Annotated in this window: 48 protein-coding genes and 1 pseudogene; 30 read left to right on the top strand and 19 right to left on the bottom strand. The window is 71.5% G+C overall.

Annotation, left to right across the window (positions count from 1 at the left end; all coding sequences use genetic code 11):
- Window positions 1-94: 94 nt before the first annotated feature.
- The gene (locus IEZ17_RS42855) at window positions 95-292 is read right to left on the bottom strand and encodes a hypothetical protein (RefSeq protein ID WP_229852674.1); all 198 of its coding nucleotides are present in this window, start codon (window positions 290-292) and stop codon (window positions 95-97) included.
- 180 nt (window positions 293-472) lie between these two features.
- Here IEZ17_RS42855 and IEZ17_RS26775 point away from each other — a divergent pair, with 180 nt between their 5' ends.
- Together IEZ17_RS26775 and IEZ17_RS26770 are read left to right on the top strand one after the other, a co-directional pair.
- Complete coding sequence (locus IEZ17_RS26775) at window positions 473-1,597, top strand: PP2C family protein-serine/threonine phosphatase (protein ID WP_229852672.1); 1,125 nt, start codon at window positions 473-475, stop codon at window positions 1,595-1,597.
- A gap of 464 nt (window positions 1,598-2,061) precedes the next feature.
- Window positions 2,062-2,634 (top strand): luciferase domain-containing protein, encoded by a 573-nt coding sequence (locus IEZ17_RS26770; protein WP_308427705.1) that lies wholly within the window; start codon window positions 2,062-2,064, stop codon window positions 2,632-2,634.
- 160 nt (window positions 2,635-2,794) lie between these two features.
- On the opposite strand, the pseudogene IEZ17_RS26765 reads toward IEZ17_RS26770, so the two are convergent.
- A pseudogene (locus IEZ17_RS26765) lies at window positions 2,795-3,169 on the bottom strand (class I adenylate-forming enzyme family protein); the annotation flags it as partial.
- Here IEZ17_RS26765 and IEZ17_RS44590 point away from each other — a divergent pair.
- A complete protein-coding gene (locus tag IEZ17_RS44590; RefSeq protein ID WP_373299949.1) occupies window positions 3,143-3,481 on the top strand; it encodes a MarR family winged helix-turn-helix transcriptional regulator in 339 nt (112 codons plus the stop codon). The pseudogene IEZ17_RS26765 and the gene IEZ17_RS44590 sit on opposite strands and share 27 nt — an antisense overlap.
- Window positions 3,482-3,666: 185 nt before the next feature.
- Here the strand turns inward: IEZ17_RS44590 and IEZ17_RS26755 are convergent, their stop codons facing one another.
- On the bottom strand, window positions 3,667-3,837 hold the full coding sequence (locus tag IEZ17_RS26755; RefSeq protein ID WP_189304397.1) for a hypothetical protein: 171 nt from the start codon (window positions 3,835-3,837) through the stop codon (window positions 3,667-3,669).
- Here IEZ17_RS26755 and IEZ17_RS26750 point away from each other — a divergent pair.
- The 3 genes from IEZ17_RS26750 to IEZ17_RS43940 all read left to right on the top strand — a co-directional run bounded on the left by IEZ17_RS26750 (window position 3,836) and on the right by IEZ17_RS43940 (window position 5,967).
- A complete protein-coding gene (locus IEZ17_RS26750) occupies window positions 3,836-4,357 on the top strand; it encodes a hypothetical protein (protein ID WP_189304395.1) in 522 nt (173 codons plus the stop codon). The two genes, IEZ17_RS26755 and IEZ17_RS26750, sit on opposite strands and share 2 nt — an antisense overlap.
- A gap of 162 nt (window positions 4,358-4,519) precedes the next feature.
- Window positions 4,520-5,734, top strand: a complete 1,215-nt coding sequence (locus tag IEZ17_RS26745; RefSeq protein ID WP_229852670.1) for a molybdopterin molybdotransferase MoeA — start codon at window positions 4,520-4,522, stop codon at window positions 5,732-5,734.
- 110 nt (window positions 5,735-5,844) lie between these two features.
- On the top strand, window positions 5,845-5,967 hold the full coding sequence (locus IEZ17_RS43940; protein WP_268249853.1) for a hypothetical protein: 123 nt from the start codon (window positions 5,845-5,847) through the stop codon (window positions 5,965-5,967).
- Window positions 5,968-6,102: 135 nt separating this feature from the next.
- Here IEZ17_RS43940 and IEZ17_RS26740 read toward each other — a convergent pair whose 3' ends face one another.
- Window positions 6,103-6,810 (bottom strand): M24 family metallopeptidase, encoded by a 708-nt coding sequence (locus tag IEZ17_RS26740; protein ID WP_189304393.1) that lies wholly within the window; start codon window positions 6,808-6,810, stop codon window positions 6,103-6,105.
- Between the two features lie 195 nt (window positions 6,811-7,005).
- Between IEZ17_RS26740 and IEZ17_RS26735 the strand changes: the two genes are divergently transcribed.
- The 8 genes from IEZ17_RS26735 (at window position 7,006) to IEZ17_RS26700 (ending at window position 12,209) form a co-directional block, all read left to right on the top strand.
- Entirely contained in the window at window positions 7,006-7,341 is a 336-nt protein-coding gene (locus IEZ17_RS26735) for a hypothetical protein (protein WP_189304391.1), read from the top strand.
- A gap of 99 nt (window positions 7,342-7,440) precedes the next feature.
- Window positions 7,441-8,217: a class I SAM-dependent methyltransferase gene (locus tag IEZ17_RS26730; protein WP_189304389.1), complete on the top strand. Its 777-nt coding sequence runs from the start codon at window positions 7,441-7,443 to the stop codon at window positions 8,215-8,217.
- 364 nt (window positions 8,218-8,581) lie between these two features.
- A complete protein-coding gene (locus tag IEZ17_RS26725; protein ID WP_189304387.1) occupies window positions 8,582-9,073 on the top strand; it encodes a DUF2975 domain-containing protein in 492 nt (163 codons plus the stop codon).
- Window positions 9,073-9,348: a helix-turn-helix domain-containing protein gene (locus IEZ17_RS26720; RefSeq protein ID WP_189304385.1), complete on the top strand. Its 276-nt coding sequence runs from the start codon at window positions 9,073-9,075 to the stop codon at window positions 9,346-9,348. The genes IEZ17_RS26725 and IEZ17_RS26720 overlap by 1 nt, the downstream gene beginning before the upstream one ends.
- Before the next feature lie 236 nt (window positions 9,349-9,584).
- Window positions 9,585-10,742, top strand: coding sequence for an FAD-dependent oxidoreductase (locus tag IEZ17_RS26715; RefSeq protein ID WP_189304384.1), 1,158 nt, complete (start codon window positions 9,585-9,587; stop codon window positions 10,740-10,742).
- Window positions 10,743-10,871: 129 nt separating this feature from the next.
- Entirely contained in the window at window positions 10,872-11,141 is a 270-nt protein-coding gene (locus IEZ17_RS26710) for a hypothetical protein (protein WP_189304382.1), read from the top strand.
- Between the two features lie 207 nt (window positions 11,142-11,348).
- The gene (locus IEZ17_RS26705) at window positions 11,349-11,543 is read left to right on the top strand and encodes an SDR family oxidoreductase (protein ID WP_189304380.1); all 195 of its coding nucleotides are present in this window, start codon (window positions 11,349-11,351) and stop codon (window positions 11,541-11,543) included.
- A gap of 195 nt (window positions 11,544-11,738) precedes the next feature.
- Window positions 11,739-12,209: a lipocalin-like domain-containing protein gene (locus IEZ17_RS26700; RefSeq protein ID WP_189304378.1), complete on the top strand. Its 471-nt coding sequence runs from the start codon at window positions 11,739-11,741 to the stop codon at window positions 12,207-12,209.
- 597 nt (window positions 12,210-12,806) lie between these two features.
- Here IEZ17_RS26700 and IEZ17_RS26695 read toward each other — a convergent pair.
- From IEZ17_RS26695 to IEZ17_RS26670, 6 genes are all read right to left on the bottom strand, one after another.
- The gene (locus IEZ17_RS26695) at window positions 12,807-13,925 is read right to left on the bottom strand and encodes an ABC transporter ATP-binding protein (protein WP_189304376.1); all 1,119 of its coding nucleotides are present in this window, start codon (window positions 13,923-13,925) and stop codon (window positions 12,807-12,809) included.
- A 106-nt stretch (window positions 13,926-14,031) separates the two neighbouring features.
- A complete protein-coding gene (locus IEZ17_RS26690) occupies window positions 14,032-14,913 on the bottom strand; it encodes a carbohydrate ABC transporter permease (protein WP_189304374.1) in 882 nt (293 codons plus the stop codon).
- Entirely contained in the window at window positions 14,910-16,313 is a 1,404-nt protein-coding gene (locus IEZ17_RS26685; RefSeq protein ID WP_189304372.1) for a carbohydrate ABC transporter permease, read from the bottom strand. The genes IEZ17_RS26690 and IEZ17_RS26685 overlap by 4 nt, the downstream gene beginning before the upstream one ends.
- Before the next feature lie 11 nt (window positions 16,314-16,324).
- Window positions 16,325-17,668, bottom strand: a complete 1,344-nt coding sequence (locus IEZ17_RS26680) for an ABC transporter substrate-binding protein (protein WP_189304370.1) — start codon at window positions 17,666-17,668, stop codon at window positions 16,325-16,327.
- Between the two features lie 31 nt (window positions 17,669-17,699).
- Window positions 17,700-19,427, bottom strand: a complete 1,728-nt coding sequence (locus tag IEZ17_RS26675) for a glycoside hydrolase family 13 protein (RefSeq protein WP_189304368.1) — start codon at window positions 19,425-19,427, stop codon at window positions 17,700-17,702.
- Window positions 19,428-19,834: 407 nt separating this feature from the next.
- A complete protein-coding gene (locus IEZ17_RS26670) occupies window positions 19,835-21,103 on the bottom strand; it encodes an ABC transporter substrate-binding protein (RefSeq protein WP_189304366.1) in 1,269 nt (422 codons plus the stop codon).
- A gap of 283 nt (window positions 21,104-21,386) precedes the next feature.
- On the opposite strand from IEZ17_RS26670, the gene IEZ17_RS26665 reads away from it, so the two are divergent.
- From IEZ17_RS26665 to IEZ17_RS26655, 3 genes are all read left to right on the top strand, one after another.
- On the top strand, window positions 21,387-21,890 hold the full coding sequence (locus tag IEZ17_RS26665; RefSeq protein WP_189304364.1) for a PadR family transcriptional regulator: 504 nt from the start codon (window positions 21,387-21,389) through the stop codon (window positions 21,888-21,890).
- Between the two features lie 74 nt (window positions 21,891-21,964).
- Entirely contained in the window at window positions 21,965-22,693 is a 729-nt protein-coding gene (locus tag IEZ17_RS26660; RefSeq protein ID WP_189304486.1) for an ABC transporter ATP-binding protein, read from the top strand.
- A 4-nt stretch (window positions 22,694-22,697) separates the two neighbouring features.
- Window positions 22,698-25,007, top strand: coding sequence for an ABC transporter permease (locus IEZ17_RS26655; RefSeq protein WP_189304362.1), 2,310 nt, complete (start codon window positions 22,698-22,700; stop codon window positions 25,005-25,007).
- Between the two features lie 454 nt (window positions 25,008-25,461).
- Here IEZ17_RS26655 and IEZ17_RS26650 read toward each other — a convergent pair whose 3' ends face one another.
- Window positions 25,462-26,367, bottom strand: coding sequence for an AsnC family transcriptional regulator (locus IEZ17_RS26650; RefSeq protein ID WP_229852681.1), 906 nt, complete (start codon window positions 26,365-26,367; stop codon window positions 25,462-25,464).
- Between the two features lie 226 nt (window positions 26,368-26,593).
- Here IEZ17_RS26650 and IEZ17_RS26645 point away from each other — a divergent pair, with 226 nt between their 5' ends.
- Both IEZ17_RS26645 and IEZ17_RS26640 read left to right on the top strand, forming a co-directional pair.
- Window positions 26,594-28,213, top strand: coding sequence for an amidohydrolase (locus IEZ17_RS26645; RefSeq protein ID WP_189304360.1), 1,620 nt, complete (start codon window positions 26,594-26,596; stop codon window positions 28,211-28,213).
- A gap of 475 nt (window positions 28,214-28,688) precedes the next feature.
- Entirely contained in the window at window positions 28,689-29,240 is a 552-nt protein-coding gene (locus IEZ17_RS26640; protein WP_189304357.1) for a DUF4142 domain-containing protein, read from the top strand.
- Between the two features lie 439 nt (window positions 29,241-29,679).
- Here the strand turns inward: IEZ17_RS26640 and IEZ17_RS26635 are convergent, their stop codons facing one another.
- The gene (locus IEZ17_RS26635; RefSeq protein ID WP_229852667.1) at window positions 29,680-31,221 is read right to left on the bottom strand and encodes a flavin-containing monooxygenase; all 1,542 of its coding nucleotides are present in this window, start codon (window positions 31,219-31,221) and stop codon (window positions 29,680-29,682) included.
- Between the two features lie 210 nt (window positions 31,222-31,431).
- Here IEZ17_RS26635 and IEZ17_RS26630 point away from each other — a divergent pair, with 210 nt between their 5' ends.
- The 4 genes from IEZ17_RS26630 (at window position 31,432) to IEZ17_RS26615 (ending at window position 35,973) form a co-directional block, all read left to right on the top strand.
- Window positions 31,432-32,448, top strand: a complete 1,017-nt coding sequence (locus IEZ17_RS26630) for an aromatic ring-hydroxylating oxygenase subunit alpha (protein ID WP_189304353.1) — start codon at window positions 31,432-31,434, stop codon at window positions 32,446-32,448.
- Between the two features lie 299 nt (window positions 32,449-32,747).
- The gene (locus tag IEZ17_RS26625; protein ID WP_189304351.1) at window positions 32,748-33,305 is read left to right on the top strand and encodes a PadR family transcriptional regulator; all 558 of its coding nucleotides are present in this window, start codon (window positions 32,748-32,750) and stop codon (window positions 33,303-33,305) included.
- A gap of 94 nt (window positions 33,306-33,399) precedes the next feature.
- Window positions 33,400-35,121, top strand: a complete 1,722-nt coding sequence (locus IEZ17_RS26620; protein WP_189304349.1) for an acyl-CoA dehydrogenase family protein — start codon at window positions 33,400-33,402, stop codon at window positions 35,119-35,121.
- A 645-nt stretch (window positions 35,122-35,766) separates the two neighbouring features.
- Window positions 35,767-35,973, top strand: a complete 207-nt coding sequence (locus IEZ17_RS26615) for a hypothetical protein (RefSeq protein WP_189304346.1) — start codon at window positions 35,767-35,769, stop codon at window positions 35,971-35,973.
- A gap of 813 nt (window positions 35,974-36,786) precedes the next feature.
- On the opposite strand, the gene IEZ17_RS26610 is transcribed toward IEZ17_RS26615, so the two are convergent.
- The 4 genes from IEZ17_RS26610 to IEZ17_RS26595 all read right to left on the bottom strand — a co-directional run bounded on the left by IEZ17_RS26610 (window position 36,787) and on the right by IEZ17_RS26595 (window position 43,029).
- Window positions 36,787-39,243 (bottom strand): SpoIIE family protein phosphatase, encoded by a 2,457-nt coding sequence (locus tag IEZ17_RS26610; protein ID WP_189304344.1) that lies wholly within the window; start codon window positions 39,241-39,243, stop codon window positions 36,787-36,789.
- Between the two features lie 324 nt (window positions 39,244-39,567).
- Entirely contained in the window at window positions 39,568-39,795 is a 228-nt protein-coding gene (locus IEZ17_RS26605) for a hypothetical protein (protein WP_189304342.1), read from the bottom strand.
- 257 nt (window positions 39,796-40,052) lie between these two features.
- On the bottom strand, window positions 40,053-41,612 hold the full coding sequence (locus tag IEZ17_RS26600; RefSeq protein ID WP_189304341.1) for a cellulase family glycosylhydrolase: 1,560 nt from the start codon (window positions 41,610-41,612) through the stop codon (window positions 40,053-40,055).
- Between the two features lie 247 nt (window positions 41,613-41,859).
- A complete protein-coding gene (locus IEZ17_RS26595; RefSeq protein WP_189304338.1) occupies window positions 41,860-43,029 on the bottom strand; it encodes a citrate synthase/methylcitrate synthase in 1,170 nt (389 codons plus the stop codon).
- Window positions 43,030-43,141: 112 nt separating this feature from the next.
- Here IEZ17_RS26595 and IEZ17_RS26590 point away from each other — a divergent pair, with 112 nt between their 5' ends.
- The 5 genes from IEZ17_RS26590 to IEZ17_RS26570 all read left to right on the top strand — a co-directional run bounded on the left by IEZ17_RS26590 (window position 43,142) and on the right by IEZ17_RS26570 (window position 53,695).
- Window positions 43,142-44,389: a citrate synthase gene (locus IEZ17_RS26590; protein WP_189304336.1), complete on the top strand. Its 1,248-nt coding sequence runs from the start codon at window positions 43,142-43,144 to the stop codon at window positions 44,387-44,389.
- 538 nt (window positions 44,390-44,927) lie between these two features.
- Entirely contained in the window at window positions 44,928-49,475 is a 4,548-nt protein-coding gene (locus tag IEZ17_RS26585) for a cation-translocating P-type ATPase (RefSeq protein ID WP_189304334.1), read from the top strand.
- Window positions 49,476-50,001: 526 nt separating this feature from the next.
- Window positions 50,002-50,946, top strand: coding sequence for an ornithine cyclodeaminase family protein (locus IEZ17_RS26580; RefSeq protein ID WP_189304332.1), 945 nt, complete (start codon window positions 50,002-50,004; stop codon window positions 50,944-50,946).
- 408 nt (window positions 50,947-51,354) lie between these two features.
- Entirely contained in the window at window positions 51,355-53,199 is a 1,845-nt protein-coding gene (asnB, locus tag IEZ17_RS26575) for an asparagine synthase (glutamine-hydrolyzing) (protein ID WP_189304330.1), read from the top strand.
- Between the two features lie 67 nt (window positions 53,200-53,266).
- Window positions 53,267-53,695, top strand: a complete 429-nt coding sequence (locus tag IEZ17_RS26570; protein ID WP_189304328.1) for a MarR family winged helix-turn-helix transcriptional regulator — start codon at window positions 53,267-53,269, stop codon at window positions 53,693-53,695.
- A gap of 68 nt (window positions 53,696-53,763) precedes the next feature.
- On the opposite strand, the gene IEZ17_RS26565 is transcribed toward IEZ17_RS26570, so the two are convergent.
- Both IEZ17_RS26565 and IEZ17_RS26560 read right to left on the bottom strand, forming a co-directional pair.
- A complete protein-coding gene (locus IEZ17_RS26565) occupies window positions 53,764-54,315 on the bottom strand; it encodes a LysR family substrate-binding domain-containing protein (protein ID WP_189304326.1) in 552 nt (183 codons plus the stop codon).
- 5 nt (window positions 54,316-54,320) lie between these two features.
- A complete protein-coding gene (locus IEZ17_RS26560) occupies window positions 54,321-54,692 on the bottom strand; it encodes a LysR family transcriptional regulator (protein ID WP_189304324.1) in 372 nt (123 codons plus the stop codon).
- 84 nt (window positions 54,693-54,776) lie between these two features.
- On the opposite strand from IEZ17_RS26560, the gene IEZ17_RS26555 reads away from it, so the two are divergent.
- Window positions 54,777-55,178, top strand: coding sequence for a carboxymuconolactone decarboxylase family protein (locus IEZ17_RS26555; protein WP_189304322.1), 402 nt, complete (start codon window positions 54,777-54,779; stop codon window positions 55,176-55,178).
- A 153-nt stretch (window positions 55,179-55,331) separates the two neighbouring features.
- Here IEZ17_RS26555 and IEZ17_RS26550 read toward each other — a convergent pair whose 3' ends face one another.
- Window positions 55,332-56,789 carry an AfsR/SARP family transcriptional regulator gene (locus IEZ17_RS26550; RefSeq protein WP_189304320.1) on the bottom strand — a complete coding sequence of 486 codons (1,458 nt, stop codon included), beginning with the start codon at window positions 56,787-56,789 and terminating at the stop codon, window positions 55,332-55,334.
- A gap of 250 nt (window positions 56,790-57,039) precedes the next feature.
- Between IEZ17_RS26550 and IEZ17_RS26545 the strand changes: the two genes are divergently transcribed.
- Window positions 57,040-57,651 (top strand): hypothetical protein, encoded by a 612-nt coding sequence (locus tag IEZ17_RS26545; protein WP_229852665.1) that lies wholly within the window; start codon window positions 57,040-57,042, stop codon window positions 57,649-57,651.
- Window positions 57,652-57,671 lie beyond the last annotated feature (20 nt).

The raw sequence follows: 57,671 nt of genomic DNA, 5'->3' as shown, positions 1-57,671 counted from the left end.
CTCACGGGTCATGGCGGGTGTGGCCATGCCCAGTTGGCCGCCGGGGCGCAGGAAGCGCACCAGCCAGGGCAGGCAGCCGTCCGCCGTGCCGGCGTCACTCGAAGGCGTCGATGCCGACGATCGCGTCGAAGCACTCGGGCTCGAACAGCAGGGCGTGCGCCTCCGTCCGTACGGCCTCGACCCGGTCGGCGCCTCCGCCTCGGGGCCATGTCGAGGCCGACGCGTCACGCCGAGTCGTAGCGGGAGTGCGGGTTGCGGTCGAGTCGTACAAGATCGCGTTCGAGGACGTCACGAGCGCGAACGCACATCGACGTACCGTCCGTACACCACTCGTGTGCTTCGCATCCGCCGCCTCGGTCAGGCCGTGGCCGTCGGCCCGGATGACAACGACAGCGGTTCCGGGCGCTCGCCACCCTGATCATCCGCCGCCCGCCGGAGCGCCCGTTCCGGACGCGTCGTGCACATTGGAGACATGCGAAGCGGTCACCTGGGGCGGCGCCTAGCCCGGATGCAGCAGCCGTGGCGTTCCAGCCCTGCGCTGCTGGCCATTCCCCTTGGGCTGATCATTGTGATCACCATCGTGGACCTCCGCTCTCCGCAGTACGTCCATCTCGGCCCCTTGCTGGTCATCGCGCCTGCCATCACCGCTTCCTTCAGCGGCCCGTGGGCCACCGGTTTGATCGGCGCGTTGGCGGTGGCGGCCCAGGTCGTGATCGCCGTGTTCCACGGCGGGCTGACCACCACCAACCACGTGGCGCAGATCATCGCGCTCACCGTGCTCTCGGTCTTCGTCGTCCTCGTCTGCCTGGTCCGGGAACGTCGTAAGCGGGAGCTGGCCCGAGTGCGGTCGGTCTCCGAGGCCGCACAGCGGGCTCTGCTGCGCCCGGTTCCGCACCGGCTCGGCCCGCTGCGGTTCGGCTCCTCGTACCTGGCCGCCGAGGAGGAGGCGTGTATCGGCGGTGATCTGTACGCGGTGACCCGCACCGAATCCGGCACCCGCGTGATCATCGGGGACGTACGGGGCAAGGGCCTGGCCTCGGTCGGCGAGGCGGCCACCCTGCTCGGAGCCTTCCAGGAGGCCGCCCACCAGCACACCACGCTGCCGGCCCTCGCTTCTGCCCTGGACCGCAGCGTCTGCCGTTACCTGACCCATTTTCCCGAGGCGGACGCGGAAGCGCCGGAACACTTCATCACCGCGCTGTTGCTGGAGATCCCCGACCACGAGCCGGTGGCCCGCATGACGCATTGCGGTCACCCACCGCCCCTGCTCGTCAGCCACGGCGGCGTCACCACGGCCGAGAGCACCCGGCCCGCACCCCCGCTGGGCATGTGCGGCCTCGTCCCGGACCTCTACACCCTGCACGAATTCGCCTTCTGGCCGGGTGACACGCTCCTCCTCTACACGGACGGCGTCATCGAGGCCCGGGACCACAACAACGCCTTCTACCCACTGGCCGAGCGAGTCGCTCAATGGACCAGGAGCAGCCCGGAAGCCCTCGTCCAGAACATCCAGCGGGACCTCCTCGCCCATGCGGAAGGCTCCCTCGGCGACGACGCGGCCCTCCTCGCCATCCAGCGCGTGCGCCCGTCGTCGTGAGGACTGCGGCCGTCTTCCTGCCGTCCTGGCCGTATCGCCACACAACAGCCACCGCTTCCCTCGCAGCACGGCTGAGGCAATCGGCTGGTAGTCGAGCTCTCGGCACCATGCAGGCCCAGTGCCTGCCGACTCTGCTCCGTGGTGATCGAGCACCGCGGTCAGGTCGGGTTGGCTCCATCCGGGGTGATGGCCGTGACGGTGTACTGGACGCCGCCGGTGACGAAGCCGGCTGGTGCGTGATCTGCTCGCTCGTTGCGCGGCCAACGTCACAAGCCATGTCAGCCCCGCCGAGTGAAGGGGAGGCACCGACCGTGCTCCACCGGCGGGACCGCCCTGCGACCGCCCCCATGTGTGTCGGCCGCAGGCCGGTTCGACGGTTACCCCTCGCGTGCGCGGCGCTGAACCCTCGGCTTCCTCGGATCACCCAGCCTGAGCCCGACGGCTGACGACACCATGGACAGCCGATGGAGGGCAGACGACAAGCTCCGCACAGCTTTGCCCGCTGCACCCACTGCCCCGCCCGGTTCCGGGTTCCCTGCGCCGCAGCCCTATGCCCGTGCATCGGGATCGGGCAGCCTGAGGCTATGAACCTAGTCGAACTCGCGAACGCACGTCTCGCCGATTGGCCGGCGCTCTCGCAGGGGCGTGCGCGTTGCGGGGCACAACAGTGCTTATGCGCCGGCGCCCAGGAAATCGTCCACTTCCATGGCGGCAATGAGGCCGACGTGCATATGACCCACAGCATGATCGACAGGCTGCGCCCGGCACTGGAGAAGTCGAGCGCCCTCAAGCTGCCCACAGCGTCTGGCTGGATCACGGTCCGACTCGAATCGGTCTCCGACATCGACCTGCTCGCCACGCTCGTCAGCGCCGCACTGCTCGCGACCGGGAGCCGGTCGGGACCGGCCGGAGCGGTCCGAGCGGACCCCTGCCCCCGGGGATCCGGGGAAGCGCCCCGTCGCCGTCCGGGGTGGAGGTCACGACGGCCCATGAGGTGGTGTCGCCCAGGCAGTGCCCCGGATGGCGTTGCGGAGTAGGAGGGGCGCTTCGTGCTCCGCGACGAGACGCTGTGCGACGTCGTCCGCATCACCGGAGCCGCCATCGATGTCCATCCGGGAGGCCGGAATCAGCTTTCCGGGGGTCGGGGCATCGACCGGTCGTCCTCGCAGGTCCGGATTCCGCGCCGGCGTGGTCGCCTCATCGCCCCTCTGGCTCGGGCGGCGGGACGATCTCCCTTTTGAGGATCTTTCCGGTGGGTCCCTTGGGCAGTGCGACCGTGACCCATACCCTCCGTGGGTACTTGTAGGCGGCGACCTGACGCTTGACGTACTCGCGCAGTTCCTCGGCCGTCGTTCCGGCGCCCGGTTTGAGGACGACCGCCGCACCGACCTCCTCACCGAGATCGGGGTGGGGCAGGCCGATGACCGCGGCGTCGGCGACCGCGGGGTGCTCGTACAGCACATCCTCGACCTCGCGCGGGTACACGTTCTACCCGCCCCGGATGATCACGTCCATCGTCCGTCCGACGATCCAGAAGTATCCGTCCTGGTCGACCCGGCCGAGGTCTCCGGACAGCACAAGCAGGTCATCGGCACCCTCGTCGACGACCTCGAACGCCTGGGCTACGTCGCACGCAAGCCCGACCCCGCAGACCGCCGCGCCAAACTGATCTACCCCACCGAACGCGGCCTGCTCCAGATGGAGGCCGCGGCCTCCATCATGCGCACAATCGAGGAACGCCACGCGAATGCCCTGGGTGCACAGGAGTACGCCACCTTCAAAGAGGCACTCCGCCGCGTGGTCGATCTCCAGCGCGAAGCCCGGCCCGACAGCCAGGCACCCGGGGCGCGACCAGAGCAACCGAACGACCGAAGAGCCGGTTGAGGTCCGACGCCACCAGCATCCGCGGGTGCGGCGCACTCGGCCGGTCCGGCCGGACCGGCTCCCCGCGTCGTGACTTCGGCCGATTCATCGCCGCGTTCGACCGGTCGGAGAGCAGACCGGACACATCGCAAGGGTGCGCAAGGACGGGGGCGCCGGGCGCGAGCCTCGCCGAGGTCCGCAGCCGGTCAGGAGTCGAGGTCGATCGCGACAAGCTTGCCCTTGTCGACCAACTTCCGCACCCGCTCAGCTTGTTCACCTCCGCCGGCAGGCTCTCCCGCCCAGGCGCCGGGTCCGCGCGACCGCCTACGTGGTGCACGGTCAGCGCCGTCCGCCCTGTCGTACAGGATGGTCTCCATGAGTGCTCCCTTCGATCTCCCTGAGCCCCGTCGGGTTCTGCTGGGCGAGTACCCGCTGTGGGACGAGGCTCTTGCCCTCGTCAACCAGGACCTTGCGGAGACCTTGCCAGACCATGGACTTCTGCAATTGCTGGGACTTCCCTCGTACAACGAGGACGTGGCCGAGTACGTCTGCGTAGCTCTCGCCAACGGCGAGTGGCACGGCAACGTCGTGGATCCGGACTCAGCGGACAACCCCGTCCTCGCTCTGACGGCCATCACCGACGCCGCACAGGAGACTGTCACCGAGTGCCGCCGGCAGGCATGGCCGGTGTGCGACGAGCACGGCCTCGGCATGCATCCGCGTGAGGCGGACGGGCAGCTGTCCTGGTGGTGTGCGGGCGGGAAGATCCGGCGCGAACGGGCTCACATCCGGGCGGCCGTGGGCGGCCTCGCCGGCCTCGTCCGCCCGCCCCGGCCCCGCCGCAATCGGTGTGACGGCGGATTGCCTGCTTCACCACAGCTGCGGCGACTGCCGTGACATGAGAAGAGCCGCGCTGGTTGGCGTTGTTGTGACGCAATACCTGGCCCTCGGGGCGGACGGGAGGTTCACAGACACCCGACGCCGTGCGTGAGCGAATCGGAGTGCGCCGGCAACCCTCCCGGCAGCTGCCGGAAATGCCGCCGTTCGACAGTCGTGTGCATGCCTCCGACGACCAGTGTCGCGCTGCCCGCCTCGATGCCGCGAACGGCACATTCACTGCGGGCGGTGTCCTGGGCGCGGGCCCGGGTGCTGGCGCATGCCGCGCCCAGGGCTTCGGCCGCACGTACGGTGCCGCTGGCCGATGCCGTCGGCCTGGCACTGGCCGAGGATCTCCGCACCCGCCGTCCGCTTCCGGCGTTCGACACGGCCGCGATGGACGGCTACGCGGTGGCCGGTGCGGGGCCCTGGCGCGTGCGCGGGACCGTCCGTGCCGGCAGTGCCTGGGGCGGCGTGCTGCGGGCCGGGGAAGGCGTGGAGATTTCCACGGGGGGTCAGGTCCCCTCAGGGTCAAGTGCTGTGCTGCCGCTGGAACTTGCCGTATGCGACGGCGACCGGGTCTCCGGCCCTCTTCTGCCACCGGGCCGCCACATCCGGCGGGCCGGCGAGGACGCACCGGCGGGCAGTTCCCTGGCCCCGGCAGGCACCCGGATCGGTCCGGCACTGCTCGGCCTGGCAGCGTCCTGTGGCCAGGACGCCCTGGTGGTGCGGGCGCGACCCCGCGTCGGGATATTGGTGACCGGCGACGAGCTGGACCACACCGGTCAACCGGGCCCCGGGCGGGTGCGGGACGCGCTCGGGCCGCTGCTTCCGGCCTTGGTCACCGCGCTCGGCGGCGAGACCCGCTCGGTGCGGCACGTCCCCGACCGGCCGGCAGGGCTGCTGGCCGAGGCGGTGCACGCGATGCGGGATGCGGACATCGTCGTGGTCACGGGGTCCACGTCCGTCGGGGCGACCGACCAGCTGCGCCGGCTGCTGGCCGACGCCGAGGCCCGGATGGTCGTCGACACGGTCGCCTGCCGGCCCGGGCACCCGATGCTGCTGGCCGAACTCCCCGCCGGCCGTTGGCTGGTGGGGTTGCCGGGGAATCCGTACGCGGCTCTGGTCGCCGCCCACACCCTCCTCGGCCCGCTGACGGCAGGCCTGTGCGGTCGCGGCCTCGATCCCCTGCCGCACGCCCCCGTGAGGGGGAGCCTGCGGCCCGCCCCCGACTTCACGCGACTGGTACCCGTCTCCTGGGACGGCGCCGAAGCCCGGATCGTCGGAGGGCACCGCTCGGCCTTCCTCCAGGGAGCCGCCGTCGCCGATGCGCTCGCCGCGATCACCCCCGGATGGACGGACGGCAGCCCGGCGCCGCTGGTCCTGCTGGCCGGATGACAAGAGCGGCGTCACCCGAGGTCCAGCAGCTGTGCCTGCGCTGCGCCCCGTCGACGCGACCGCTCCCACCGATCTGTCGGAAGGGCCTGCTCGTCTCACACGGAGGAGTGGTGGCGTGTGCGGGGCGGGGGCGCGACATCGCCGCCACCCACGGCGGCGCGGACACCGACGAAGCCACCGCCCATGTCAGGCGGCTGTCCGCGGACAAGCGCTACGTCCGCGACGTCCGCTGACGGCGCCTTCCACTTCGCGGACCGACCCCGCCGGCCGCCGCAGTCGAAGGCCCGGCTGCTTCCGGCCTGGCCGTTGCCGGTCAAGCGCCCCACCCTGGGCGGCTTCGAAGACCGGCGGTGGCGAGGCGAACGGAGTCAGGCAAGGTCGAGGAGCTGCTCGTAGAAGCCGCCGAAGCCCCGCTCCCGGTCCACCAGGTGGAGTTCGAGGATCCAGTGGCAGGTCCGCCCTGCGCGGTCGGTGCGGCGCAGCGGTGTGTCGTTCTCGGGGGTGATGTAGGAGTCGGCCCGGGCTCCGTCGTTGGTCTCGTGCGGGAACTCGCCGACGAGGTGTCCGGCGTGCCAGATGCCGATGGTCCAGCCGGCCTCGGCGGCGAGGCGTTCGACCTCGGCGTGCAGGCGTCGGCCGGTCATGGCGGGATCGGCGGCGAAGAAGGCACGGCCGGCGTCGAAGATACGCGGCAGGTCCTGGAGCAGGCGGTGCTTGTGCGGGTCGTCTCCGAAGACGTAGGTGCGGCCGAAGTCCGCTTCGTACTCCTCGAAGATCGGGCCGAAGTCGGCAAAGGCGATGTCGTCGGGGCCGATGATCCGGTCCGGTGGGTTGTCCCGGTAGGGGCGGAGGGTGTTGGGTCCGGAGCGGATGATCCGCTTGTGCCAGTGCCTGGTGGTGCCGAACATCTCGTTGGCCAGGTCACGAATCAGGTCACTGACCTCGCGCTCCCCCCGTCCGGGCGCCACCAGCCCGCGCGCCTCCGCCTCGGCGAACAGCGCGAGGGCCTTCTCCTGGGCCGCCACCAGCCCCTCGACCCGCCGGGCCTCCGGCACGTCCGTCGTCTCGGATGTCACGAGGCCCTTCCTCCGTGGTAGCGGGCGGACAGCCCGGTTCGACTCAGCGACATGCGGATGCGCATCGTCACAACCTCCAACATTCTCACCATAATTGCGATGCCTTTTGGGATAACAACCAAGCAATTACCAGGAGATTGTCGAATGCTAGCGGCAGATGCAGGATGGGTCGTGTCGCGGCGAGGAGGAGGTCAGGTGGGCGGCAGAGTTCACGGCAGTACCGTCCGCGCGTGGCTTCGGAACGTCGAGGTGTTCGCGGGACCGCTTCCGGAGTTCGCGGCGGATCGGGCTCCCGCCGATCCAGTGCGCCAGAGCCGGTACCTGACGGACACCGCCGCGCGCGACCACACCCTCGCCACGTCACTGGCGCCGGCCGCTCGGGCACCCTCATCCGTCGCCCCTGCCTGGACCCTCCACACCCTCGCCCCGGCAGAAGGGGCGTTCCGGCAGGCGGCGAACAGCCGCCTGCACACCCCGCTGCGCCACGAGCGGGCCTACGGGGGCTGGGAACGGTTCCCGCCCTGGTCGTAGTGCCCCATGTACCCCCATGCACCCCTGCACCTCGACCGGCACAACCGGCAGTGCGCGGGCCCCTTCACTGCTCCTGCTCACGAGGCGAGGCAAGACCGCATGACCACACGAACCCAGGACGGCAGCGCCGGCGACGTCGACTACGGGGCCATCGGTTCCGGCTGCTCCTCCTTCCGCCGGCCGGACGAGCGGATCGCCCGGTTCATCGCACAGGCCCTGGGCGACTCCCGGACCGTGCTCAACGTCGGCGCCGGTACCGGCTCGTACGAGAGCACGGGGCGTACGGTGACGGCGATCGAACCCTCGGAGTCGCTGCGCGCCCAGCGGCCCGCGCGGCTCGCCCGGGCCATCGACGCCGTCGCCGAGGACCTGCCTTTCGCCGACGGGGAGTTCGATGCGGCGATGACGCTGTTCAGCGTCCACCAGTGGTCGGACGCCCGGGCCGGCCTGCGCGAGATGCGACGGGTGACCCGCGGCCCCGTGGTCATCCTGACCTGCGACCCCACCCTGGTACGGGACTTCTGGCTGTACCGGTACGCGCCCGAGGTCCTCGACACCGAGGCGCGCCGCTACCCGCCCGTCGAGCAGCTGACCGCGGCCCTGGGCGGCACCGGCACCATTCAGACCGTGCCCATCCCGTTGGACTGCACCGACGGCTTCAACGAGGCGTACTACGGACGCCCCGAGATGCTGCTCGACTCGGCCGCCCGCCAGGCGTGTTCGGCCTGGAGCTTCGTCGACGACCGAGTCCGCGAGCACTTCGACGAGACCCTGCGCCATGACCTGAACTCCGGCGCCTGGAACGCAGAATTCGGCCACCTGCGCGGGCAGCCGACGTACGAAGGATCGCTGGTCATCGTGCGCGCGACACCGTAAGAGCACGTAGGGAGAGCACCATGGCAGTACCCGACCGGATGGACGAACAGCTGCGAGCCCCGGCCTTGGTGGAGGCACAGCGGATGGCCCAGGCCCTGTCCGCCGAGGGCGCGCAGAGATGTGCCGTCGAGCGCGCCTTCGCACTCCTGCACCGTCTCCGCCGTCCACGGATCCGCCGGGAGACCGCGACGACACGCACGAAGCTCTCCTCGGTCTCGGACGCGCGATCACCTGCTCAAGGCGGCTCGCGTCACCGCGTCAGGAGCTCGGGAGGGCACGCCGCCCTCTCCCGCCGGTGGACCGGATTTGCCAACCCTATCGACAATCGATAGATTTCCATCGTGAATCGATCAAGGGGGTTGCGTTGGGAAAGCTGACAGTGCTCGCGCTGCGCGCCGTGATGGTGGCGCTGCACGCCGGATCGGTGTTCGCCCAGTCGGTGATGGTGGCGATGCTGACGGGTGCCATGAAGGAGAGCGTCCTTGCGGACCGCCGCACTCCGGTCCTCGTGATCGCAGTCCTGGGCGTCGTGACGGTCCAGGTCGTCCTGGTCTGCGTGTGGCGGCTGGTGACGATGGTGCAACGCGGAACCGTGTTCTCGCACGCCGCATTCCGCTACGTCCATCTCGTGATCGGCGCGTTCGTGGCGGCCGCGCTCCTGGTGTTCGCGCTCGGGACGGTCCTGGCGCCCGGCGAGGTCGTGCCCCCGGGGGTTGTGGCTCTGCTGGGCGGGGTGTGCCTGGCGATCTTCGGGAACGCGCTCATCGTGCTCGTGCTGCGGATGCTGCTCGCACAGGCCGTCGCACGCGACGTCGAGGCGTCGCAACTGGGGGCCGAGTTGGCCGAGGTGATCTGATGCCGATCGTCGTCGACATCGACGTGATGCTGGCCAAGCGGAAGATGTCCGTGGGCGAACTGGCGGACCGGGTGGGGATCACACCCGCCAACCTGGCGGTGCTCAAGAACGGCCGCGCCAAGGCGGTGCGCTTCACCACGCTCGCCGCGCTGTGCGAGGTGCTCGACTGCCAGCCCGGAGACCTGCTGCGCTGGGAGCCCGATGCCTCCGGGGATGGGGACAGGTCTGCGCACGAATCCGGAACATCCGTCCCAGCTGGATCCTCGCCGCGGTGACCGCAGCCGGGTAGCCGGCCGCCTGCACACGATCACCAGGTACGACGCGCTCGGCCATCCCTGCTGCGCGATCTGCTCCGCCTGATCTCCAGCAAGCTCCCGAGTGACGACCTGACGACGCCGTCCGCACACCTCGCCCTCGCGGCCCGGGCCGTCGCCGTACTGCCCGCCGCCGGTCGGCGCCTGCCGCATGCCGAACGCACCGATGACGGACTCCACAAGGAACAGAGCAGACCATGACGACAGCACGCCTCTCCTACCGTCTCGCGGGCACGGACAGCGCCGACGTACTGGTGGTCGGGGCCGGACTGGCCGGACTGAACACCGCCACGCTCATCGCCCGACAAGGCCACGACGTGCTTCTGGTCGAACGCCGAACCAGCCTGGCCGGCGCGATCCGCACCACGGGAATCTTCGTACGGAAGACACTCGACGACTTCCCGCTGCCTCCCGACTGCCTCGGACCACCGATCCGACGCGTGGTCCTCTACCCCCCTGACCTGCGCCGCCCGGTCAGCCTCACCAGCCCCCGCGACGAGTACCGGGTGGGCGATATGGCACCGCTCTACGAAGCGTCTGCCGCCACCGCGGCCGACGCGGGCGTGCGCATCGCACTGGGCACGCGCTACGCCGGCCGACAGGGCAACATCTTCCACCTGGCCGGTCGCGACGGACCGACCACGGTCCGGGCCCGCTTCGTCGTCGGCGCCGACGGGGCCCGCTCAAGCGTCGCCCGCGACCTCGCCCTCGACCGCAACCACCACCTGATCGTCGGCGCCGAAGAGGTCTTCGCACTACCCGGCAGCGACCAGCCACCGACATTCCACTGCGTACTCGACCCCTCACTCGCCCCCGGCTACCTGGCCTGGGTGGTCAACGACGGGCAACACGCCCACGTCGGAGTCGCAGGCTATGCCGACCGCTATCCGGACGGCCTGCGCCGTGCCATGGAGCGGTTCCGCGCCTCAGCGCCCGGACTGACCGGCGTCGAACGTCCCGAAACGGTGGAGCGGCGCGCAGGCCCCATACCCGTCGGCGGCCTGCTGCGCCGGATCAGCTGCGCCGACGGGCTTCTCGTGGGGGATGCGGCAGGCGCGGTCTCCCCCCTCACCGCCGGCGGCCTGGACCCGTGCCTACGGCAGTCGCAACTCGCAGCCGAGGTCCTCAACGACGCACTGCGCACCGGAAAACCGGACACGATGACCCACTACGACGGAGCTGCGCTCCGCCCCCACTTCCGCGGACGACTCATGCTGCGCCGGGCATTGGCCCACGTACGGACGCCCACCGCAGCAGCAGCGGCATTCGCCCTGCTGCGCACACCGTTCGGCCGGGCCGCGGCAAGCCGCGTCCTCTTCGGCGACAGATCCTTCCCCGACCCCACACCCAAGTGAACCCACCGAGCGAGAGGCCACGCCATGCCTGCATTCCCCATATCAGCGCCCACCAAGCTCATCACCATGACGGCGGGGCTGGTTGTTGCCTGCGGACTCCTGACGGCTTGCGGTGCCGAGAGTTCCGACGTGACGTACAAAGCCTGGACCGAAGGAGACAACCTGCAATCCGTCAGGCACGACTACGTCGATGGCCTCAACGGCGCGGTAAGCGTGCCGGCCAAGGTGAGCGGAGCCAAGTGGAGCACTCAGGAGGACGGCGGGCACACTCCACGCCTCAAGGTCACACCTACTGGCAAGGGCGTGGCGCACTGCCTCCTGGTGGGAGGTGACAACCGCGTTCTGGACCAACGGACGGGAGCAGCAGGCCGGCCGGTGACATGCTCCGCCCAGCGGTAGCGCCCAGCGCCGGGCACGGCCCCCCTGGAACCGCAGACCGTGCTGCTTGCTCGTCGCGGGCATCGCGGAGGCGCTGAAGTCCGGACGCCGCCCTCTGCGCGGGCAGTCAGGGCGCGGTCAACAGCAGGGGGCTCAACCTCGCCGCCCGACTCGGCCAACGCGGCACCACCATCAACGCCGTCGCCCCCGGCAGCACCGGCACGGGGCATGGCCGAGACCCACGGCCTCAGCGACAACCACCCGCTGCTCGCCGCATCGACGTACGACATCGTGAAGATGCACGGCGCCCTCGGCCGCCTGGCCCGCCGGGAGGAGATCGCGGCCGTCACCGCCGTCCTCGTCTCCGACGACGCCTCCTGCATCACCGGCCGCACCATCGGGGCCGACGGCGGCTTCTTCTGACGCGCGCCGACTGGGGCACCGGGCTCGCCGGCGCCCCGAACTCCCGGCCGGCACCGCGGCGGGGTCCACGGAGCGCAAACCCGGGCGGGTTCTTTGGGCTCGTGGACCGAGGGCGGTGGGTGGGGCCTGCGATGGGCTCGGGGTGTAGGCGGATTCCACCGCCCGCCCGGCCCGGCCTCGACCGGGCGCCGCTCCATGGTGCCCCGTGCGCCCGGTCCGGCCGGGCCGGGCGCACACAACCCGGGAGGCATCGGTGGACGAGGACGAGATTGTCGGCGGCTGGAGTCTCGTGCGCTGCTCGGTCGAACGGACGGGAAGGAATCGCGACCGCTGGGGGACCGTCCCGGCGGGATGCTGTTCTACTCCCCCGACGGCTGGATGAGCACGCTGATGACGACCGACCCCGCGCGGGGCGGCGGGGCCTCGGCGCAGGCGGAGGCCGCCACCGAGGCGGGGGGCTCCGGCGGGAGCGTGGCGTACGCAGGACGCTGGGAGCGGACCGCGGACGGCGCGGTGCGGCATCACGTCGTCGCGAGCCATTACGGGCCGTGGGTGGGAGTCACCCTGGAGCGTGCGGTCCGCAGCGGACCGGACGAACTGGTGCTGACCGCCACCACGGACGAGCGAGCCCGTCAGCGCCTGCGGTGGCGCAGGGCCCGTGGGTGAGCTGCGCGGGCGCCCATCACACCTCGCATTCCGGCTGTGCCGCCATGCCCGGCGGCACCCGCCTTCCCCCTTCGCGTTTCCCCTTCCCCTTTCCCCTTCCTTCCCTACTGGAGGCGGTGCGCCGTGCGCACAGCAAATCTCGGCAACCGTCTGGTACTTGTCCACGACGACGGAGCGGTCGATGTGGAGAAGGCGAACGACGGCCGCTTCCCGTCCGATCCACAGGCCGTCTTCGACTGCTGGGGGCAGTTCACCGCCTGGGCGCGGACGCCCGCCGTGCGGGAGGCCGAGCGCATCCCCCTGGAAGACCACCGGCTCGGCGCGCCCGTGCCCCGCCCACGGCAGGTGTTCGCGGTCGGGCTGAACTGCGCCGACCACATCGCGGAGTCCGCCCTCGACACGCCTGCTCAGCCGGCCGTGTTCACCAAGTACCCGACGTCGCCGGCCGGTCCGTACGACACGGTGGAACGGCCCAGCGCGATGGTGGACCGGGAGGTCGAGCTCGTCCCGCCGCCTGGGGCCCGGCTGCTGACGTGCTCTCACGCCTCGCCGTCGGCCTCGGCCGGGACGTGGCCGCGCCGGGCCCGCCGGGGCGGGTCAGTCGCTCAGCCGCTCACCGGACGAGGTCGAGAACACGTGCGTCTCGCCCGGGCGCGGTACGACGTGCAACACGTCGCCCTTCAGCGGAACCTGACGACCGCCGACCCGGACCACGATGTCCTTCTGCTCCCCGCCGATCTCGGCGGTGCCGTAGACGTATCCGTCGGCGCCGAGTTCCTCGACCACGTTCACGGTGACGGCGACGCCCGCGGGTTCGTCGTTGGCGAGGGAGGTCGCCTGGCCGCCCGCGACGTCGAAGTGCTCGGGCCGTACCCCGACCGTCACCGTGCGGTCGCCCTTGTCGGCGGCCACGGCGATGGCCTCGCGGCTGACCGGGACGATGCTGTTGCCGAACTGTACGCCGCCGTCGGTGAGCGGCACCTCGACGAGGTTCATGGCCGGCGAGCCGATGAAGCCCGCCACGAAGAGGTTGGCGGGGCGGTCGTACATGTTCCGCGGCGAGTCGACCTGCTGGAGCAGCCCGTCCTTGAGGACGGCGACCCGGTCGCCCATGGTCATGGCCTCGACCTGGTCATGGGTGACGTAGACCGTGGTGGTCCCCAGCCGTCGTTGGAGCCCGGCGATCTGGGTGCGGGTCTGTACCCGCAGCTTGGCGTCGAGGTTGGACAGCGGCTCGTCCATCAGGAAGACCTGCGGCTCCCGGACGATCGCCCGCCCCATCGCGACCCGCTGCCGCTGACCGCCGGACAGGGCCTTCGGCTTGCGGCCCAGGTACTCCGTCAGGTCGAGGATCTTCGCCGCCTCCTCGACCCGGGTCCTGATCTCCGTCTTGGCCACTCCGGCGATCTTGAGCGCGAAGCCCATGTTGTCGGCGACGGTCATGTGCGGGTAGAGCGCGTAGTTCTGGAACACCATGGCGATGTCCCGGTCCTTCGGAGCCAGATGCGTGACGTCGCGGTCCCCGATCCGGATCGCGCCGCCGTTGACGTCCTCAAGCCCCGCGAGCATCCGCAGCGACGTCGACTTACCGCATCCGGAAGGCCCTACAAGGACGAGGAACTCGCCGTCCTCGATGGCGATCTCCAACTTGTCGACGGCCGCCCGCTCCGCGCCGGGATAGGTACGGGTCGCCTTGTCGAACGTGACTGTGGCCATGGTGCTGTGATCCCTTCACCGGCAGGAACGTGCCGGACGGTCCGAGTGGAGGTTGGCGGTGGACTCCCCTGTGGGGAGAGCGAGTTGGTCCGGTCGAGGGCTGCCGCTACTTCACCGCGCCCGCAGTGATGCCGCTGACGAACTGGCGTTGGAAGGCGAAGAAGACCGCGAGTGGGATCGCCATCGACAGGAAGGCCCCGGAGGAGAGCACGTCGATGTTGTCGCCGAACTGGCGGGTCTGCTCCTGGAGCGCGACGGTGAGCGGCGCGGAGCCGCTGTTGGCGAAGATCAGCGCCACCAGCATGTCGTTCCAGACCCAGAGGAACTGGAAGATGGCGAGCGAGGCGATGGCCGGGCCGCCGAGCGGTACCACCACCCGGGCGAACAGCCGCAGTTCGCCCGCGCCGTCGAGGCGCCCCGCCTCCAGCAGCTCACGCGGTATCTCGGCGAAGAAGTTGCGCAGCAGGAAGATGGCGAACGGCAGGCCGAAGGCGGTGTGGAAGAGGATGACGCCGAGCAGGCTGCCGAAGATGCCGAATGTGGCGTACAGCTTGGTGACCGGGATCAGGGCGACCTGGATCGGGACCACCAGCAGCCCGATCAGCAGCAGGAAGAGCCAGTCCCGACCGGGGAACTCCAGCCAGGCAAAGGCGTATCCGGCCATCGCGCCGATGACGATGACCAGCACGGTGACGGGGACGGTGATCAGCACGCTGTTGAGCAGGGCATGGGTGATGGTGCCGTTGCCCATCAGTTCCGTGTAGTTGTGCAGGGTCAGCTGGGCCGGGTCGGTGAAGACCCGCCACCAGCCGGAGGTGCTGATGTCTGCCGGGCCGCGCAGCGAGGAGATCAGCAGGCCGATGGTGGGGACCAGCCAGAAGAGGGCGGTCAGCAGCAGGCCGAGACGGACCGCGCCGCCTCCGGCTCGGGCGGCCAGGCGGGTGGCCGCGCCAGGGCCGCGCCGGGTGGGGGTGTCGGTAGCGGTCACCGGGTGCGCTCCTTCCGGAAGCGGCGGATGTTGAAGAAGACGGCGGGCAGCACCAACAGCAGCAGCAGCACTCCGAGTGCGCTGCCGACGCCTTGGTCGTTGCCGCCGCCGAAGGAGGCGAGATACAGCTGGAGGGCGAGGACGTTGGCATCCTGCTGAGTCGAGCCCGGTGCGATGACATAGACCAGGTCGAAGATCTTCAGCACGTTGATGACCAGCGTCACCAGCACCACGACGAGCGTCGGGGCCAGCAGCGGGACGGTGACCCGGCGGAAGACCTGCCACTCGTTCGCGCCGTCCATCCGGGCGGCCTCCAGCAGTTCGCGCGGCACTCCGGCCAGTCCGGCCGCGATCAGCACCATCGCGAAGCCGGTCCACATCCATACGTAGGCGCCGATGATGGACCAGGTGACCAGAGTTGGGCCGAGCCAGGTGACGCCCTGGAACTGGGCGGAGAAGTTGGCAGCGGGCAGGCTCAGCCGCACCTGGCCCGTGCCCAGCTTGTCGGCCGGCAGGACGAAGGTGCCGTTGCGGCCGGAGGTGGCGGAGGCGACGGTGCGGCCGTCACGCACCGCCTGTACCTGGACCCCGGACAGGGCCTTCTCGCCCGGGTCGATCCGGCCCGGGACCCCACCGCCGCCCGGGGTGAAGTCCAGCCAGACGGTGCCGCAGACGGCGCCCGCGGGGCAGTGGGTCGGCGCGGCGGCCTGCTGCGCCCCGGAGAGGGTGGCGGGCGAGACGCCGACCAGCGGCAGCGCCGCCGTACCGGTGCCCGGGGCGACGGCGGAGGTGGTGACGTAGCCGCCGCCGGAGGGGGCCAGGCCGCCGCCGATGCGCGGCTTGGCCCCCGGGTAGGAGGACGCCTTGGCGAAGGTGTCGTGCACGCCGACCGCCACCGCGTTGGCCACGCCCTTGCCGGGGTCCTGGTCGTACACCAGGCGGAAGATGATTCCGGCCGCCAGCATCGAGATGGCCATCGGCATGAAGACCACCAGCTTGAAGGCGGTTCCCCAGCGGATCCGCTCGGTCAGCACCGCGAAGATCAGCCCGAGGCCGGTGGCCACGCTGGGCGCGACCACCACCCACAGGGCGTTGTTGCGCAGCGCGGTCAGCGTCCGGGGGTCATGGAAGACGCTGGTGTAGTTGCCCAGGCCCACGAAGTGGGCGAAGCCGTCCGCACCGAACAGGCTGCGCACCGCCGTCCAGCTGATGGGGTACACCACCAGCGCCCCGAGCACCACCAGCGCCGGAAGCAGGAAGCAGGCGGCGGCCCACGGGTGGGCGCCGATCGCCGAGCGCGCGCGGCGGACGGTGTGCCGTCCGCCGCGTCGGGGACCGGCGGTGCCGGACGGGGACGGTGGTGCGTGGGAGGGGGCGGAGGGCACGGTCTGTGCTGCCATGACCCGTCACCTCAGCCCGCGTTGGCGAACGCCGCGGCGGCGTCCGTTTCCAACTTGCTCTGTGCGCCGGCCACGTCCGAGGGGTTGGCCAGGAAGTCCTGGAGGTCCTTCCACTCTCCTTGGCCCTTGGTGCCGCCGAACGCCGCCGGGGCCTGATCGGACATGTCGAAGCGGAAGTTGTCGCCGGCGGCCGTCAACGACTTGGCGAGGGACTGCTCGGTCGCGTCGGGGTAGGCGGACAGGTCCAGGGACTTGTTGGGCGAGATGAAGCCGCCCTGCTTGACCTCGGTTCGTGCGGCGTCCGTCGAGGCGAGGTAGGTCAGCAGGGCCTGGGCGCCCTTGCTGCTCTTCAGCGCCACGGCGACGTCTCCGCCGACGACCATGGGCGCCTGGCCACCGTCCACCGTCGGGAACGGGAACACCTTGGCGTCGGTACCGATCTTGGCCTTGGTGTCGCTGGTGATGTTGGTGGCGACGAAGTCGCCTTCGTAGACCATGGCGGCCTTCGCGGGATCGGCGAAGGTCTGGTCCACGGAGGCGGGGAACTCGGTGGCCACGGCGCCGCGGGTGCCACCGGCGAGCAGGGCGGGCTTGCCGAAGAGCTGGCCGAGGGTGGTCAGGGCCTTGCCGACCGAGGGGTCGGTCCACTTGATCTGGTGCTTGGTCAGCTGGTCGTACTTGGCCGGACCGGCCTGGCTGAGGTAGACGTTCTCGAACCAGTCGGTCAGCGTCCAGCCGTCCGCACCGCCGACGGAGACCGGCGGAGTGCCGGAGTCGGAGAGGGTCTGCGCGACCTTGAGGAACTCCGGCCAGGTCGCCGGTGGGCTGGAGACTCCCGCGGTGGAGAAGGCCTTGGTGTTGTACCAGACCGTGGACTTGTTGGCGGCCTTGAAGTACACCCCGTACTGCGTGCCCTTGTAGGCGCCCTGGTTCTGCCAGCCGGTGCTGTAGTTGCTCTTCAGCTGCTTCTGGACGGACGCGTCGGCCGGCTTGAGCCACCCGGACTTGGCGAACTGGGCCAGCACACCGGGCTGCGGGAGGAACGCGACGTCCGGCGCTCCCCCGCCCTGGATCTTGGTGCCGAGGAAGGTCGAGACGTTGTCGCCGGTGGGGACGAAGTCGGTCTTGGCGCCGGTCAGTTGGTCGAACCGCTGGATGACCTTCATGAAGTTCTTCTGTTCCGGCCCGGTCCACACCGCGGCCACCTCAAGGTGCTGGCCGTGCAGGTCGGGCAGGTGGAGGTCGGATGCGGTGGCACCGCTGGGGGCGGAGGAGTGGGAGCCGCTGCCACCGCAGGCGGTGGTCAGCAGGGCCAGGGCGCAGGTGGTGGCCGCCAGTGCGACAGTTCTTTTCATGGGGTTCTCCTGATTGGGGCGGGGTACGGGATCAGGGAGTTGCGGTGACCCACCAGGCGGCCGTGTTGCCTGGCAGGGAGCCCGGTGGGCAGGGACGGCTGGCGAGCAGCGGGGGGCCGCCGACCGGAGCGGACACCGGCTGGGCGCCGAAGTTGACGGCGCACACCAGCCCCTCGCCACGTTCGAAGGCGAGCACCTGCGGCGGGGAGTCGAGCCAGCGCACCGGCCCCTCGCCGAGCTGGGGCAGGCTGCGGCGCAGGTGGATCGCGTCCCGGTAGAGGTGCCAGAAGGACGTGGTGTCGACCAGTGCCCGCTCGGTGGTGTGGTCGGCGAACCAGTCCGGCTGGGGCAGCCACGGCCGCGCCGGGGCGTCGCCCGCGGTGAAGCCGAACGGGGAGGCGTGTCCGGACCAGGGCAGCGGGACCCGGCAGCCGTCGCGGACCTTGGCCCGGCTGCCGGTGCGCCGGAATATCGGGTCGGTCAGCGCCTCGTCCGGCAGGTCGACCACCTCGGGCAGGCCCAACTCCTCGCCTTGGTAGACGTAGGCGGCACCGGGCAGCGCCAGCATCAGCAGGGCGGCGGCCCGGGCCCGGGCGGCGCCGAGGTCGGGCAGGTCGATGCTGTCGGCGGGAGCCGGTGCGGCGTAGCGGGTGACCGACCTGACCTGGTCGTGGTTGTTGAGGACCCAGGTGATGGTGGATCCGGTCCCGGCGATGTCACGCAGAGCGTCGGCGATGACCTGTTGGAAGGCCTCCGCCTCCCAGGGCGCGGTCAGCAGATGGAAGAAGAACGCCTGGTGCAGCTCGTCGGGCCGTACGTAGCGGGCGTGCTCGGCGGCGGTCGGCACCGACACCTCGCCGACCAGCAGGCGTTCGCGTCCGTCCCGCGCGGTGTACTCCTCGCAGATCGCCCGCCAGCTGCGCCACACGTGGTGGACCTCGGGCTGGTTCCAGGCCAGCGGGTTGACCGAGTCACGGGTGCGCTCGTCCGCGCCCGGGTCGGCGGAGTCCGGCAGGTCCGGGTGCTTGTACAGCCCGGCCGCGACGTCGATGCGGAAGCCGTCGACGCCACGGTCCAGCCAGAACCGCAGCGCCCGCTCGAAGTGCTGCGCCACGTCGGGGTGGCGCCAGTTGAAGTCCGGCTGCTCCGGCGTGAACAGGTGCAGGTACCACTCGCCCGGGGTGCCGTCGGGCTCGACGACGCGGGTCCATGCGGGACCGCCGAACATCGCCCGCCAATTGTTGGGCGGCAGCTCACCGTTCGCGCCGCGGCCCGGGGCGAAGTGGAACCGGCCGCGTGCCGCGCTGCCCGGCGCTTCGGCGAGTGCCTGCTGGAACCAGGGGTGCTGGCGCGAGCAGTGGTTGGGCACGATGTCGACCAGGCACCGCAGGCCGAGCCGGTGCGCGTCGGCGATCAGGCGGTCGAATGCGGCCAGGTCTCCGTAGACCGGGTCCACATCGCAGTAGTCCGCGACGTCGTAGCCGTGGTCGTGCTGCGGTGAGGGGTAGAACGGGGTGAGCCAAATACCGTCCACACCAAGGCGCTTGAGGTAGGGCAGTCCGGCCGCGACGCCCGCCAGGTCGCCGATGCCGTCGCCGGTGCTGTCCAGGAAGCTGCGGATGTAGATCTGGTAGATCACCGCGTCGCGCCACCACCGGTGGGGCGGCAACGGTGTTGTGTTCTCAGTGTCCGGGGCGTCCAGCGCCCCGATCCGCGCAGTCGCGCTCGGCGGGTTGTCCTCAACCGGTGCGCCGATCATCCGTCACCATCCTGGCCCGTCGTACGGCCCACGCAGGAACCGTCAGTTGTTCTGATCGCCCGGACCGGGCGCCGTTCCGTTCAGCAGAGACGACGCGCGAGCCGGGCTGCCGCGCGGTATGCGCGTCGTCCCCGGGGCCGGTGATTTCGCCCGACCGCCGCGAGGTGCATGCATGTTATGTATATCCGTCGAGTAGATGTCAACGGTGGAAACAGAAATTTCCAGGCTCGATGGAGGCCCAGGTCAGCGGGCCCGGCCCGGGGGGATGCATGACGGGCAGGTGTCGGCGGCGTTGCGGTGGTGCCCTTCGGGCGCCACCGGACAGCGTCCGGGCATGCCGAGGGCCGGCAGCCCCGCGGGACTGCCGGCCCTGAACGCCGGACGGATTCGGTGGGCGGTGCTCGCCGTCAGGGATCTCGCAGGATCGCCTTCAGGTCCTGTGCCAGCGCGGCCGTCGCCGCGGCCGGTGACCGCCGCAGCGTGAGGGCGTCGTGCACCTCCCCGGCCACCGCCAGGCTCACCTGGTCGTACTCGGGGCTCTTGGGGCGGGGCCTGGCCGACAGGATGCTCTGCCGCAGCACCGGCAGATACGGGAACCGCTTGATCAGCGCGCTATCCGTGTACAGCTGCGCCCACACCGGCGGCAGTGAGCCCTGCTCCAGCACCTGCCGCTCGTTGTCGAGCCCGGTCAGGTACCGGATCAGCGCGCGGGCGGTCTTCTGGTGCCGTGAGTAGCTGCTGACCGCGAGGTTGGAACCGCCCAGCGAACTCGACCCCGGCCCGTCGGCACCGGGCAGCGGGGCCACGCCGATCTTCCCGGCGACCTTCGAGCCCTTCGCCTCGGCCAGGCCGTACGCGTACGGCCAGTTGCGCATGAACAGGTAGCCGCCGTCTTCGAAGGCCCGCCGCGACTCCTCCTCCGTGAAGGTGAGCGACTCGCGCGGTATCCAGCCCTGGCGCACCCCGTTGACCAGGAAGTCCAGCGCCCGCAGCGCCGCGGGGGAGTCGACGGCGACCTTCCGGCCCTCGTCGGAGAGGATCGCCCCGCCCGCCGACTGCACCGCCTCCGCGTAGTTCACGGTGAGCCCCTCGTACGGCAGCAACTGGCCGGCGTAGCCCTTCAACCCGTACCGGGGTGCCACCGTCCGCGCGTCGCTCGCCAGCTCGGCCCAGGTCCGCGGCGGAGGGAGGTGAGCCCGGTCGAGGACGTCCTTGCGGTAGTAGAGCATTCCGGCGTTGGTCACGTAGGGGACCGCGTAGAGCCGCTTGCGGTAGGTGGCCGTGTCGACCACCGGTTTGAGGAACTTGTCCAGCGGAAAGCCCTGTCCATCCAGCGGGGTGATCCACCCGGCGGAGGCGAACTCCGCGGTCCAGGCCACGTCCATGTTGAGCACGTCGTAACGGTCGCTCTTCGCCTGGAGGTTGCTGATCATCTGTGCCCGCACGTCGTCGGCGGCGGGGGGCAGCTGGATCAACGTGGCTTTCTGGTCGGGGTGGGCGGCGTTCCACACCGCCAGCCGGCCCTGCATATAGCCGGTGAGATCCCGCCCGGTGACCAGCGTCACCGGTCCCGTTCCGTCGGCGCCACCGGCGCGAGCCCAGCTCGCGGGCAGGGCGCACCCGGAGAGCAGCAGCAACCCGGCCACCAGCCAGTGCGTCACCCTGAGCCACCGCATGCGTTCCTCCAGCTCACCACCGCCCTGCGTAGGGGTAGTATTCGGTTATGTATACCTCGCATCTATGAAGGGGAACAGGGCATCGGTCCGCGCGGCCGGCTCGGAGCGGTTGCGGCGAACCCGCACCCGACTGCGGTGGCGATACCGGGAGCACGCGCGCGAACCGTGGACGAGGCCGGGGTGCTGGGCCGAACCATAACGCCCGCGCCGGACCCTGTCATGGGTCGCGTGTTGTCCGAGCAGAGATCGTGTCCGACCGGCACGTGAGGAGGAGTCGAGGCCCGTGCGCCTGCCACTGCTGGCGCTTCTCGCCAAGGAACCCGCCCACGGTTACGAGCTCAAACAAGCCCTTGAGCAAACCTTCGGCGCGGCGTACCCTCAGCCCAACATCGGACAGGTCTATGTCACTTTGGGGCGACTTGAGAAGAATGGGCTGATCAAAGGCCAGGACGTCGACCAGTCCAACCGGCCGAACAAGCGGGTCTACGAGATCACCGACGCCGGCCGTGAGGAACTCGCCGCGTGGTTCGCCGAGCCGACCGAGGGCCCTCGGGTACGGGACGAGTTCTTCATGAAGCTGGTCCTGGCGCCCGGGGCAGGTGGCAGCGACCGGCTCGCGCTGATCAACACGCAGCGCCGCCACTATCTGAACGTCATGCGGGGTCTTTCGCGGCTTGCCGCGCAGGACCGGGACAACCGCGCCGCACAACTGCTCATCGAGGGCGCCATGCTCCACCTACAGGCCGACCTCGACTGGCTGGAGCGCTGTCAGGAGGAACTGGATTGAACCGCTCGGGCCCCGACACCGCGGGCGCCGCCGCGACCGCGCACCCCGACCACGTCCTCCCGCCCGCCGAAGCCATGCTCTGGGCACGGGACCTGGTCAAGGTCCACCACGGCGCGGAGACCGCCACCCATGCCGTACGCCATGTGGACCTGCGCGTCGACCGCGGCGAGTTCGTCGCGATCATGGGGCCCTCCGGCGCGGGCAAGTCCACGCTGCTCCACCTGCTCGGCGGGCTCGACCGCCCCGACAGCGGCCGGATATGGCTGGACGGGCAGCGGGTGGACGGTCTGACCGAGGCCCGCTGGTCGCTGTTGCGCCGCCGGACCGTCGGAATCGTCTTCCAGTTCTTCAACCTGGTCACCAACATGACCGCGGCCGACAACGTGGAACTGCCCGCCCTGCTGGCCGGGATGTCCCCGAAGCAGGCCCGGACGCGCCGCGAGGAGTTGTTCGCCGAACTCGATCTCGACGACAGGGCCGGCAGCACCCCCGCCGCACTCTCCGGCGGTGAACAGCAGCGCGTCGCGCTGGCCAGAGCCCTGGTCAACGAGCCGGGTCTGCTGCTCGCCGACGAGCCGACCGGCAACCTCGACAGCCGCAACACCCGCGACGTGCTCCGCCTGCTGGCCCGCTACCACGCCCGCGGCCAGACGATCCTGCTGGTCACCCATGACGCCCGGGTCGCCAGCAGCGCGGACCGGGTGATCAGCCTGTACGACGGCGAGATAGCCGACGACTCCGCCCTGCACGCCCCCTCCGCCAGCCCGACCACCGTCGCCGACGTGCTGCGGCTGAAGGGCTGAGCCGATGCGCGCGCTGCTTCGCTGGGTACGGGCCGACCTGCGCGCCCACCGGGGTCAGGCCACGCTGATGGTCCTGGTCACGGCGGTGATCGCGGTCTCGTTGATCCTGGCGAACGCACTGTTGCAGGACGCCGCCAATCCCTGGCAGCGCATCTTCCTTCAGTCCCGCGGAGCCCATGTGTGGATCCACATGCGTCCCGGCGCGGACACCGCACCGCTCAGCCGCCTCGACGGGGTCACCGGGGTCGCCGGACCGTACCGGACCGCCCCCGCCGACCTGGTACGCGGCACCGAGAAGGTCGGCCTCGAACTACGGGCGGCAGGCGCCGAGCCGCCGTCCGTGGCCCGACCGCTGGTGCGCTCCGGCCGGTGGCTGGACCCGGCCCGGCCCGACAGCATTGTGCTGGAGGGCTCGCTCGCCCACGCGATGCGCGTGGGCGTGGGCAACACGGTCACCGTCCACGGCCGGGACGGCGCGACGCGGCCGATGCGGGTGCTCGGCATCGCCGACAGCGCCGACCAGGGCTCGTACCCGGACTGGACGCCCGGCCTCGGCTGGGTGCTGCCCTCCGCCCTGGACCGTGTCGTGCCCGAGCCCGTCCACACCCAGCAGGTGATCGGGCTGCGGCTGCGCGATCCGGGCGCTGCCGACTTCACCGCCCAGCAGGTCGTCACCACACTGGGCAGCGGCCAGGTGACGCAGGTCACCACCTGGCAGCAGGTGCGTTCCGCCATGGGCCAGGACAACCGGCTCCTCGGGCTGCTGCTCGGGGTGTTCGGCCTGGTCGCACTGGTGGCGGCGGCACTGGCCATGGCGGGCGCCGCGGGCAGCCGGGTGCTGGTGCAGGTACGGGACATCGCCGTGCTCAAGACCATCGGCTTCACCCCGGCGCAGGTGGTGCGGCTCTTCCTGTACGAGCACACCGCCCTGGCACTGGCCGGGATGGTCCTGGGAGCGGGCGCGGCCAGCCTCTTCGGCCCGCTGCTGCCGGGGGCGCTCGGGGAGGCCATGGGTCTGTGGCAGGCCGAACCCGCCCACGCCGGTGCGCTGGCGGCAACGGGTGCGGGGGTGGTGCTCAGCATCGCCCTGGCCACCGTCCTCCCGGCCTGGCGAGCCGGACGGATTCCGGCCGCGCCCACGGTACGCGCCAACCACCCGGCCAGCGGGATCTCCCGACTGGCCCGCCTCGCGCTGCTGCTGAAGCTCCCTCCGGCGCTGGCACTGGGCAGCCGGGCGGCGTTCCACCGCCCACTGCGCGCCGGGCTCACCGTTGCCCGGCTCGCCATCCCGATCATGATGATCACCGTGGCGCTGGGCAGTTGGGCCACGTTGGACGGCTTCCAGGACCACCCCCGGCAGCTGGGACTGGCGGCGAGCCTGACCGCACGGCCCAGTGGCATGGGCGACGCGGAAGCGCGCCGCCTGCTCACCCGGCAGCCCGAAGTGGCAGCCGCGTATCCGGGAGTGGAGACGCCGGCACTCGTGCCCGGAGAGACCACAACGATCACCGTTCGCGCGTTGGGCACCGCCGACCACCCCTATCCGTTCGCCCTCGCCGCAGGCCACCTCATCCGCGACGAGGACGAGGCGGTGGCCGGGCAGGGGGCGCTCGACCTGCTGCATGCCAGGGTGGGCGAGTGGGTGCGGGTCATGGCCGGGGGGACCCCGCACATCCTGCACATCGTCGGTCGGGACATCGAACCCGATCACAACGGGGAGATGCTCTCGGTGGAGCTGGGTGCGCTGGCCGGACCCGGCGGACCGCCCAAGACGCAGTACGACGCGCTGGTGCTGCGCCCGGGGGCGGATCCGAAGGCGGTGCGGGCGGACCTGATCGCGGCGTCCCACGGCCGCCTCGACGTACGATCGGTGGCCAACCCGGCGGACCGGCTGGGCATGGTCCGCGTGGTGGTCGTCGGGCTGGTCGGGGTCCTGACGCTGATCGGCCTCGCCGAACTGGTCACCGCCACCGCCTCCGGCCTGCGCGACCACATCCGCGACCTCGGTGTCCTGAGAGCCATGGGCCTGACGCCACGGCAGGTCACCGCCATCATCGTGACCAGCACCGGGCTGCTCGCCATGGTGGCGGTGCTGGTCGGCACCGGGCTCGGGGTGCTGCTGTCGGACCGCCTGATCAATATGGAGGGCCAGGCCAGCGGCGTCGGTGCGGGCATCGCGCGGATGCCCGCACCGGAGACCCTGCTGCTCGCCGGTGCCGTCGCGGTGGCGGTGGCCGCCTGCGTCTCGGTTGTCCCGGCCACCCGAGCGACCCGGGCCCGGATCACCACGGTGCTGAGCGCAAGCCGGACTTGACCACCAGGCGGGCCTCGGAGCGGCGCGGCTCCCCGCCCACCGAGTCCGGCGCACGGCAGCGAACACCTCGTCGACTGCCCCGTCCCGTAAGGCAACGCCTTCGTCATCGACGCCGACACCATTGCCGCGGTCGCGGGACGCGGCGGGGCCGCGCACCTTCGCCTACGCCGCCGAAGGCCTGCCTCCACGGCCTTGAGAGGGAGGCACCTCCGGCCCACCACGGTGTCCGACCTGAGCCGTGAACCTCCACACCCGAGCCCTGTAACAGAGGTACGGGGCCACAGGACCGCGATGTCCTCGGGGCTCGCTGTCCGCCCTCCCCGCCGGCGGCTCTCGCAGCTCCGCGCGGCGTTGGCTGCTGGTGTGCGTACGAGCACGCAACTCCGCTCCTCCCGCCGGTTGTTGCGGTCGACGCTGCCGCCTGGATCGCCTTGCCGGCCGCCGTGTTCCTAGCTCACGCGGCGTCGTTCCAGCACGTATGCCAGCAAGTTGAGCGCCAGTGTGGCACCGGCGATCGCGGTCTGCGGGCCACGGACCCTGGGTGGGGCGGTCGGAGGCGGCGAGCCGTTCGCTGTCGGCCGGGGACGGTCGAACAGGGCAGTGCCCGAATAGAGGGTCGCGGACAGTTGGGTGATCCAGCGGCCTCCTGAAGTGCGCCGGGCCGCACCGCGATCCACAGCAGGGCTTCGGTGTGCGCGCCGAGCAGGGCGAGATCGACCTCGGTCGCCAGGCGCACGGCCTGGCCGCGCACGAGCGCGTCGAGTCGTCGGCGGGCGGTGAGCGCGGTGGTGCCGGCGCGGCGGGCGAGTTCGGTGTAGCTGGTCCGGCCGTCCTCGGTCAGCGCCGTGATCAGCGCGGTGTCGATGCCCAGAGGCGGAGCAGGCGCTGTCGGGGGTGCGGGACAGGGGATGAGCTGGTCCAGCTCTTGGGGTGAGAGGAGACCTGCGGTCCAGCGGAACGCGGTGGGGAAGACGCGCAGCAGGGAGTGGGCGGTCCAGGAGCCGACGGCGTCGGTGGCGGGCAGGTCGCGCAGCAGCAGTGTGTTGCGGGCGTCGGGGCCGTCGAGGAAGAAGATCGTGGAGATCTCGTCGCCGCCGCCGAGGATGTCGACCCAGACCGTGTCGGTGCGGCGGGCCAGCGCGTGGGCGACATGACGGATCTTGTTCGGGCGACAGCGGATGCGCAGGGCGATGGGGATCAGGTGCGGGAAGCAGGCCGGGTTGCGGACGGCCGTCGCACGGAGAGTGCCGTCGGTGTACAGCGGTGCGGCGCGGCGTACGACGGTGCGCTCGGACAGGCCCAGGCAGCGTGCCACCTCGCGCCAGGAGGCACGCGGTGAAGCGAGAAGGGAAGCCGCAATCCGGCGGTCCGTCTCGTCGAGCTATGGCGCATGATCTGCATGATAGGTCGCTGTTGTGGCGCATTTCCTGCGTCAAGAGCCGCTGAATGTACGTATATGCGCTGGCGGCCCGTACAACGGTCTGGTCAGCGGACGCGATCGGCAACCGGACTGCTGAGTATGGCTCGGGCCACTCGCGGCGCCGCTGACACGCATCGAACGCTGTCGAGACGGCCTGGAGACGACGATGACTGATCACGGAGCCGACCTGGTGATCCGGGCCGGTGCGGTGCACACGCTGGTGCCCGGTCAGGCCCCGCAGCGGGCGCTGGCCGTGCGGGGTGACCGCATCACGGCCCTCTCCCCCGACCCGAACGGCCTCGACCACTGGGTGGGCGCTCGCACCACCGTCCACGACCTGCCCGGCGCCACGGTGCTGCCCGCGTTCGACGACACCCACACCCACCTGATCTTCGCCGCCCACGGCATGCACGACGTGCCCGTTCACCGGGCGCGCACCATCCCCGAACTCCTGGACCTGATCCGGCAACGGGCCAGGACCACCCCCGAGGGCGAGTGGATCCGCACCACCACCAACTGGCAGGAACTCAACCTGGTCGAACGGCGGATGCCCACCGCGGTCGAACTCGACCGGGCCACCGACCGCCACCCGGTCCTGGTCAAGCGCGGCGGCCACAACGACGTCGTCAACACCTACGCGCTGCGCCTGGCGGGCATCACCGGGGACACCCCGGTACCGCCGGGCGGTGTCATCGGCCGCGACGCCGACGGCAGGCTCGACGGACGACTGATAGACAACGCCCTGCCCCTGGTGGAGCGCTTGTTCCCGGCCCCGGACCTGGCCCAGCGCATCGACGGACTGCGCCTGGCCAGCAGCCGGTACGCCGCGACCGGCATCGGCACCGTGCGCGACTGCGCGGTCACCCCCGACGACTACGCGGCGCTCCTCGCCGCCCGCGAGGCGGGGGCGCTGAGCACCCGGGTGCGGGCCCTGATCTCGGCACTCGGCATGACCAGCGCGGCCCAGGTGGGGGAACTGCTCGACGTCATGGAGGACTGGCGCTACGGCTCCGACCCGTGGCTGCGGGTGTGGGGAGTGAAGTTCGGGTTCGACGGCGGCCTGGAGGCCGGGGCCACCGAAGAGCCGTACGCCTGCGACCACGGCTTCTCCGGAACACTGACCTGGGAGCCCGACACATTGGCCGAGGCGGTCGAGGCCGTGGTCCGGCGTGGCTGGCGGGTCGGCACCCACGCCTACGGCGACCGCGCGGTCCGCATCCTCCTGGACGTCTACGAACGCGTCCTCGACCGCAACTCAGGCCTGCCTGCCGGCACCCTGGTGATGGAGCACGGCGGCCTGGCCGGCCATGAGCAGCGCGCCCGCGCTGTGGCCCTGGGCATCCCCGTCACCATCCAGCAGCCGCTGCTGCACGACACCGCCGAGGTGGAAGAGGGCTACTGGGGACCGGAACGCGTCGCCCGGCTCTTCCCCGCCCGAGGCTGGCTCGACCAGGGCGCCCAGGTAAGCGCGGGATCCGACTTCCCCGTCGGACAGTTCGGCGCCATGCGCTCCGTCTGGGGCATGACCACCCGGCAGACCGTCATCGGCGTCAAGGGCCCCGAGCATGCCATCACCTACGACGAGGCCCTCACCCTGCACACCACCCACGCCGCCCGCCTGTGTGGTGAGGAGAATCTGCGCGGCACCCTCGCCCCCGGCCGCCTCGCCGACCTCACCGTCTGGGACCAGGACCCCGCTCGCTGCCCCGGCGACACTCTGCGCGACCTCAGCCCCACCCACACCTTCGTCGGTGGGCTTCTGGTCTCCCCCGCTGCCGCGCAGTGAGCCAAGCCGTCCATGCCTTCGTTCGCGACGCGATGGTTGCTCAGGGCGTCCGCCACACCGGTGGCGGAACCGAACTCGTGGCTACCACGGACGCCACGCGCCCGCGGTAGCCACCCGCGAGTGGCCCACGCCTACTGTCTGTCGGATCGGGAGTGGGCTTCGCCTTGAGCCGTACTTGCCGAAGAACACGGGGCGGGGCGGGCGGCGGCGCGGGGCGGAGTCCTGATCGTGGCGGCGCCTCCTCTTCACCCGTTCGGGCGTACCTGGTCATGCGACCGCGCATGGTCACGTTGCTCAGGCCAGGCCCGGATTCCCCGGGGATGTTTCCACTTCCACCGGGTGGCTCGGAAGGCGGGCGGATGGCGAAGGCGGTCAGCATGGCCCGGTAGACGGCGGGTACGGCGCGTCCGCTGCACGCGGCGCCCGGCCCGTCGGCCGGCTCATCATCCGGTTCCACGGACACGTGGAGGACACCATGCGAATGAACCGCCCGTGCGGCACAGCTGTCGCAACCATGGCGCTCGCCATGGCCGGACTCACCGTTCCGGCCACGGCGGCAGCCCCGGTCACCGGACCCGACGCCACCTTCCTCAAGACGATCCACCAGGGCAATCTCACCGAGATCGCCACCGCCAAGGATGCCCAGAAGCACTCCACCAGCACCTGTGTGAAACAGGTGGCGGACATGTTCGTGCGCGACCACACCAAGTTCGATACGCAGGTCGTGGCGCTGGCCCGCAGCAAGGGCATCACCCTGTCCTCCAAGGCGGGCACCGCCCAGCAGAAACAGCTCGCCACGCTGAAGCCCTTGCACGGCAAGCGGGACTACAACCGGGTGTGGTTGCAGGGCCAGGACATGAGCCACCGGCAGGCCCTCGCACTGATCGACAAGGAAGTGTCCTCCGGCAAGAGCGCCAAGACCCGCGCGCTCGCCCGGGGTGCCCGGCCCACGGTGGCACTGCACCTCCAGGCGGTCAGCGGCGGAGTCTGCCACACCGTCAAGGGTCGGACAGGCACCCGATCCTGACCGCCGGCACCGGAGACGGCAGTCGGAGAGCGGCGGCAGCAGCGCGTGCCGCCGCTCTGCGGCCGGTGCTGCAACTGCATGTGGTGTGCCATGCGGTTGCAGCACCGAGGCCCGGGTACGGAGTGAGTCGGTTCGTCGCTCGGAAGAGGAAGGTGGCCTCGCGAATCGAGTCCGGGCCGAGCATCCGGCACCGCGAACAGGGTCTCGTGCAGCTTCGGCTGACTGGCGGATCATTCGAGCGCCGGCCGCACACCCGTTGTCGATCCGCCGCTGTGCCGTGGACAACGTGCGCGACGCCTCGGCATTCTGCGGCACCGCGTAGCACCGGTACCACCCCCGCCCCAGCCCAGTCGAGGACGACGGCCCGTCACCGTCTGGCGCCGCTGGGTCCGCCAGTTCTGCACCGCCGCCGCGCCGTTGACGGGCGCATGACCGGGATCTATGGGAGCCGGCCCGGCGGACAGGTTGGCAGGCTGTCCCGCTCGGGGCCGGCCTGGGCCGGCAGCGGCACCGTCCAGGTGTAGACGTCCGGGTCGAAGGCGTGCAGGCGTTTGACGAGCCTGGCGGTTGACCAGGGCCAGCAGAAGGTGTTGACGCCAGGGAGGCCGAAGTAGTAACCGGAGCCGCCGGCGGTGTTGTAGACGGTGGTGCGCAGCGCCTCGTGCAGGGCCTGTTGGTGGGCTTCTTCGGCTTCGGGTCTGACGTCCAGTGCGGCGCATCCGCTGGTGCGCAGGTGGGTCAGAGCGGTGGTGATGTAGCGGAGTTGGGCTTCGAGGACGGTGGGGACGGCGGTGGTGCCGGTGAGCAGGTTCGGGCCGAGGAGGAGGAAGAGGTTGGGGTATCCGCTGACGCTGGTGCCCAGGTAGGCACGGCGGTTGTCGGCCCAAGTGCGGGCCAGTGTCGTGCCGTTGGTGCCGTACAGGTGGTCCGCCAGGGGGATGTCGCCGATGTGGTAGCCGGTGGCGAGGACGATGATGTCGGCGCGGGTGCGGGTGCCGTCGGCGCCGATGATGTGGGGCCCCGCCACGGCGGTCACGCGGGTGGGGTGCAGCCGCACGTTGGGTCGGGTGAGGGCGGGGTAGTAGGTGTCGGAGGTGATCAGGCGGCGGGTGCCGATGCGGTAGTGAGGGGTGAGTGCCCGGCGCAGGGCGCGGTCCGGTACGGAGGTACGCAGATGGAGGCGGGCCACAGCCTCCAGTGGTCCCAACAGGCGGGGGTGGCGCAGGGGTACGCCGATGGCTTCCTGGGTCCGATGGTGCAGGCCGCGGAGTGCACGGCGTGCTGCCGGGTGCTGTCCGAGGAAGCGGTGGATGTCCGGCGAGAGGGAGTAGTCGGGTTTCGGGAGTACCCAGTTCGGTGTGCTCTGGAAGACGTCGACGACGGCCGCCTCCGGCTGGATCTCGGGCAGGAACTGGACGGTGGACGCTCCGGTACCGACCACCGCGACTCTGCGTCCGGTCAGGTCGGCGTCGTGGTTCCAACGGGCGGAGTGGAAGGCCGTGCCCGGGAACGTGCCGAGGCCGGGGATGTCGGGATAGCGAGGCTGGTGCCAGGGGCCGGTGGCGACGATCACGGCCCGGGCCGTGTACGTGCCCGACGTGGTCCGCAGGTTCCAGCGGTGCGCGTCCGGCTCCCAGCGGCTGCTCAGTACCTCGGTGTCGTAGCGGATCGCCGTGTCCGCGCCGTGGGTTGCCGCAGTGGTCCGGAGGTAGTCGAGGATTTCGGACCGGTCGGCGAAGCACCGGCTCCAGGCGTGGGGGGCGAAGGAGTACTCGTACAGCATCGACGGCACGTCGCACCCGCAGCCGGGATAGGTGCTGTCGCGCCAAGTCCCGCCGAGGCGACCGGATTTCTCCAGCACCACGATGTCACCGATCCCGGCCCTGCGCAGTGCGATCACGGCGGCCACGCCGGAGAGGCCGGCCCCGATGACGACGACCTCCGCTGCCTGACGACCGCTGTCGGTACTTCCCCCAGCCACGGCTGCCCCTGCCTGCCTCGTGAGCATCCCGGCCGTGATGCCGAGCCGCCCCAACTACCCAACCGCCCCAACTACTCACTCAGGGCAACCAATCGTAGGCTCGTCGGGAATCGGGCATGGAGTGATGGCCAGCAGATACCTCATATGAGTGACCTTGCCGGAGGGGCGATATCCACTGCCCTTCCCTGTGGTTGTCTGCCGGTCATCACGATGAGGGACGAACTGCCCGGGTCTCGTGGTCCGCACCCCGCCGTCGAAGAACCAGGGCGGCATCTGCCCTACCCCAGCGGCTGGTTCTGCCTGGCACGCTCCCGCGAACTCGTCCCCGGCGGTGTCCTGACCCGCCGCCTCATGGATCAGGACATCGTCCTCTACCGCACCCGCGACGGCCGGCCCCGCACCGTGCACCCCTACTGCCCACGCCTCGGCGCTCATCTCGGGGCGGGCGGCACCGTGCACGGCCAGAACCTGGTGTGCCCCTTCCACCGCTTCGCGTTCGCCCCCGACGGCACCTGTGTCAGCACGCCCGTCGGCCCACCGCCGCGCACCCGCCTGCACCACCACACCCTCAGCGAGCGCAACGGCTTCGTCTTCGCCTGGTACGAACCGGATGGCGCCCCACCCACCTGGGAAGTCCCCGACACCGCTCAGGCCGGAGTCGTTCCCACGGCCGCCTGGAGTACGGAGGTGCACACCTACGCCCAGGAAATCATCGAGAACACCCTCGACCACCGGCATCTACCCGTCCTGCACCACGTGGCCGTGCGAGAACTGGACCCGCCGACGACCCATGGCCCACTCCTGCGCATGCGTCTGCGTCTCGGGCCGGACCGGGCTCCCGTCCTCAAGCGGAAGATCCAGGCCGACCATGCGTTCCTCATGGCGGGGCTGGGATATCTCCGAGTCGAACTCCCGCTGCCGTCGCTCGGTCTCGTCAGCTGCCTGTGGGCCATGCACACCCCGACCGGACCCCGGCGCACCCACATGCTGGTGGCGACGGCCTGTGCGGACATCCGCGCACCGGACGGCACCGGAGCCTCACCCCCACGGCGTGGCCTGCACCGGGCTTTCGCCGGCGGGATATTGAGGACCGCGGTCAGCAAGGTCCGTCAGGATCTGAGGATGTGGAACACCAAGCGCTACGAGCCGCGCCCCCGTCTCGCGGCAAGCGACGAGGCCATCGGCTGCTTCCGCCGCTGGGCCCGCCAGTTCTACCCCGCACCCTGAGGGAACGCGATGGCGGTGCCGATCCCGCTGTTGCCGCCGCCGTTCCGCGCGAACCCGGACGCGACGTTCGTGACCACCACACGCCCCAAAGGGCGGCTCCCGGACAGGCGGTCGGATCCAGACAGCACACACTTAGGCAAGGCTAACCTACGCACTCGTCACTCCGCGGGTGTCGACCGATGGGCGCCGGTGCCGACGTCGGGTCCCGGGCCGGCTCCCGTTGTGCCGCCCGGGTGAGCCTCGTCTCACCGGGAGCCGCGCACTTGTCTATGCAACGAGTTGCATAGAAGGATCGAGGTATGGCGCTCGAACACGCGATCCTCGTCTCTCTACTGGAGCAGCCGGGCTCCGGCTATGAGCTGGCCCGGCGGTTCGACCGGTCCATCGGGTACTTCTGGACCGCCACCCATCAGCAGATCTACCGCGTCCTCAAGCGCATGGAGGGCGACGGGTGGATCGATGTCCGAGAGGTGCCGCAGCAGGCCCGGCCGGACAAGAAGGAGTACTCGGTGGCCGCCCCGGGCCGGGCCGTGCTCTCCGCATGGCTCCATGAGCCGATCGAACCCGAGAGCGTCCGGCACGAGCTCGCCGTGAAGATCCGCGGCGCGGCCTTCGACGACCCGGCCGCGCTGATCCGTGAGGTCGAGCGGCACCAGCAGGCGCACTCCGACCGGCTCGCGCACTATCTCGCCGGGGAGCGACGGGACTTCACCGGCCCCGAGGCCCCCGCCGCGCTCGATGCCGGGCAGGAGCTCCAGCACGTCGTGCTGCGCGGCGGCATCGCGTATGAGCAGATGACCCTCGCCTGGCTCGACGACGTGCTCGCCACCCTCCACCGACTCGGCCCCGAGCGCTGAACCACCACCGAAGCACTCCCGGCCCGCCGTCCACCGGCGCGCCCTGAAGCTCTCCGTCACCACCCTCACACCCCGATCCGGAAGGCGACCCGCCATGGCCGACCAGCTGCTGTTCAATCCCCGCACCTACGACCCGGCGCACTTCGACCCCGAGACCCGCAGGCTGCTGCGCGCCACCGTCGACTGGTTCGAGGACCGCGGCAAGCGCCAGCTGATCGAGGACTACCGCTCCCGTACCTGGCTGGCGGACTTCCTCGCGTTCTCCGCCAAGGAAGGGCTGTTCGCGACCTTCCTCACCCCGGCCTCCGCCGCCGACGGACAGCCGGACAAGCGCTGGGACACCGCCCGCATCGCCGCCCTCAACGAGATATTCGGCTTCTACGGGCTCGACTACTGGTACGCCTGGCAGGTCACCATCCTCGGTCTCGGCCCGGTCTGGCAGAGCGACAACGCCACCGCCCGTGCCCGTGCGGCCGAACTCCTCGACCAGGGCGAGGTGTTCGCCTTCGGCCTCTCCGAAAAGGCCCACGGCGCCGACATCTACTCCACCGACATGCTGCTGGAGCCCGACGGTAACGGCGGATTCCGCGCCAGCGGCTCCAAGTACTACATCGGCAACGGCAACGCCGCCGGACTCGTCTCCGTCTTCGGCCGCCGCACCGACATCGAGGGCCCGGACGGTTACGTCTTCTTCGCCGCCGACAGCCGTCACCCGGCCTACCAGCTGGTGAAGAACGTCGTCGACTCCTCCAAGTACGTCAGCGAGTTCCGCCTGGAGGACTACCCGGTCGGCCAGGACGACATCCTGCACACCGGCCGTGCCGCCTTCGACGCCGCCCTCAACACCGTCAACGTCGGCAAGTTCAACCTCTGCACCGGCGCCATCGGCATCTGCGAGCACGCGATGTACGAGGCCGTCACCCATGCGCAGAACCGCATCCTCTACGGCCGCCCGGTCACCGCCTTCCCGCACGTGCGCCGCGAACTGACCGACGCCTACGTACGGCTCGTCGGGATGAAGCTGTTCAGCGACCGCGCCGTCGACTACTTCCGCTCCGCCGGCCCCGACGACCGCCGCTACCTCCTCTTCAACCCGATGACGAAGATGAAGGTGACCACCGAGGGCGAGAAGGTCATCGACCTGATGTGGGACGTCATCGCGGCCAAGGGCTTCGAGAAGGACACCTACTTCGCCCAGGCCGCCACCGAGATCCGAGGCCTGCCGAAGCTGGAGGGCACGGTCCACGTCAACCTCGCCCTGATCCTCAAGTTCATGGGCAACCACCTGCTGAACCCCACCGACTACGAAGCGGTGCCCACGCGCCTCGACGCGGCCGACGACGCGTTCCTCTTCCGGCAGGGACCGGCCCGCGGCCTGGGATCCATCCGCTTCCACGACTGGCGGGCCGCATTCGACGCCTACGCCGAGACGCCCAACGTCGCCCGCCTCCGCGAACAGGCGGACGCCCTCTGCGAGTTCGTCACCACCGCGGCTCCCGACGAGAAGCAGAGTCGCGACCTCGACCTCCTGCTCGCCGTTGGCCAGCTCTTCGCGCTCATCGTGCACGCCCAGCTGATCCTGGAACAGGCACACCTGACCGGCCTCGACGCCGACGTGCTGGACGAACTGTTCGCCGTCCTCGTACGCGACTTCTCCGCGCACGCCGTCGAGCTGCACGGCAAGGACTCGGCCACCGCGGAACAGCAGAGCTGGGCGCTGGGCGCGGTCCGGCGTCCGGTCGTCGACGACGCCCGCTCGAAGCGGGTCTGGGAGCGCGTCGAGGCGCTGTCCGGAGCGTACGAGATGGCCCCGTAACACCGGAGCAGCCAGACCGCATGACAGCTCTTCGGCAGGCTCGGGCGACGTCCGAGGACGCCGTCCGAGCCTGCCGTGTCGCCAGCACTCGACGTCGTAGCGGTGTTCCTGGGCAGTGCTTCACCGATGACCGGGGCATCAACGGAGTCGAGCGAACCATCGTGGCACGCCGCGACGTCGCTGTGGCGTCAGGAGCCTCCCGTCCGGGGCGAGTCGGTCCGTCCAGGCATGGGGGTACTTCGTGGGCATCCACGGCGTCGGGGAAGCCGGCGGCGGCCAGGTGCTCGTGGGCGGCGATGTCCTGCCGCCCCAGACTCACGGCACCCACCTGCGTCATGACTCCCCGTCAGCCGGATCATCGAGGGCGACACGGACCACCTCGACGATGCTCGCTCCGGCTGAGCCCACCCACGAAAAGTCCCTGCCCGAACGGGGTCCCGTTGGTTGCATCGGGGTGCTGTGTGACGTCGGCATTCCGCTTCAAGAGCTGGTGTGTACAGCACGTGAAGGGTGGGGCGTTTGGTCCACCACGCCCCACGCGAGCGTGATTTGCTCTGGATCACGGCGGGAGTCAGGACAAGGGTTCCCGCTGCGGTGCGCTACGCATTGCGACCCATTACCAGAGAAGAAAGGACGCTCATCGTCATGAGCAACTCCTCCCCCATTGAGACCCGCGAGATATCCGACGCCGACCTCGACGGCGTCGCCGGTGGCCTCTCCGTCGGTGGCACCGTGGACGGTCTGGTCGCGAAGGTCACCCAGGGTCCCGGTGGCGTGCCTGTCCTGGAAGGCTCCGTGAAGTCCATCGGCATCACCGTCTCGGACATCCCGCTGGGCCCGATTGCGCTCTGAGACACGGCTTGCGCACGGCGCTCAGCCACCGGGCTTTGGAATCACCCCAGGCCGCTGGGGGAAAATGCGGCTTCCTGGATCACGTATCGGGTAGCCGACAAAGTCTGTGCGGCCGTAGGGGCACTTGACGATCCCGGACCCGGATGGGCAGGGACCGTTGCTCACCGACAAAGAGGCGCGGACGTGTTCCCGCCGCGAGGTGAGCCGACCCGGGCCCGCGTCAGCCGCTCCGGCCTGCTTCGCCCCGCTGACCAAGAATGCGGCGGGGCGAAGCAGGGCAACACCACGAAAGCCCCCGCCCGACCGGGGGGGCGGGAGCTTTGCGTGCCGGCTGCATGCTCTGCGCACATCGAACTCGGCCACGCTGTCCGCCTGTTCAGGCTGACGGGTTGGCCGGCGTCGTCGTACAGGCCATTGACCGGGATCTGCTGCCCGGCGCATCTCCATGCCTGGACATGCGACCACACCGGACGGTATTGCCCAGCGCCGGATCACCCAACTCCCCCTGACCGATGCGACCTTGCACTCGCCAGCGGCGGCGACGGGCTCGTCCACGGCATCGACAAGGACACACCCACCTGGCGGCCTTCATGCCCGCTGCGCCGCAGGGCAGCAGCCTCGTTTGGGGCGTCGCGGGCACCATCCTGACCGCGTGCCAGGAATCTCCGCCCCGCTCAACCTGCCTGTGTGCCGGAATCCATACGCCACGCCGTGGGAATGCGCCGCGGACGCGGCCGGGTACGTGGGCGGCGGCTCCGTGCTCGCCGCCGACAACCGCCGGAGACGTTCTCGATGGGTTCGGCGGACCGCACTTCATGCACGGGAGGGGTGGGGATCCGCTCCTCCAGGCACCGACGGCAACGGCTGCTCCGCCCAGATGGTTTTGCCGTTGCGCACGTAGCGGGTGCCCCAGCGTTCGGTGAGTTGGGCGATCAGGAAGAGGCCACGGCCGCCTTCGTCGGTGGTGGCGGCGTGGCGCAGATGAGGGGAGGTGCTGCTGGTGTCCGAGACCTCGCAGATCAGGTGGCGGTCCCGGATGAGGCGGAGGGTGACCGGGCCAGTGCTGTAGCGGTAGGCATTGGTGATCAGCTCGCTGACGATCAGCTCGGTGGTGAACGCCATTTCCGCCAGCCCCCAGTCGTTGAGCTGGGCCACCACGAGCGACCGGCCCTCGGCGGCTGCGGTCGCCTCCGCCGGCAGGTCCCAGGTGGCCACCTTGTTTTCGGCCAGGCAGCGGGTGCGGGCGGTGAGCAGTGCGATGTCGTCGCCGGGACGCTCGGGGAGCAGCGCGTCCTCCACCGCCTTGCAGATGTCTCCCAGCGAGCGGGCGGGTTGGCTCAGCGCCCCGCGCAACTGGGCCAGGCCCTCGTCGAGGTCTCGGCGGTGAGCCGCCAGGAGTCCGTCGGTGTAGAGGGTGAGCAAACTGCCCTCGGGCAGTTCCAGCTCGGCGGCTTCGAAGGGCAGTCCGCCGAGGCCGAGCGGCGGACCGGCCGGCAGTTCGGGGAAGTCCACCCGTCCGTCAGGGGTCACCACCGCGGGCGGCGGATGACCGGCGCGGGCGAGGGCGCAGCGCCGGGAGACCGGGTCGTAGACCGCGTACAGGCAGGTCGCGCCGACGACCTGCGGGGCATGTTCGTCGGTCGCCTCCTGCTCGGCCGCCAGCCGGTCCACGAGGTCGTCCAGGTGGGAGAGGACCTCGTCCGGGGGCAGGTCGAGGTTGGCGAGGGTGTGGACGGCGGTACGCAGCCGGCCCATGGTGGCCGCCGCGTGGATGCCATGGCCGACCACGTCGCCGACGACGAGGGCGACCCGCAGCCCGGAGAGCGGGATGACGTCGAACCAGTCGCCGCCGACGCCGGCGGTGGCGTCGGCCGGCAGATACCGGTGGTCGATCTCGACCGCCGGGTGCTCGGGCACCTCGCGCGGGAGCAGGCTGCGCTGGAGGGCGAGCGCGGCCTGGTGCTGCTGGGTGTAGCGGCGGGCGTTGTCGATGCAGACGGCGGCCCGGGCGGCGAACTCCTCGGCCAGCGTGAGGTCGTCCTCCTCGAACGGCTCGGGCCGCTGCCACCGCCACAGGCTGACCACGCCCAGTACGAGGCCGCGCGCGATCAGCGGCACGACGATGAGCGAGTGGACACCGAGTTCGAGGACCCGCTCGGCCTTGGCCGGGTCGAGGGAGTACCAGCCGGGAGAGAGTTCCAGGACCGGTTCGAGGACGGGGCGACGCTCGGCCAGGCATCTGCCCTGCGGGGCCTCGGGTGGGAACTGCGTCGTGTGGCCCACCGGATACATCACCGAGGGAGGCTCCGAGATGCTCCGGACGGCCGCCCTGACCACGGTGGCCGGCGTTTCCCGGCCCGGCTCCTGACCGCGGGTGACGGGTTCGAGCAGGTCGACGGAGACGCAGTCGGCGAGTTCGGTGACCGCCACGTCGGCCAGTTCGCGCGCCGTGCGCTCCACGTCGAGGGTGGTGCCGATACGGGCACCGGCCTCGTTGAGGAGTGCCAGTCTCCGGCGTGCCCGGTAGCGGTCGGTGACGTCTTCGACCATCTGGGTGACGCCGAGGGTGCGGCCGGCGGAGTCCTGCATCCGGAAGGCCGACACGGAGACGACCAGATCCCGGTCGGGGTCGTGCCGCAGATGGCAGGGCTGCTCGGTGAAGATCAGCGGCTCACCGGTTTCGAGGACCCGCCGCAGCTTCGCCTCCACCAGTTCCGCGTCCCGGCTGACGACGAAGTCGCCGGTGCGCAGCCCGCGGTAGTGCTCGGCCGGGATGCCGCCGAACCGCGCGATGGCCCGGTTCACCCGCAGCAGGCTCAGATCGGGGGCGTGCACCGCAATGCCGATCGGGGTCCGGCGGAACATCCCGTCCAGGACCGACCGGTCCGTCTCCCACTGGATCACCTGCTCCGCGGGAGCGCCGACGAGAACCCACTCGGTACCGCCGTCCGCCCGCGCCACCGCCCGGACCCGGCAGCCCACCTCTACCCGCCTCCCGCCGCGGTCCCGTACCGGGAGGACCCCGAACCAGCCCCCGGCGCTCACGCAGGCCGCCACCGCGGCCATGACGACGTCTTCGTCGCGCGGGTCGAGCAGGACGTCGCACGCGGTCCGCCCCAGCACTTCCTCGGACGAGTAGCCGAGCAGCGCCTCGGCACGCTTGCTCCAGCCGACGACGCGCCCTCTGTCGTCCAGTAGCGCGGAGGCCGAGCAACGCACTGCGAACGGGTCGTCCGGGCCCTCGCTCAGCGTCGTCACCGGTGTGTCCATCACCTACTACCCTCGTACCGTCCCATCGGGACCGCGCGTCAGGGCCCGGGGCGCCGACGTTCCGCCCCGATCCGACCGTTCCGCCCCGATGCGATGTCCGGCGCGGCTGGAACCCAGTATCGGCCTGTAGCAGCACTCCGCGCGCTTCGTAGGGCACCCGCGTGGGCTCGCGCACGCGGTCACGGCCGGCGCCGGGCAGGGCGGCGCGGCGGACGACCAGGGGGACGGGGGCGCCGGGCCCGGGCACCTACGGAGGCGGGCACACCGGTAAGGGCCAGTGAGGAGAGCTCTTCACGGGCGTCGACGGGGCCGCGGATGCCGCACTCAGGCCTGCTGCTCCGGATCATCGAGCGGCCAGCTGCGCTTCTCGCTCAGCCGCGAGACCCTACTGGCCAGTTCAGCCGGCACGGGTACCCCCATGCGGCGAGCGGATCCAATGCGATGCCGGACGAGCCCCAGGATCCAGTCCAGCTGCTCATCGCTGCACGCCGCGTATTCCTGGAGGGCCTCCACCATCAGCTGCTGCCGGTCGATATTGACGTTCTCTGTCATGGGGGCAGAACCTACCTGTGGCCCTCTGGCGTGGTACATCCGCCCGGCAGAGAAGTTATTCGACCGCTATCGCCGGGACAGTCTCCGGCAACCTGGGTGGCCGCATCTCCGATGACGCATGCCCGGCACCTCTTGTCCGCTTCTGTACCGAATCGCGCGGTGACCGCCTGGCCCGTAGGGGCCGCAAGCCGTCGGTGCGGACATCGCGGTGCACTCGGGCCGTGCGGTCCGCCGTGACCGGTCACCGAGGGGCGCCCTCACGACGTGCCGACGCGGGACGGGGCACGCCGGCCGACGTGGGGCGGGCGGATGGTTGCCGTCACCCGCACCGTGGCTCCCGGCCGAGCCGCCGGGAGCAGCAGCCCGGCCCTGCCGGGACCGCCTGCCACCACCACCGCCGGGCCTGCCCCGGTGACGGACACCCGCGCTCCGTCGGGGAAGGTGGTGGCGGGCAGGGAGAGCAGCGTCCAGGCACGGCGTGTGGTGCGGTCGGCGGTCAGGGTGAGGGTGTACGTGCCGGTGGCGGGAGTGTAGGACTCGGTGTCGGGGATCCCCGCCACCGCCGGCGCGTACGGGGCGAAGGCCGGCTCTTTTCCGGGGGCGGGGTTGCCGTCGAGGTTGTAGGCGCAGTAGCCGCTGCCGTTGCCGGCGCGGCAGTCGTACCACAGCGCCCAGCCCGAGGCGAAACGGTCCATGGAGGCGACCTGGCGTCGTATCAGCTCCGCGTTCCCGGGGGTCGTCGCCTGGGGCGGGCCCCACTCGCCGACCAGTACCGGGAGCCGGTGGGCGGTGGGGTAGCCGCCGATGCCGGCTTCGTAGCGGTCGATGAAGCGGTCCGAGGGGTTCCAGTCGGCGCCTGATTCGACGGCGGTGTCGTAGTAGTGCGGGGCGTAGCCCAAGCGGCCGGGGCCGGGCCGTGGATCGTGGAAGCCGGGCAGGCTGGTCGGGACTCCCTGGCCGACCAGGACGGTGGGTTCGAGGAAGAGCCAGGCATTGCGGTCGGCGGAGCGGACGGCGCCGATCAGCCGCCGGTACATCGCTGCCAACCGGCCGCGTTCCAGGGCTGCGGAGGCACGGATCTGGTCGTCGGGGTTGGCCGGGTCGCCGGGGACCGGCCCGAACGGCTCGTTGAAGAGGTCGTAGCCCAGCAGGGACCGGTGTCCGCGCAGCGCGGTGGCGACCTTGGCGTATACGGCAGTCTGGGCGGCACGCAGGTCGGGGTCGTCGTACAGGTGCGTGAACGCGGCCTGTACAGCGGGCTGGAAGTAGTCCGCGAACCAGTCGTCGGGGTCGGGTTCGAAGGGCAGTCCGTCGGTGCGGGTGGCCCAGGCGGGGATGCCGTTGTGGCCGAACGCCGGGCCGAAGACGTCCTGATGCCAGTCGATCAGGACCAGTACCCGGTAGCGGTCGGCCCAGCCCAGGACCCGGTCGAGGTAGCGCAGATAGGTGGTGCCGTAGTGACGGCGGTGCGGTTCGACCTTCTCCCATTGGATGTTGAGACGCATCAAGTCGAAGCCGTCGTGGGCCAGTTGGGCGACGTGCTGCTCGGTGACCGTGTCGGTCTTGCCCAGGTTGAGCCCGCGCAGCCGCAGGACGCGGCCGTGCCGATCGGTGAAGAGCGTACGGCCGTCGGGCGAGGTGAGGGTGCCTGACGGTACGGGCCGGGCGGTTGTCGCTCCGTCCCGGGTGACTGCCGGCGCGGCCCCGGCGGCCGTCCGCGCGACAGCTTCCCGGGCCGCAGCGGGGACGGGACCCGGGACGGCGCACAGCAGGGCCACACTCAGGGCGAAGGTCGTGACGGCGCGGCGCAGACGCATAACAGACTCCCGATGGAGATCATGTGACGCTTAGTCAGCTCGACTACGACTCACTACCCGGCGCACGTGATCAACCACCACCGGCCTTGCACGACGCAGCAAGGGCCCTCACCCGGGGCCTGGGCGAGGGCCCTTGTTCACGGGTTGAATCCCGCCTGCTGTCCTCTCGTCGAGTTCCCGCCGTCCGCGCGCAGGGGCTGCCGGTGGCGACAAGCGACATTCGACAGGCGGGAGTCGACGCCAGGGGCTAGCGGGGCGCGACGGCGGGCAGCGGCTGCGGCGGGGGCGGGCCGACGTACCGGGCAGCCGGGCGAATGATCTTCGAATCCTCGGCCTGCTCCAGGATGTTGGCGCTCCAGCCGACGACACGGGCCGCGCAGAAGGTGGGCGTGAACATCTCCCTCGGCAGCCCGCACAGCTCCATGACCACGCCCGCGTAGAACTCCACGTTGATGTGCAGCTCGCGGCCCGGCTTGAGCTCGGCCAGCAGCGCCTCCACCCGCGTCTCCACCTGGACGGCGAAATCCACCAGCGGGCCGCCGAACTCCTCGGCGATACCGCGCAGCATCCGGGAGCGCGGGTCCTCGGTGCGGTAGACGGGGTGGCCGAAGCCCATGATCCTGTCTCCGCGCAGCACGCTGTCGCGGACCCAGGCGTCGATGCGGTCGGGGGTACCGATGGCATCGAGAGTGTCCAGGGCACGGCTGGGCGCGCCGCCGTGCAGCGGCCCGGAGAGTGCGCCGACGGCGCCGACGAGGCAGGCCGCGAGGTCGGCGCCGGTGGAGGTGATGACGCGGGCGGTGAAGGTCGAGGCGTTGAAGCCGTGGTCGATGGTGGAGATCAGGTATGCCTCGATCGCCCGGACCTGCTCCGGCTCCGGTTCTTGGCCGGTGAGCATGTAGAGGTAGTTGGCCGCGTGGCCGAGATCCGCCCGCGGCTCGATGGGCTCCTGCCCCTGGCCGAGCCGGTGGAGTGCGGTGAGCAGGGTCGGCACGGCGGCGCAGGCGGCGAGCGCGTCTGCCCGGCGCTGGTCGGCATCGACGTCGTAGAGCGGCCGGAAACCGGCCGTGGCGCCGAACAGCGAGAGCGCGGTGCGCAGTCCGGCGAGCGGGCCGGCGAGTGCGCCGGCATGGGCGAGGGCGGGCAGCGCGTCGCGGACGACGGCGGACAGCGGGCGCAGGGCGGCGGTCTCGGCCTTGAAGGCCGCCAGCTGGGCCGCGTCCGGCAGCGTGCCGTGAAACATCAGGTACCAGACGTCCTCGAAGCTGCGGCTCATGGCCAGCTCGACGGCGGAGTACTGGCGGTAGTGGTAGAAGCCTTCGAGGCCCCGGACGTCGCCCAGTCGGGTCTCGGTGACGATGACCCCCGCGAGTCCGCGGGGTGCGTCGATCGGTGCGTTCGCCTCGGCGATCGGCATGACGGATCTCCTTGCTCTTCCTCCCTGGATATTGATTCGACTATCTATGCTTGATACAAGAACCGTCAACATTGATTGAATCAATACATAGGACTCTGGATACGGTGGCGCCATGGCGGATCAACAGACGACGCAGGACCCGGGCGAGCGCCGGCTGAGCACCCGGGAAGCGGCCGACCGGCTCGGCGTGAAGCCGGAGACGGTCTACGCGTATGTCAGCCGCGGCCAGCTGACCAGCCACCGCGCACCGGGCGGTCGGGGCAGCACCTTCGACGCGAAGGAGGTCGACGCGCTCGCCCGGCGTGCCGGGCGGCGTGAACCGTCCGGCTCCGGCGGCGAGTTGACGGTCCGTACGGGCATCACCCTGATCGACCGCGACCACTGCTACTTCCGCGGCGTCGACACCTCGGAGCTCGCCGCCCACTACAGCTACGAGGAAGTCGCCGAGTGGCTGTGGACCGGCGAACTGCACCGCGGCATCCGGTTCGCCGCGCCGCAGGACGCGCTGTCCGCGGCCCGCCACGCGGTTGCCGCCCTGCCGGCCCACAGCGGGCAGATGGACCGGCTACGGGTCGCGCTGATCGCCGCGGCAGCGGCCGACCCGCTCCGCTTCGACCTGTCCGAGGACGCCGTCCTCGATACCGCCCGCGGCCTCATCCCGACCCTCGTCGACGCCCTGCCGCCGCAGGCCCCCGAGCAGCACACCGCCGGCCCGCTCGCCGCACGCCTCTGGTCGCGCCTGACCTCCGAGCCGGCCGACGCACCGTCCCTGCGCGTCCTGGACGCCGCGCTGGTCCTGCTCATCGACCATGACCTGGCCGCCTCGACCCTCGCCGCCCGGGTCGCCGCCTCGGCGCGCGCCCATCCGTACGCGATCGTCTCGGCCGGCTTCGGGGCACTGGACGGGCCGCTGCACGGCGCGGCGAGCGGACCCGCGCACCGGATGTTGCTGGAGGTGCTGGACCGGGGCAGCGCAGCCGCCGCCGTCGCCGATCACCTCCGGGCGGGCCGCCGGGTCCCGGGCCTGGGCCATATCCTCTACCCGGGCGAGGACCCGCGGGCGCGCACCCTCTTCGGGCTGCTGGCGGACGTACCGCGCGCTCAGCCCGCCCTGAAGGCCGCCCGCGACGTGGTCGCGACCACTGCCCGGCACACCGCGTTGCACGCCAATGTCGATCTGGCGCTGGCGGTCCTCACGGTCGCGACGGGGATGCCCTCCGAGGCGGGCGAAACGGTCTTCGCCGTCGCCCGCACCGCCGGCTGGATCGCCCATGCGCTGGAGGAGTACGAGGAGCGCCCCATCCGTATGCGTCCCAGCGGCCAGTACCGCGGCCCCAGGCCGCCGCAACCCTTGCCGTGAGGGGTTGGGCCCGTGCCGTGAGGGGCGAGCCGGCCCCGGTTACGGCGGCATCGTCCTCATCCGCTGCAATGCCGGGGCTGGTGCCTACGACCGCTTCGGTCTTCAGGTGTCACTTCCCGTCCGGAGACCCGCCGTTGGCAGGAGAGACCCTGGCATTGCGGCCGAGGGGTACCGGAGGATCGGGGCATCCTGGGCGTGGTCGAGTGGCCGGCGGTGGCCGCCGGCGCCGCAGTGGTGTGGCCGGCGCAGCGGATCCCCGGGAACGGCGGTGGGGCACCGCCCCTCCGGCCGGTGACCAGCAGCGTTCGCCAACGGACCCCCACCGCGCCCCCAAGCGGGTGAAGGGCGCGCCGACGCCCACATCGCTCCGGGCTCACGGCCGAGGCGGCGGTACGGTGCCGATCAACGCCGAAACGCCGTCGGGCCAGGCGGCCGGCTGACCCGTCCGGCAGAAACCGGCGGCTGTCCGGCCGTCTCGGGCACAGCTCTCTCCCCACCGCGGTCACAACCGGTGCGGCTTTCTCGCGAAAGTAGGACAGTGGTGCTGCGATTACTGACCGGCTTGCCTGCGGCCGGTCTTGGTCGGGCGCTTGCCGTTCCGGCCCGGGTCGTCCGTCATCTCGCCTCCCCGGCCGACGCGCTGCGGCGCGGGGCTGCCGAGCTTGCCTTCGCCGGTGTGCGCACTGCGGCGAACGCCGCGGCCGAGGCATCGGCCACGGCGGTGCGCGTGACCCGGGTGGCCCGTCGCGCGCTCACTCCCGACGACGGTTGCTGGCGCGCGGGAAGCCGGCTTCAGCTGCCCTTGCGCCCGCGCCCCGGCGCCACCGACGTCACGGGGCTGGAGCAGGCCGCACAGAAGGTGGCGGCGGCCGTGCAGGAGCACCCGGACGTGCTCCTTGCCTACTGGGACGCGGGCCTGTCCAGGTTGGTGATCCAGGTGGCCGGGGAGGCGCTGGTCGGGGCGGTCGAGCGCCGGGCGGCGGAGTTGGCCACCGGGTACGGACTGGAGCACCGCGGGGGTGGGGAAGAACCGCAGCTGCCGCATCCGGGGGGCATCGGTGAGGTTCGGGCCGCGGCTCTGGCCCTGGCCTGCGATACGGCGGGCATCGCCACGGCGGTGTCGGCGCGGATGATGCGGCTGAAGCGGCCCCCGCGGCTGGTCACCGCGGCGGTGACGGTACTGCGGGAGGACTCCCGGGTCCGTGGCGTGCTGCACCGCCGGCTCGGCGCGGCAGGGACCGATCTGGCGTTGGCGGCCGTCCATGCCGCCGCGCACGGACTGGGTCAGTCGCCGGTCGCCCTCGTCCTGGACGGGGCCCTGCGAACGGGCCAGTTGGCGGAGGCGCTGGCCCGGGCCGCCGCGTTCGACACCGCACACGACGCCCTGTGCGTACCGGACCGGCCGAGCCTGTCCGGGGCCGGGCTGCCCCGGCCGCCGGTGCGGCCGAACCCGGGCGAGGAGTACGCCGGTGTCGCGGTCGCGGGAAGCCTGGTGGGCGCGGTCGCGACACTGGTGTTCACCCGCCGTCTGGCGGGGGCCGCGGAAGCAGTGCTGGCCGGATCGCCCAAGGCCGCACGCTATGGACCCGCGGCCTTCACGTCGGCGCTGGGCCTGGCGCTGGCCCATGGCGGGATGCTGGTGCGCGGCGTCGAGCGGCTGCGGCAACTGGAGCTCGTGGACACCGTGGTCCTTCACCCGGGCGCCCTGCACGGCCGGCGTCGGACTGTCCTCGACGTCCGCCCCACGTCGGACTCGTGGGACCACGACCGGCTGTGGCACGCGGCGACCTCGGCGCTGCGCGGCTCCGGTGACGCGACGGCTGCCGTCGACGGGGTTGCGGTGGACCTGCGGCCGGCGCCCGGCGAGGAGGAGCCGGCGGAGACCGGCTCGATGATCGCGTCCGCGGGCGGGGCGGACGTCGGCATCGTCGGGGTCGGGTGGGAGCTCGACCCGCTCGCCGAGGACGTACTGGACGCGGCGCGCCGGGCCGGCCTGAGCGTGGTGATGGTGGACGACCCTTCGCTCGGCGAATTCGGTGCCCTGGCGGACACCGTCGTCGCCTCCGAACGGCCGCTGGCCGAGGTGGTGCGCGAGCTCCAGGACGAGGGACGGGTGGTCCTGACCGTCGCCCGCATCAGCCATGACGACACCGCCGGTCAGCACCTGCTCGCGGGGCTGCTGGCCGGTGATCTCGCCCTGTCCGTCACCGACGAGCGCGGTGCCGTGGTCTGGGGCGCGGACGTTCTGGTGCTGAACGGTCTGGAGGGGGTGTGGCGTCTGCTGGCCGCCGCTCCCGCCGCGCGTGCCGTGGGCCGCCGCTCCAAGACCCTTGCCCAGTCGGGGGCGGCGCTGTCCGGGCTGCTGGTGGTCACGGGAGGTTCTCCCGCACGCCGTGTGCTCCTGCCGGCCGGGATCCGGTTGAGTCCCGTCAACGCCGCTGCCGGCGCGGCCTTGTTCACGGGCTGGCGGGCCGCGTACGGTGCCGCCGGCCGCAAGGCGCCCCGCCCCGGGCCGCGCGTCCCCTGGCACACCCTGCACCCCCTTGAGGCGTTGTCGCGGCTGGCCGAGCGGCCCCGGACGGTGCCCGGCGTACTGTCCAGGGCGCGTACGCGCGTGGACGCCGTGGCCCAGTTGCCGGTCTTCACCCCGGCGCGCATGACGGTCTCGTTGTTCACGGCCGTACGCGCGGAACTCGACGATCCCCTCACCCCTGTTCTCGCGGTCGGCGCGGCTGCCTCGGCGGTTCTCGGGTCCACCGTCGACGCGCTCCTGGTCACCGGCGCGTTGGGAATGAACGCCCTGGTGGGCGGGGTGCAGCGGTTGCGCGCCGAGCGCGCGTTGGCAGCGCTCGCCGTGGGCCAGCGGCAGACGGTCCGGCTCGTCACCGACTCCCGGACGGGGGCGACCGCGACGGTGGACGCCGCCCGGCTCGCGCCGGGTGATCTGATCGAACTGGCCACGGACGACGTGGTACCCGCCGATGCCCGACTCCTTCAGGCAGCCGATCTGGAAGTGGACGAATCCGCCCTCACCGGTGAGTCGCTGCCGACCCGCAAGCAGGTGGCCGCAACACCGCGCGCGGCCGTGGCGGACCGTAGCTGCATGGTGTACGAGGGCACAACGGTGGTGGCCGGGCGGGGGCGTGCCGTCGTGGTGGGTACCGGCGGCCAGACACAGGCCGGGCGCGCCGCGTCCCTGGCCACGCGGGTGCCGCCCGCGGCGGGTGTCCAGGCCCGACTCCAGGAACTGACGAAGAGGGTGCTGCCGCTCACCCTCGCGGGCGGAGCGGCGGTCACCGCACTGTCCCTCCTGCGCGGCAGGCCGGTGCGCGAGGCCGTCGGCGGCGGGGTCGCGGTCGCGGTGGCAGCGGTCCCGGAGGGTCTGCCGCTCGTGGCGACGGTCGCGCAGATGGCTGCGGCCCGCAGGCTCAGCAGGCGTGGGGTGCTGGTGCGCGCACCACGCACGCTGGAGGCGTTGGGCCGTATCGACACCATGTGCTTCGACAAGACCGGGACCCTGACCGAGAACAGGCTGCGCGTCGTGCGCCTGGTCACCACCAGAGGCGCCGCCTACACGACCGACGACCCCGAGCCCGCCAAGGTGTTGCTGACCGCGGCCCGGGCCTGCCCGGACGCCGATGAAACGGGCGTTCACGCACACGCCACCGACGAGGCCGTACTCGCCGCGGCCCCGCTCGACCGGAAGTGGGTGCAGAGCGACACCCGGCCGTTCGAAGCCAGTCGCGGTTACGCGGCTGCCGTCGGGCAACACGCCGACGACGAGCCGCAACTGGTCGTCAAGGGGGCGCCCGAGGTCGTGGTGCCGTGCTGCACGGACGTCCCCCCTGATACGGAGGAGAGGGCTCAGTCCCTGGCCGGTGAGGGATTGCGCCTCCTCGCCGTCGCCCGGCGGCGGCTTTCTCCCGGTGATGTGTCCGACGTGCTCGACGAGCCGCTCCAGGGGCTGGAGTTCCTGGGATTCGTGGCACTGGCCGACACACCGCGGGCCAGTTCCGCTCCCCTGGTGGCCGGGCTGCGCCAGGCAGGACTGCGGCCGGTGATACTCACCGGTGACCACCCGCAGACCGCCCGCACGGTCGCCGTGTCCCTGGGCTGGCCGGCGGACGTCACCATGGTCACCGGCGACCGGCTGTCCGCCCTCGACCGGGCCGGCCGGGCCGAACTCCTGCGGGACTGCGGCGTGGTGGCCCGCGTCGCCCCGGAGCAGAAGCTCCAGGTCATCGAGGCGCTGCGGGAGGCAGGGCGCGTGGTGGCCATGGTCGGCGACGGGGCGAACGACGCCGCCGCCATCCGCGCCGCGGACGTCGGTGTCGGCATCGCGGCGCGGGGGTCGGCCGCGGCCCGGAACGCGGCGGACCTGGTCCTGACCGGTGACGAGCTGTCCGTCCTCGTCGACGCGGTCGCCGAGGGACGGGCCCTGTGGCGCAGCGTGGGCGACGCCATCAGCATCCTGATCGGCGGCAATTTCGGCGAGGTCGGCTTCACCGTGCTGGGCACGCTGCTCGACGGCGTCTCGCCTCTGTCCACACGGCAGTTGCTGCTGGTCAACCTTCTCACCGACATGTTCCCGGCCATGGCGGTGGCCGTCACGCCCCAGGACGTGAAGCCGAGCGAGGAGCCCCCCTCGGACGACACCCCGGTGGGTATCGCGGCCCTGGGGGCTCCGCTGGCCCATCAGATCCGCCAGCGCGGCCTGGTCACCGGGCTCGGCGCGACCACGGCATGGCTGATCGGCCGGCTCACCCCCGGCTCTGCCCGGCGCACCAGCACCATGGCACTGTGCGGAGTGGTGGGAGCCCAGCTCACCCAGACCGTCAGGGGCCGGCAGCACAGTCCCCTGACGATGGCGACCGCCTTCGGCTCCGCCCTCGTCCTGGCCGGCATCGTCCAGACACCCGGGATCAGCCACTTCTTCGGATGCACGCCACTGGGCCCGGTGGCCTGGACAGGGGTCGGCGCCTCGGTCGGCGTTGCCGCGCTCTCCCCGTGGATGCTGCCACCCGTCGAGGACCTGCTCACCCGCGTGGCAGCCACCCTGGGCCCGCCTGTGCACGTGACACGCTGACCGCCAGCCGGTCAGCCGGTCAGCCGGTCAGCCGGTCAGCCGGCCCGAACTTCCGGAAACGCTCCGAAGTGGCGCCGGACCGCGGCCGAGCACGCCGGTGCCGCGGTGACGGTCCCTCCTCCTCGCACCCGACCGGCCCGCACCCGCGCCCCTCGGCAACGGCAACGGCTCGGGACGCCTTCCGCCGCGCTGCGCTGGGTGACTTTTCCGACCCAACTCCCCGTACCAGCCTGCGACTTCCGCCTTACCGCCTGTCGTCTGCCACCTGCCACCTGCCACCTGCCACCTGCCACTGCACCCCGAGCCCGCCTCCTGACGAGCCCGCCTTCCGTACCGGACGCGGCGGCCCCGCGGTCGCGCTTGCCGTGCTCCGGTGGGAAAACGGGGCTGTGCCGGAGGAACGGGAGCCGGCCGGGAGGACACGGTGCATTGATTCCGGGGCGGCGGGAGTGCGGGCCGTCCACCACCCCCCCTGGGGCCTGGTGGATCACGCATCCCCGCACCGGGCAGGGGCAGACTCGGCGGTATGGATGCCACACCCCCGGTCCCCCGCCTGCCCCGGACCATCGACGAGGCCGGTCTGCGGCACGCACTCCCGATGGCCGCGGCCGTCGAGGCGCTCCGCGCCGCGCTGCGCGACGGGCCGGACCCCGAAGCCGATCCACCGCGCACCATCGTGCCTGTCGAGCACGGCCAGTTGCTCCTGATGCCCGCGCACCGCAGCCGCTATGCGGGCGTCAAGGTGGCCACCGTCGCCCCGGACAACCCGGCCGCCGGACTCCCCCGCATCCAGGGCCAGTACCTGCTCTTCGACGCCGCGACCCTCACCCCGGTCGCACTGCTCGACGGGATCGCGCTGACCACCGTGCGCACCTCGGCCGTCTCGGCCCTCGCCGCCGACCTGCTCGCCGTCGCCGGGGCCGGCCGCCTGGTGGTGTTCGGCACCGGCCCCCAGGCCCGCGGCCACCTGGAGGCGCTGCGCGCGGTGCGTCCGCTCACCCATGTGACCGTCGTAGGACGCACCTCCGCGCGCGTCGAGCGGTTCGTCGCGGCGGCCCGCCGGGTCACCGGCCTCACCGTCGAGGCCGGTGACCCGTCCGCGGTCGCCACCGCCGATCTCGTCGCCTGCTGCACCACCGCCCGCACCCCGCTGTTCGACGGCGCCCTGCTCCCGCCGCACGCCACGGTGACCGCGGTCGGCTCCCACGAACGCGGCAGCCGCGAGGTGGACGGCGCCACCGTGCTGGGCAGCACCGTGGTGGTCGAGTCCCGGGCCGCCGCGGCCCGCGAAGCCGGCGACCTCATCCCGGAGCTGGAGAGCGGCCGGCTCGCCCCGGAGGCACTGGTGACACTCGCCGACCTGGCCGCCGGAGCGGCCTCCGCGGACCCGGACCGTCCCCGCCTCTTCAAGAGCGTCGGCATGGCCTGGGAGGACCTCGCGGTCGCGGGCGCGGCGTACGAGGCCGTCTGACGGCGCACGACCGGTTGTGGCGCGGGCCGCGCGGCCCGGGACGCGCCCGCGTCCGTCACCTCCCGATAGAACCTTTTTCCTCATTCCCGTAGGACGACCCGACCGCCGCCCGACACCCTCCCCCACGGCGAACCCGCAGCTCAGAGCCGCTGCGCCGGCCGCCGGCGCCCCGTCCTGCACACCGCGGCGCGCTGTGCGCACCCCATCCCGTGTGACGCCCCGCTTGACGCGGCCTGCCTCCGAGGAACACCCTTCTTACATAGGTGCTCGATACAACTGACTCTGGTGGAGCGGGTCGGGCGACCGCTCATCGGCGTTGCCCGCCCCTCCCGGCCCCCCTTCTGCCGCGGCACCTCGCGCTGTCCCGCGGCACCGGCGGCCCCAGGGTTCGGAGCAGGAGGACATGGCATGTGTGGCATCACCGGCTGGATTTCCTTCGACCGCGATCTGCGCTCCGAGCAGGCGACCGTGGACGCGATGACCGAGACGATGGCCTGCCGCGGGCCCGACGACCGCGGCACCTGGGTGCAGGGGCCCGCCGCCCTCGGCCACCGGCGCCTGGCGATCATCGACCTGCCCGGCGGACGTCAGCCGATGACCGCCGAGCGCCCCGACGGCAGCCGGGTCGCCATCGTCTACTCCGGTGAGACCTACAACTTCGGCGAGCTGCGCCGTGAACTCGCCACCCGGGGCCACCACTTCACCACCGACTCCGACACCGAGGTGGTGCTGCGCGGCTACCTGGAGTGGGGAGAGGCGGTCGCCGAACACCTCAACGGGATGTTCGCGTTCGCGGTCTGGGACGAGCAGCGCCGGCGGCTGGTGATGATCCGCGACCGGATGGGCATCAAGCCGTTCTACTACTACCCCACAGCCGACGGCGTGCTGTTCGGCTCCGAGCCCAAGGCGATCCTCGCCAACCCGCTCGCCGAGCGGCGGGTGGGTATCGACGGTCTGCGTGAACTGTTCGCCTTCGTCAAGACCCCCGGGCACGCCGTGTGGGACGGCATGCGCGAGGTCGAGCCGGGCACCGTGGTCACCGTCGACGCCGACGGACTGCGCCGGCACGTCTACTGGTCGCTGCGGACCCGGGCGCACCAGGACGATCGCGAGACCTCCGTCTCCCACGTACGGACGCTGCTCGACGACATCGTCCGCCGCCAGCTTGTCTCCGACGTGCCGCGCTGCACCCTGCTGTCGGGTGGGCTGGACTCCTCGGCGATGACGGCGCTGGCGGCCCGTCAGCTGGCCGACGTGGGCGAGACGGTGCGGAGCTTCGCCGTCGACTTCGTCGGCCAGACCGAGAACTTCGTCGCCGACGGCCTGCGCGCCACCCCCGACACGCCCTATGTGCACGACGTGGCCCGGCTCGCCGGCACCGAGCACCAGGACATCGTGCTGGACTCCGCGGCCCTCGCCGACCTCGACGTGCGCGCCAAGGTGCTGCGCGCCCGCGACCTGCCGATGGGCCTGGGCGACATGGACGCCTCCCTCTACCTGCTGTTCAAGGCGATCCGGCAGCACTCGACGGTGGCCCTGTCGGGCGAGTCGGCCGACGAGGTCTTCGGCGGGTACCAGCAGTTCTTCGACGAGGAGGCCCGCAAGGCCGACACCTTCCCCTGGCTCGTCCGGTTCGCCGAGCACTTCGGCGACGACGGGAACATCCTCACCTCCGACGTCACCGGCGCCCTCGACCTGGGCTCCTACATCCAGGACGGCTACGACCGCGCCGTGAAGGACGTCGAACGGCTCGACGGGGAGAGCGACTTCGAGTTCCGGATGCGGAAGATCTGCTACCTGCACCTGACGCGCTTCGTCCGGATCCTCCTGGACCGCAAGGACCGGGCGAGCATGGCCGTCGGGCTGGAGGTGCGGGTCCCGTTCTGCGACCACCGCCTGGTCGAGTACGTCTACAACACCCCGTGGTCCCTGAAGTCCTTCGACGGGCGGGAGAAGAGCCTGCTGCGCGAGGCCACCGCCGATGTGCTGCCCAGGACCGTGTACGACAGGGTGAAGAGCCCGTACCCCTCCACGCAGGACCCGCAGTACGCCGTCGCGCTCCAGCAGCACGCCAAGGACCTGCTGGCGCGCCCCTCGCACCAGGTCTTCGACCTGATCGACCGCGACTGGCTCAAGCGCGCGGCGGACCACGAGGCGCCGCAGATCACCCAGGCATCACGGCGCGGACTCGAACGGACCCTGGACCTGGCCCTCTGGTTGGAGATGTACTCCCCCGCCATTACGCTCTCCTGATCCACAACGGGACCTGAGCAGGGATCCGTTGCGGACCGGGTCCGGTACGGCAGGCGGTGGGTGGGCGATGACGATCGGTGACGACGCGGCGCTACAACTGGTGATCTCGCTGCACCGGCTCACCCGGAGCCTGCGCAGGTCCGCCACCGCGGACAGCATCCAGCTGACGCACATCGCCGTGCTGGCGCTGCTGACCCAGCGCGGGCCGTCCCGGATCGGCGAGATCGCGCAGTGGGTGCCCTGCTCCCAGCCGACCGCCACCGCCGCGGTCCTCTGCCTGGAGTCGGCGGGCCTGGTGCGCCGGGAGGCGGATCCGAAGGACCGGCGTGCCAGCCGGGTCCTGCCCACCGAGGAGGGCGCCGCGGCACTGGCGGACGTCGCCCGGGGTGAGGCGCAGGTGCTCGCCCGGCGCCTCGGCGCGCTCCAGCCGGACGAGGTCCGCCGGCTCGCCGAGGTCGAGCCGCTGCTGCGCCGACTCGCGGAGGCCGGGGACTGAGCGGCTGCGCGGCGGATTCGGCCCGCCCTCCCCGGCCCGCGCCTGCCGGCCTTGGCAGCAAGCACGTGTCACACGCGGCCCCGTGCGTCGGTGAGGACGGTGCGCAGCCGCTCGACGAGCGGGTTGGTGTCGTCGGCCCGCCAGACCAGGTGCAGGGTGGTCGAGGTGTCGGCGAGCGGCCGGGGCGTGACGCCGATGCGGCGCAGCGCACGGTGCGAGTCGGCGAGCACCGCGGCGCCGAACTTGGCCGCGACCAGGGCCAGTAGCGTCTGCACGCTGCGGCCCTCCGCGCTGATCCGCGGCACAAGGCCGGCGCCGTGGCAGAGCGCGATGATCTCGTCGTAGGACCGGGGTGAAACCTCCCGGGGCCAGATGACCAGGGGGATCTGGCCCAGTGCCGCGAGCGGGGCGGGTTCGGAGGGGTGGGCCAGCGGATGGCCGGCGGGCAGGAACAGGGTGAGCGGCTCACGCCACCAGACCTGGGTGGCCAGCCGGGCATCGCGCATCGGGAGGCGCTGGACCGCGAGGTCGAAACGGCCCTCCAGCACCCCGGCCGACATCTCGGCGTCGTTGAAACTCTCCTCCAACTGGAGGTCCACCCGGGGAAGTTCACGGCGCACCCGGCTCAGCGCGCCACCGAGCGGTCCGTTGAGCCCGAACCGGCGAACGTCACGGTCAGCCGCCCGGTCATGCCCTGCGCGGCCAGCTGCACGTCCTTCAGTGCGGCCTCCGCCTCCGCGAGCACGGTGGCCGCACGCCGGACCAGCACCTGTCCGGCCTGCGTCGGCGTCAGCCCGCGCCCCTCCCTGACGAACAGTTTGATGCCCAACTGCCTTTCCATTTCGCTCAGTTGGCGGCTGAGGGTGGGCTGGGTCAGATGCAGCCGGCGCGCCGCGCCGCTGATACTGCCCGCTTCCGCGATCGCGACCGCATAGCCGAGTAGCCGTAGCTCCATCCATACCTCCCAGGCATGGGAAGTATAGCCAGTGATGCCCACGGAGCAGATGCGGACCACTTTCAGGCCAGGCTGGAGACATCGCACCGGCCGACCGGAGCGCATACCCGAACCTGAGGAGAATCCATGAACCGCGAAGAGCGCTACGAGTACGGCATGAAGGTGCTGGAGCAGGTGGACGGCGAAGCGGGAGCGCGCATCGTCGACTCGCTCGCGGACACCTCGCCGGAGTTGGGCCACCAGGTGGTGGCGTGGGCGTTCGGCGACATGTACTCCCGGCCCGAGCTGCCCCCGCGGGAACGGCAGTTGGTCACCCTGGGCGTGCTGGCCGCCCTCGGGGGCTGCGAGATCGAGCTGGAGGTGCACATCAACGCGGCGCTCAACGTGGGCCTGACCGCTACCGAGATAACCGAGGCACTGCTGCACTCGGCCGTCTACTGCGGCATGCCGCGGTCGATCAACGCCACGCTCGTCGCCAAGAAGGTCTTCGCCGAGCGCGGCCTGCTCCCCCTCACCAACCTCGGCTGACCATCCCGATGCCGCCGTCGCCCACCTGGACGCGAGGAGTGCCGTCGGCGGACGCCTGCGGCACTCCCGCCGCAAGAGCACCCGAGACCCCCGGCGCGGAGCAGAATCCGCTGCCGTGAGTACCGACCGTCGAGGAGGATCGTCGGCCGGTACTCACGGCAGTGGATGGCGCGGCTCCGCCAACTCGGCCCGGGCCGACCGCACCTCGTCGATGGCCTGAAGGTGCCCGCCCTCCTTCGCGCAGCGTCCGGCCCGCTCCAGCAGTCGTTCGGCCTCCTTCGGCGCCACCCCGCCCCGTACGCGGGCCAGCGCGGTCAGTGCGAAGGCCAGTGCCGTTCCGCCGAACGGATCGGCCAGTTCGACCGAGGCCAGCGCCAGCCGCTCGGCGTCCGCCCGTTCGCCGAGCAGGAGATGCAGTTCCGCCAGGTTGGCGCGCTCGAAGGCGGTGGCCGTGGGACGGCCCGCCTGTTCCGCCAGGGCCAGCGCGCGGCGCCCGTACGCCAGTGCATCCCCGTGCCGCCCCGCACGGCGCTCGGTCTCACGCAGTACGGACAGCACGGTGGCCAGCAGTGCCCGGTCACCGGACTCCTCGGCCGGTGCCAGCGCCGATTCGGCGGGACCGGCCGCCTCGTCCGCGAGCCCGGACAGGCCCAGGCAGACGGTCTGCTGCGCGAGCGAACGGGCCAGCAGCACCGGATGGTCGGCCCCCCGAGCGGCTTCGGCACAGCGCTCCGCCGCCCGCGCGGCGGCCAGTCCCTCCTCGTACCGGCCGCAGTAGGACAGCACCGCCGAGCGCGCCATGTGCTGTGCGGCCCGGATGTCGTCGGGGGCACCGGAGCCGGGCGGATGGGCGTCCAGGACCGCCAGCGCCGCCTCGGCGCCGCGGCTGCGGCCGAGCACCTCGGCCAGCCGGGCGGCGGCCAGCGCGGCGGCATCGCACAGCCCTTGGCGTTCGTAGGAGCGCAGGGCCTGGCGCACCACGGTGACGGCTTCTCCGTACCGTCCCGAACGGTCCAGGTGCAGCGCCCAGTCCAGCCGTACCCGCGCCGCGTCCGCCTCGGGCCGCACCGCCCCGCCGCCGTGGGACCGGCGGTGTTCGGCCAGTGCGCGCCGCAGGTCGGTCCGTCGTCGCGCCAGCCGCTCGCGGGCCGCCTCCGCCCAGGGCGCGTAGCGGTCCTCGGGCAGCAGCTCGCCGGTCAACGCCTCCAGGGCATGGGCCAGTTCGCGGAGTCCGCCGCTGCTCAGCGCCTGCCGGGCGAGGACTTCGGCCTCGTCGGTGTCCACGCGTACCGTGTCCGGCGCCAGTCGCAGCAGGTCGCCGTCGCCGGTCAGATACGCGGAGGTACCGCGCGGCGGCAGCTCGGGCTCCAGCGCGTGCCGGGCGGTGTGCAGCGCCACCCGCAGACTGCCCAGCGCGGCGCGGAGTTCGGCGTGCGGCCAGCACACGGCCATGATCTGTTCGCGGTGCAGTGCATGCTCCGGAGCGAGGGCCAGCAGCTTGACCAGGGTCCGGGCGCCGGGCCGCGACCACCGCTCCACGAGCGGTGCCCCGCCCTCGCGTACCGGCCGGAACCCGCCGAGCAGGCGAATGCGCAGCAGTGGGGGATTCATGGGCCGGACACTCTAACCGGTTCCGAACCGGTGTGGTGGGCACGGGAGTTACGTCCGCGTTACTGGCCGGATCCGATCCCCGGTCGGGGCACGTCGCCCGGGATGCACCCTCGGGAACGCGTCAATGTCGTCGGGCCCGCCGGGAGGCCGGATGACGTGCGTTGACGATGCGACGAGGGGTGCTGAGGATGGGCGGGTGCACAGCGCCCGGCCGGCGACGTCCCCCATCGATCGTCCTTGAGGAGGAAGCGTGAAGCGCTCCCCAGCCGTTGCCGTGTCCGTTCTCGTCCTGGTCTGCGGTACGGCCGTGGCGGCCAACGCGGCCAACGCCGCCAACATGGCCGGTACAGCCCGTGGCGGACCGGCCGCCGCTCCCGCACGGCACCACCTGTCCGCGGATGCGACCTGGTGCGAGAAGCAGGGCGGCACGGCGGAGACCCGCGTCCCCTACTACACCGGCACCGGCAACAAGCTCACCCCGCTGGGCGGTGAACGCGAGATGTGCGTCTTCGCCGCCGACGACGGCAGCAAGATCATGATCGCCGCGGACACGCTGGCCGCGGACAAGCCGACCCTGGCCGCGCTCGCCTATGTCCGCAAGCCCAACGGCCCGAGCAGTCCCGGCAATCCGTCCATCGCCTACTGCCAGGGCATCAACGGCACCGCCATGTTCGGCAACAAGCCCACGGACGGCGGCGGCTGGGGCCCCAGGAACGAGACCGACCCGTCGAAGGCGATCTCCAGCTGCATGTTCGCCGACGGCTCGGTGATCGACGCCTGGGGGCTGAAGTACCACCAGGGCGGGGTGATCCGCGGCGCCGATCTGACCAAGAAGTTCCGCGCCGCCATCCCGGGGGCGTGACGGCGTCCCGCCGACCCGCC

The sequence above is a fragment of the Streptomyces albospinus genome (assembly GCF_014648695.1).
Lineage (GTDB): Bacteria > Actinomycetota > Actinomycetes > Streptomycetales > Streptomycetaceae > Streptomyces > Streptomyces albospinus.
Note: the sequence above shows the minus strand (reverse complement) of the source record. Positions and strands in the feature narration are given on the sequence as shown.

Bases quoted from the DNA above. Each gene is read 5' to 3' on its own strand.
- IEZ17_RS26775 (WP_229852672.1), top strand. From the start codon at position 473: ATGCGAAGCGGTCACCTGGGGCGGCGCCTAGCCCGGATGCAGCAGCCG.
- IEZ17_RS26770 (WP_308427705.1), top strand. From the start codon at position 2,062: ATGGAGGGCAGACGACAAGCTCCGCACAGCTTTGCCCGCTGCACCCAC.
- IEZ17_RS26750 (WP_189304395.1), top strand. From the start codon at position 3,836: ATGAGTGCTCCCTTCGATCTCCCTGAGCCCCGTCGGGTTCTGCTGGGC.
- IEZ17_RS26755 (WP_189304397.1), bottom strand. From the start codon at position 3,837: ATGGAGACCATCCTGTACGACAGGGCGGACGGCGCTGACCGTGCACCA.
- IEZ17_RS26745 (WP_229852670.1), top strand. From the start codon at position 4,520: ATGCCTCCGACGACCAGTGTCGCGCTGCCCGCCTCGATGCCGCGAACG.
- IEZ17_RS26730 (WP_189304389.1), top strand. From the start codon at position 7,441: ATGACCACACGAACCCAGGACGGCAGCGCCGGCGACGTCGACTACGGG.
- IEZ17_RS26720 (WP_189304385.1), top strand. From the start codon at position 9,073: ATGCCGATCGTCGTCGACATCGACGTGATGCTGGCCAAGCGGAAGATG.
- IEZ17_RS26715 (WP_189304384.1), top strand. From the start codon at position 9,585: ATGACGACAGCACGCCTCTCCTACCGTCTCGCGGGCACGGACAGCGCC.
- IEZ17_RS26705 (WP_189304380.1), top strand. From the start codon at position 11,349: ATGGCCGAGACCCACGGCCTCAGCGACAACCACCCGCTGCTCGCCGCA.
- IEZ17_RS26700 (WP_189304378.1), top strand. From the start codon at position 11,739: ATGGTGCCCCGTGCGCCCGGTCCGGCCGGGCCGGGCGCACACAACCCG.
- IEZ17_RS26695 (WP_189304376.1), bottom strand. From the start codon at position 13,925: ATGGCCACAGTCACGTTCGACAAGGCGACCCGTACCTATCCCGGCGCG.
- IEZ17_RS26685 (WP_189304372.1), bottom strand. From the start codon at position 16,313: ATGGCAGCACAGACCGTGCCCTCCGCCCCCTCCCACGCACCACCGTCC.
- IEZ17_RS26680 (WP_189304370.1), bottom strand. From the start codon at position 17,668: ATGAAAAGAACTGTCGCACTGGCGGCCACCACCTGCGCCCTGGCCCTG.
- IEZ17_RS26675 (WP_189304368.1), bottom strand. From the start codon at position 19,427: ATGATCGGCGCACCGGTTGAGGACAACCCGCCGAGCGCGACTGCGCGG.
- IEZ17_RS26670 (WP_189304366.1), bottom strand. From the start codon at position 21,103: ATGCGGTGGCTCAGGGTGACGCACTGGCTGGTGGCCGGGTTGCTGCTG.
- IEZ17_RS26660 (WP_189304486.1), top strand. From the start codon at position 21,965: ATGCTCTGGGCACGGGACCTGGTCAAGGTCCACCACGGCGCGGAGACC.
- IEZ17_RS26655 (WP_189304362.1), top strand. From the start codon at position 22,698: ATGCGCGCGCTGCTTCGCTGGGTACGGGCCGACCTGCGCGCCCACCGG.
- IEZ17_RS26645 (WP_189304360.1), top strand. From the start codon at position 26,594: ATGACTGATCACGGAGCCGACCTGGTGATCCGGGCCGGTGCGGTGCAC.
- IEZ17_RS26640 (WP_189304357.1), top strand. From the start codon at position 28,689: ATGCGAATGAACCGCCCGTGCGGCACAGCTGTCGCAACCATGGCGCTC.
- IEZ17_RS26630 (WP_189304353.1), top strand. From the start codon at position 31,432: ATGAGGGACGAACTGCCCGGGTCTCGTGGTCCGCACCCCGCCGTCGAA.
- IEZ17_RS26625 (WP_189304351.1), top strand. From the start codon at position 32,748: ATGGCGCTCGAACACGCGATCCTCGTCTCTCTACTGGAGCAGCCGGGC.
- IEZ17_RS26620 (WP_189304349.1), top strand. From the start codon at position 33,400: ATGGCCGACCAGCTGCTGTTCAATCCCCGCACCTACGACCCGGCGCAC.
- IEZ17_RS26615 (WP_189304346.1), top strand. From the start codon at position 35,767: ATGAGCAACTCCTCCCCCATTGAGACCCGCGAGATATCCGACGCCGAC.
- IEZ17_RS26610 (WP_189304344.1), bottom strand. From the start codon at position 39,243: ATGGACACACCGGTGACGACGCTGAGCGAGGGCCCGGACGACCCGTTC.
- IEZ17_RS26605 (WP_189304342.1), bottom strand. From the start codon at position 39,795: ATGACAGAGAACGTCAATATCGACCGGCAGCAGCTGATGGTGGAGGCC.
- IEZ17_RS26600 (WP_189304341.1), bottom strand. From the start codon at position 41,612: ATGCGTCTGCGCCGCGCCGTCACGACCTTCGCCCTGAGTGTGGCCCTG.
- IEZ17_RS26595 (WP_189304338.1), bottom strand. From the start codon at position 43,029: ATGCCGATCGCCGAGGCGAACGCACCGATCGACGCACCCCGCGGACTC.
- IEZ17_RS26590 (WP_189304336.1), top strand. From the start codon at position 43,142: ATGGCGGATCAACAGACGACGCAGGACCCGGGCGAGCGCCGGCTGAGC.
- IEZ17_RS26580 (WP_189304332.1), top strand. From the start codon at position 50,002: ATGGATGCCACACCCCCGGTCCCCCGCCTGCCCCGGACCATCGACGAG.
- asnB (WP_189304330.1), top strand. From the start codon at position 51,355: ATGTGTGGCATCACCGGCTGGATTTCCTTCGACCGCGATCTGCGCTCC.
- IEZ17_RS26570 (WP_189304328.1), top strand. From the start codon at position 53,267: ATGACGATCGGTGACGACGCGGCGCTACAACTGGTGATCTCGCTGCAC.
- IEZ17_RS26555 (WP_189304322.1), top strand. From the start codon at position 54,777: ATGAACCGCGAAGAGCGCTACGAGTACGGCATGAAGGTGCTGGAGCAG.
- IEZ17_RS26550 (WP_189304320.1), bottom strand. From the start codon at position 56,789: ATGAATCCCCCACTGCTGCGCATTCGCCTGCTCGGCGGGTTCCGGCCG.